Genomic DNA, 56,685 nt, shown 5'->3' with positions numbered 1-56,685 from the left:
ACGTCATCTTCCCCTCCTCGGTACCCTATATCTTTGCAGGGCTGCAGATCGCCCTGAGCGTGAGCTGGGCCGCCGAGGTGGCTGCCGAGATCATCTACTCCCAAAACGGGGTGGGCTGGATCATCACCATGGGCATGAACAACGGCAACATCACCCAGATCATCGTGGGCATGATCGCGATCGGCGTAATTGGGTATCTTCTCTCAACCCTGATGCGCGCACTGGAAGGGAGGCTTTGCAGATGGAACAAGCAAGCCAAGTAATCCTGCGCTGCGAACACCTGGCCCGCAGCTTTGAAAGCCCGGCCGGCGGCGAGTACCAGGTACTGGGCGACGTGAGCTTCGAGGTGCGCGAGAACGAGTTCCTGGTGCTGTTCGGCCCGGGCCAGTGCGGCAAGACCACCCTCTTGAACCTGCTGGCGGGGCTGGATACCCCCTCCTCCGGCACCGTGGAGATGGAGGGCAGGCCGGTCCACGCGCCCGCGCCCAGCCGGGGCGTGGTGTATCAGACCACCTCGCTTTTCCCCTGGCTCACCGTGCTGGGCAATGTGGAGTTCGGCCCCGCCTCCCAGGGGCTTCCAAAGGCCGAGCGCCGCAGGCGCGCCCAGTATTTCATCGACCTGGTGGGCCTCACCGGCTTCGAGAAGTGCTACCCCAACCAGCTCTCGGGCGGCATGCAGCAGCGGGTGGGCATTGCCCGCGCCTACTGCAGCAACCCCAAGGTGCTGCTGATGGACGAGCCCTTCGGCCATCTGGACGCCCAGACCCGCTACATGATGGAAGAGGAGGTCGAGCGTATCTGGCGCACCGAAAAGCGCACCGTGCTCTTCGTGACCAACAACATCGAGGAAGCGCTCTATTTGGCCGACCGCATCATCCTGCTCACCCCCTGCCCCTCGGCCATCCGCAAAGAGTATGTGATCGACCTGCCCCGGCCCCGCAGCTACATCGACCCGGCGTTCCTTGCCCTGCGCAAGGAGATCACCCGGGAAATGGACCCCACACAGTAAGGAGGCGCCGCGTATGGAAAGACCGGTAAAAGTAAAGGTAGACCACCTCACCAAGCGCTTCGGCGACCTTCTGGTGCTCGATGATGTGTCGTTCCAGGTCAAAAAGGGCGAGTTTTTGTGCATCGTGGGCCCCACGGGCTGCGGCAAGACCACCTTTTTGAACAGCCTCACCGGCCTGTACGACATCACCGCCGGCTCCATCTCCATCGACGGCGAACCGGCGGATCTGAAAAAGCACAGCGTGGCCTATATTTTTCAGGAGTATTCCACCATGCCCTGGCTCACGGTGGAACAAAACGTCCAGTTCGGGCTTTCCATCAAGCGCGAAAAGCCCGGGACCGTGCGCCGCCAGGCCGAAAAATACATGGAGATGGTGGGCCTCACCCCCTTCCGCGGCTACTACCCGGATCAGCTCTCGGCCAGCATGCTGCAGCGGGTGGTGATCGCCCGCGCCTTCGCCACCGAGCCCGAGCTGCTGCTCATGGACGAACCCTACGGCCAGCTGGACACCGAGCTGCGCTACAAGCTGGAAAACGAGCTGCTGGGCCTCTGGAAGCAGAGCGGCACCACGGTCATCTTCATCACCCACAACATCGAGGAGGCGGTGTACCTGGGCGAGCGCATTCTGGTGCTCTCCAACAAGCCCACCTCCATCAAGCGTGAGCTCGAAAACCCGCTGCCCCTCCCCCGCGACATCGCGGCCCCCGGGTTCATCGCGCTGCGCCAGCAGGTCACCGACCTTATCAAGTGGTGGTGACCCGCGCCCCTTCAAAACCAATGCCCGGCGGAGGCTTCCGCCGGGCATTTTTGCCCCGGCCGGGCAAAAAATTCAAAACCAGGACACACCGTTGTCCCGTTTTCTGTGGTATGCTGGCGAAAAAACAGGAGGGACCCACCATGATCGAATCGAGATGCGGCATACTTTGCAGCGAGTGCGAATACCGCGAGCAAATGCACTGCCAGGGCTGCCCCGCCATCGGCAAACCCTTTTGGGGCGAGGCGTGCCCGGTCAAGGCCTGCTGCGAGGGCAAACAGCACCAGCACTGCGGCCAGTGCGCCGGCTTCCCCTGCGAGCTGCTCCACGGCTTTGCCTACGACGAGCAGCAGGGCGACAACGGCAGGCGCATCGAGCAGTGCCGGCAGTGGCGCGGCGCACGCTAGCATTTTTGTTTGCTCTCAAAACTGGCGCGGCGCACAAACGGCAGGGGCGGGGATTTAAAAGGATCTCCGCCCCTGCCGTTTAAAGGATCGCTCTATTTCTGCCCCGCGCTCTCCTGGGCCGCGCGGATCCTTTCCAGCGCGGCCGCAAACTCCCGCCGCACCGGGTCCGGCCCGGCAATGCGCACCTTGCCCCCAAACCCGCACACCCAGCCGAAAAACGGCGGGCTCACCGCCACGTCCGCATACAGCGTAAACGAGCCGTCCTGCCGGGGCAGCACGGTGGCCTCCACGCCGAACCGGTCCAGCATGGGGCCGATCATGCCCGCATCGCACGCAAGCTCCACCCGCTGCACCGGCGCGCCGAACATGTTGAACATGGGCTTTGCATAGTCCCGCATGCTGTTTGGGTCGTATTCCGCGCCCCCCAGCCGGCCCGCCTCCAGCAGCGAGATCGAGGCCATCTTGTCCACCCGGTAATGGCGCAGGCCCCGGTTTTCCTCGTAGGCCACCAGATAGTAGTTTTCGTCCTCGAACAGCAGCGCCCAGGGGCTTACCGTATAAGCGCCCCCGCCCCGCCGGGCCGCTTTTTTCTTTTCCAGGGTCCAGTCCTGATACACAAACCGCACCTGCCGGTTTTCCGCAATGGCCCGGTGCAGCGCGTCCACGTTGTAGTAAATGCTCTCGTTCATGGTCTTGATCCGGCTGGAAGCAAACACCTGCCGCTTCAAGTCCCGCGCCTGGTACTCGCTGGCAAAGTTCGAGAGCGTTTTGATCAGCTGCTCGCTCTTTTTGGGGGTGATGAACTTGGAGGCCTGCACCGTGTCTACCAGCAGCTTCAGCTCGGGCAGCTGAAAGGTGCGCCCGGCCAGCCAGTACCCTCCGCCGCGGCCCTTCTGCTGGGCTATGTCGCACCCCAGCTCCCGCAGGGTCTCAATGTCGGCGTAAATGCTTTTGCGCTCCGCATTCACGCCCTCGGCCTCCAGCAGCTCCAGGATGCGGGGTACCGAGATCCAGTGGTCCTCGTCGGTGTAGCGGGCCAGAATGCGCAGCAAAAGCAGTAGCTTTACCTTTTGCCCCTCCATGCGGGCCATGCGCTCACCTCTCCTTCTCTTTTATATCGAAGGCCGCGCGGGCAGCCGTGGAGGCGCGGAACATCGCCTCCAGCCCGGCCCGGTCGCCCGCCTGCAAAAAGTTCTTCAGCTGTTCCAGCCGGGCCGCAAAGCCGTCGATCTCCTCTGTCAGGTTTTCCCGGTTCCATAAAAACAGCTCCGCCCACATTTTGTCGTTGATGCGGGCGATCCGGGTCAGATCCCGGAACGAGTCGCCGGTGTAGGCCGCAAAGCTCTCCGCGCCCGGGGCGCACATCAGGCTCACCGCAATGGCGTGGGTCAGCTGGCTCACATAACCGATCATGCGGTCGTGTTCGGCCGGGCTCAGCACCCGAACGTGCGCAAAGCCCAGCACGGCGGCCAGCTGCCGCGCAAAGGCGAGGCCCTCCGGGGTGTTTCGTTCGGTGGGGGTGATCAAGAAATTGGCGGGTGCAAAGTCCACCAGGTGCGCGTTCTGCACCCCCGAAAGCTCCTTCCCCGCCATGGGGTGGCTGGCGATGAACTCCACCCCCGCAGGCAGCAGCTGCTGCACCCGCTGCACAAGGCCTTCCTTTACGCCGCACACGTCGGTGCACAGGCAGCCGGGGCGCAGATGCGCCCCATGTGTTTCTACCCATTGTATAAGAGCTGTCGGATATAACGAAAAGATCAGGTAATCCGCCTGTTCCAGCAGGGGTCCGAACCCTTTGGTAAGGCCCTCGGCAACATAGCCCTCCCGCAGCGCAAAGTCCAGCGCCTCCTGCGAAAGATCGATGGCCGCCACCCGGCTGTAACCCGCTTTTCGCAGGGCCCGGGCATAGGCGCCGCCCAAAAGCCCCAGCCCCACAATCACAAAACGGCTCTCCCGCCTCATTCCTGCTCCCCCTCGATCTGCCAGCCGCCCTGCTGCAAAACGGCAAAAAATTCCGGCCAGCTTTTGGCAACGGCCTGTGCGCCGGCCAGCTCGGCCGGGTAGCCCGCGGCGGCGGCGGCAATGGTCAGCGCCATCACCACCCGGTGGTCGTTGTGGCCGTACAGCCGCCCCGGCATCACCAGCGGCGCGCCCTGCACGGTCACGGTCTCACCCTCGCAGGCCAGCTTTCCGCCGAACTTCTGCAGCTCTTCCTGCATCGAGGCAATCCGGTCGCTCTCCTTGATGCGCAGCCGCCCCGCGTGCTCGATCACGGTCTCGCCCTCGCAGAACAGGCCCAGCACCATCAGGATCGGCCCCAGGTCCGGGCAGTCGGCCAGGTCGATGCGGGTGGCTGCAAGCGGGCTCTTTTCAAAGCACACGGTGTCGCCCTGGCGGGTAAACTTGGCGCCGCAGCGCTCCAATATTTCCAGAATGGCCGCATCCCCCTGGCTGGAGGAAGGGGCCAGCCCCCGAATGGTCACGCCGCCCCGCACGGCGCCCAGCACTGCAAAAAACGCGGCCTGGCTGTAGTCGCCCTCCACCGTGTACTCCCGGTTGTGGTAGCGCTGGCCGCCCGGCACCAACAGGGTGTTCTCCCGCTCCGGATCCCAGTCCGCCCGCACGCCGAACTGGCGCAGGGCGGCGAGGGTCAGCTCCACATAGCTGCGGCTCTCGAAGGGGGGCAGGATCTCCAGCGTGCTGGCCCGGTGCAGAAGGGGCAGCGTGAACAGCAGCCCGCTGATGAACTGGCTCGAAACATCCCCCCGCACCCGGTACTCCCCCGGCGCAAGCCTGCCCTTTGTGGTGATGCCCTGGGGGGTCTGGGCAAACAGCAGCCCCTGGGAATCAAAAATGTCCTGATACACCTCCATGGGGCGGCCGAACAGCCGCCCCCGGCCGGTAAATTCTACCTGCTGGCCGGTCAAACTCAGGATCGGGATGAGAAAGCGCAGGGTGCTGCCGCTCTCGCCGCAGTCCACCGGGCGCAGGATCGTGGCAAAGCCGCCCCGGCCCTCAATGTCCACAAACCGGTCGGTGGGGCGCACCTTCGCCCCGAACTGGCGCACCGCGCCCAGCGTCGCCTTGATGTCCTGGCTCATGCCCAGGTTGTAAACGCGGGAAAGGCCGGTGGCCAGCCCCGCCGCCAGCACAGCCCTGTGGCCCATGCTCTTGGAGGGGGGCGCCGCAAATTCCAACGGCCGGTCCCCGCCCGGCCCGATGCGCACGATCATGGGAACACCTCCTGGGGTCGTTTTTTTGCAGTGCTTACAGGTCGCGGCCCACCACGCGGGCCACCTCGCGGCACTTGGCGATCACCTCGGCAAACTTCTGGGGCTTCAGGCTCTGCGCCCCGTCCGACCAGGCGTGTTCCGGGTCCGCATGCACCTCAATGATCAGGCCGTCGGCCCCGGCAGCCACCGCCGCCAGGCTCATGGCCTCCACATAGCGCCAGTTTCCGGTGGCGTGGCTGGGGTCGATCACGATGGGCAGATGGGTCTTTTCTTTTAAAATGGGGATCACCGAAAGATCCAGCGTGTTGCGGGTGTACTTCTCAAAGGTGCGGATGCCCCGCTCGCAGAAAATGACCTTCTCGTTGCCGCCGGCCATGATGTACTCGGCGCTCATGATCCACTCCTCAATGGTGTTGGCAAGGCCCCGCTTCAGCAGCACGGGCTTTTTCATTTTGCCCACCGCTTTCAGCAACTGGAAGTTCTGCATGTTCCGCGCACCGATCTGCACCAGATCCACGTACTCCTCAAACTCATCGATGCGCTCCTCGCTCATCAATTCGCTCACAATGGGCAGGCCGGTGGCCTCGCGGGCCTTTACCATATCCAGAATGCCCTCGGTGCCCAGCCCCTGAAAGGCATAGGGCGAGGTGCGGGGTTTATACGCCCCGCCCCGCAGCATGCAGCCGCCCGCTGCCTTTACCGCCCGGGCAATCTCCACCGTGCTCTCCTCGCACTCAATGCTGCACGGCCCGCCGATCACCGCCACCTTTTCGCGGCCGCCCACTTTCACACCCGCCACGTCCACCACGGTGTCGGCTTCGTGGAACAGGCGGTTCGCCTTTTTATAAGGGGCCGACACGCGGGTCACGCTGTCCACCCAGGGGTTTGCGGCCACTACCTTTTCATTGATCTTGGTGGTGTCGCCCACCAGGCCGAACACATTGTAGTCCGTGCCCCGGATCAGGGTCACTTCCAGGCCCTGCGCCTCAAATTCCGCAACGATCTTTTGCAGTTCTTCCTGGGGCGTGCCCCGTTTTGTGGAGATGATCATACCGTTAAAATTTCCTCTCTGTTTTTATAAATGGCGGCGGGGCTTTTCAGCCCTCCGCTTCCACGGTCTGCTTGATGAATCGCACCGCGTTCAGGTAGCCCGCCAGGCCCTGCCCGATGAAGTGCCCCTGGCAGGCCATGCCCGCATAGCTCACCTGCCGGAACGGCTCCCGCTGGGCAATGTCGGTAATATGCACCTCGGCGGCGGGCAGGCCCACCGCCTTGAGCGCGTCCAGAATGGCAATGCTGGTGTGGGTGTAGGCCCCCGGGTTCAGCACCAGCCCGTCGCACCGGCCCCGCGCGTTTTGAATGGCGTCCACCAGGTCCCCCTCGTGGTTGGACTGATAAAATTCCGCCTCGATCCCCAGCCGCTCACACTCGGCGCGGATCAGTTCCACCAGGCCCTCGTAGTCCACCGTGCCGTACAGCCCCGGCTCCCGCATCCCCAAAAGGTTCAGGTTAGGGCCGTTCAATACCAAAATACGCACAAATTGCCTCCTTTGCGGCCGCGGCGGCCCTTGCAAAGGGCTCGCCGGAATTGTCCACCGTGATGTCCGCCGCCGCCCGGTAAAGCGGCCCGCGCTGGGCTGCCATGCGCTCCAGCGCCTCCCTGCCGGTGGACAAAGGGCGGCTGCCGCCCACCCGCAGCTTTTCCACCGGCCGGTCGATAAACAGCACCACGCCGTTTCGGCGCAGCGCCCGCACGTTGGCGGCGGTCTTCACCACGCCCCCCCCGCACGAGAGCACCTGCCCGCTCTCCTTTGCAAAGCGCCCGGTGACCCGCTGCTCCCACCGGCGGAAACCTGCCTCCCCCTGGGTCTCAAAAATCGAGGGCACGGACTGGCCGCTGGCCCGTTCGATCTCCGCGTCCAGATCCACAAAGCGCTTGTCCAGCGCCTTGGCCAGCATCCGGCCGATGGTGGTCTTGCCGCTGCTGGGCATACCCACCAGCACAATGTTGGCCCGGTCGGCCCAAATGCTGCGGAACACCGGGTCGATGCAGCTCTCGGGCATTTCCTGCCCGGTAAAAAGCCGGGCGGCATACACCGCCTGGGCCACCAGCATTTCCAGGCCCCCGGCCGCGGTCACGCCCAGTTCCTCGGCCCGCTGCACCAGCTCGGTCTTGAAAGGGTTATACACCACGTCCAGCACCGCCTCCAGCTGCGGGAAGACCGCCGGGTCCAAAAGGCAGCTCTCCACCTCCGGGTACATGCCCGCGGGCGAGGTGTTCACCACCACCTGCACGTCCTTTCGCCCCGCGGCCTCGCTGTAGCCCAGGGCGCCCGGCCCGCCGCCCCGGCTGGCGAACAGCACCTCTTTGGCGCCGCCCGCTTTTGCCGCCGCGGCCACAGTGCGGCTGGTGCCGCCGGTTCCCAGCACCAGCACGGTGCGGCCCCCAAAGTCCACCCCGTGGGCCCGGGCCAGATACGAAAACCCGTCGTAATCGGTGTTGTAGCCAAACAGCCTGCCGCCCCGGTTCACCAGGGTGTTCACTGCGCCGATGGCCGCCGCCCGCGCGTCGGCCTCGTCGCAGCATTCCAGCGCCAGGCGTTTGTAGGGAATGGTCACATTCACGGCCTTAAAGGCCCTGGCCCGCAAAAAGGCCCGGGCATCCGCCTCAGCGGGCAGGGGGCACAGCTCATATGTATAGCCGCACAGCTGTTCGTGAATGAGCTTTGAGTAGCTGTGCCCAAGCCGGCCGCCGATCAATCCGTATTCCATGCGCTGCCCCCTATTCCGCCTGCCACAGCGTGCCGAAGCGCTGGGTGCAAAGGTCGAGCAGGCCGATGCACACCGCGGCGGTCTGCACCACCGCGGCCCTGTGCAGAATGCAGGGGTCGTGGCGGCCCTGGATGCGCAGCTCCCCCTCGGCGCCGCTTGCAAGGTCCACGGTGCGCTGAGGCTTGTAAATGCTGGGGGTGGGCTTTACGCAGCTGCGCAGCACCAGGGGCATGCCGTTGGCCACCCCCCCGTTCACCCCGCCGTTGTGGTTCGTTGCGGTGGTGATCCGCCCGTCCTCCAGCCGCAGGGGGTCGTTCGCCTCGCTGCCCCGCATGCCTGCAAAGCCAAACCCCGCGCCGAACTCCACCCCTTTTACCGCGGGCACGCTGAACAAAAGGTGCGCAAGGGTGCTCTCCACGCTGTCAAAAAAGGGTTCGCCGATGCCGGCGGGCAGGCCGGCGGCGGCGGTCTCCAAAATGCCGCCCACGCTGTCGCCCTCGGCGCCCGCCGCCCGGATGGCCGCCTGCATCTCTTCCCCCGCCGCCTCGCGCAGCACCGGGAAGCCCCCCTGCCCCGCCAGCGCCTCCAGCTGGGCGCGCAGGGCCCCGGGCTGCGCCGCAAAGGGCGCGTCCGGCACGCCCGCCGCCTCGCGGATGTGGGTGGCAGCCAGCACGCCTTTGGCGGCCAGCACCCCCCGGCACACAGCGCCCGCGGCGGTCAGCGCGGCGGTCACCCGGCCGGAAAAATGGCCGCCACCCCGCCAGTCCTCAAAGCCGCCGTATTTCACATGGGCGGCCCAGTCGGCGTGGCCGGGCCGCGCCAGCCCCGCGCCCGCGGCGTAGTCGCCCGGGCGGGTATTCTGATTTTCAATCATCAGCGCCAGCGGCGTGCCGGTGGTGCGCCCGTTCCATACCCCGCTCAAAAAGCGCACCTGGTCCGCTTCGGCGCGGGCGGTGGAAAGCCCGCCGGGCTTCGCCCTGCGCTTGTCCATCTGGCGGGCGATGAATTCCCCGTCCACCGGCAGGCCCGCCGCCAAACCGTCCAGCACCGCGCCCACGGCGGGGCCGTGGCTCTCGCCGAAAATCGTCACGGTCACCGCGCTGCCAAAGGTGTTTTTCATCTCGTCACTTCCCCATCACGATGCATTCCAGCTCGGCCAGCGGCGCTTTGTCCAGCCGCCAGCAGCCAAGGCCCGGCACCTTCACCAGGGTGATCTGGCCGCCCCGGGCTTTTTTGTCGTGCAGCATATAGGCCAGCACCTTCTGCTTGTCGTAAGCTGCCCTGGCAGGCAGGCCCAGCCTGCGGTACACCGCCCGCACCCGTTTTTGCAGGCGCTTGTCCTCGATCATGGGCAGCATGCCCAGCGCCACGCATTCGCCGTGGTAAAGGCCGTTTTTGCGCCGCCCGGTCACGCCCTTTACCGCCTCGATGCCATGCCCCAGCGTGTGGCCGAAATTCAGGATGGCCCGCAGGCCCTGCTCGGTCTCGTCCCGCTCTACCACGCTCTTTTTGATCAGCAGGCTGCGGCGGATAATGGTCTCGATCTCCGCGTCCACATCCCCGGTCTCGAACAGGCCGAACAGCTCGGCGTCGCTGGTCAGGCTCATCTTCACGCTCTCGGCCAGGCCGTTCACAAAATGGCGGCGGGGCAGGGTGGCCAGGGTGTCCGGGTCCACCACCACCAGCCTCGGCTGCCAAAAGGCCCCCACGATGTTCTTTGCCCGGCCCAGGTCTACCGCCACCTTGCCCCCGATCGACGAGTCGATCTGCGAGAGGGTGGTGGTGGGGCAGTTGATGAAGTCGATGCCGCGCATGTAGGTGGCGGCCGCAAAGCCCGCCAGGTCCCCCACCACGCCGCCGCCCACGGCCACCACCGCGTCGCCGCGGCCAAACCCTGCCTCCAGCATGGCGCACAGCAGCGCCTCGTAGGTTTTCAGGCTTTTGCTGTTCTCGCCCTGGGGCACGGTGTAAATAACTCCCTCGGCGCACTGGGCCTTTACTGCGGCGGCGTATTCGGTGGGCACGCCGCTGTCGGTCACAATAAACACCTTGCGGGCCAGATTTGCCAGCTGGCCCAGATTTGCCAGCGCGCCCCGCTTTAAAACAATGTCGTAGCTGCGCTCACCCAGCCGCATGGTCAGTTTCATACCTTCGCTCCCTCTCATGGCTGCCGCCTTGTGAAGATGCCCAGCACCCGAAGGGTGTTGCACACCCGTTCCAGCTCGTTCAGCAGGGCCTTGGTCCCCTGCGCGCCGGGCTGGCCCTCCAGCTCCACATAAAAATAATACTCAAAGGGCACGCCCGGCATGGGGCGGCTCTTGATGCACTCCATATTAAAGCCCGCCGCGCCGATGGCCTGAATCGCCGCGGCCAGCTTTCCGGCCTTGTGGTCCACCGTGAACAGCAGGCTGAACCGGTCGCCGCTGACCGGCAGCTCCCGCCCGATCACGATGAACCGGGTGGTGTTGTCGCCGTCCGAGTTGATGTCCGCCGCCAGCACCTGCAGGCCGTACAGGGCGGCGGTCTCCTCGCTGGCAATGGCCGCCAGGGCCTTATCGCCGCTCTCGGCCACCTTTTTGGCCGCCACCGCGGTGTTCAGGCAGTCCTCGGCGGGCAGCGAAAGGCTTTTTAAAAACCGCTCGCTCTGGGCAATGGCCTGCGGGTGGCTGCACACCCTTGTAATGTCGGACAGCCTTGCTCCCGGCAGCCCCAGCAGGTTCTGGCGCACCGGCAGATCGCACACCTCGGTCACATACAGCCCCGGGTGGGCAAAGCACAGGTCCAGCACGGCCGAAACATCCCCCGCGTGGCTGTTCTCAAAGGGCAGCACCCCATACGCCGCGTCCCCGGCCTCCACCGCGTCGAACACCTTGCCCCAGGTGGCGCAGGGCAGCTCCTGCGCGCGGGGGAACAGCTTTTTCAGGGCGATGTGGGCAAAGGCGCCCTCCACCCCCTGGTAAGCCACCCGGTCACGGCCCAGCACCTGGGCCTGGTACTGGCGCGAGAGCGCCATCTGATACCGGATGTAGTCCGCGTAAAAGGGCGCCAGCTCCTGGTTTTTCAGCCGGGCCAGGTTCTTTTCCACCACCTCGCCCTCCCGGGCGCTGTCCAGCACCGGCAGCGCGTGTTCCTTTTTATAGGCCGCCACCGCCGCCACCGCCGCCATGCGCGCCTCAAACAGCGTGGCCATCTGCGCGTCGATCCTGTCGATCGCCGCCCGCGCCTCGTCCAGCTTGTCCATCCTGTGCGCCTCCCTGCCCTTCTAATGCACTAAAGTATACCATAAACCGGCCTGCAGCACAACAGCAATTCGCCACAAAAGCGCCCCACACCTTGCCGCGCCGCAGCGCGGCGAATGCTGTTTTTTGCCATACGGGCCGGTTGCTGCTTTAACGGTAAGGTCGGGGCCATCTTGAATAAATTTTATATTACAGGCAGACGGCGCAAACCCGCATGAAATGGAGGGTTTTTCAAATCCAGCGAATAAGACGGCATAACCTGTAACAGCATGGTTTTGTAAGGTTGGGCACCATGTGGGCACCACAAAACAAAAAACAGCAAGCCCTTATGTGGCCTGCTGACAGCTTTAGTATACCACCCCCTCCCCGAAACCGCAAAAGGCAGGAGAGAGTTTGCGGGCGGGACGGGCGCGGACAAATGGGGCCTCACCCCCTGACAGAATTGGCCTCTGAGGACGCGGGACCGAGGGGGCCTGTATGATTTCACCTGGACCCCCGGGAACGGACTTCTATTGTTCCGCATGACAGTCTCGGTGTGAGACTTAGCCCTGTCTCATGCCGGGGCTGTTTTCATGCGCGGCGGGAATCACAATTCCACTGAAAACAATCGTGGCAAGCAGTGTTTCATGGTACACACAAAACACTGCTTGCCACGATTGAAAACAACAAAATGGGTAGTGCGTCTTTGTCCAATAAGGCGCACTCAAACAGTATAATAAACTTGAATCTATTTCATTTGTTCCCATTCATCTCGTATTATCCCGAAAAAAGTACAATCTTGAAAACCATCACGAGTTTTATAACTGTGTCGTGAAAGACCTTCATAGCGCATTCCTGCCTTTTCCATCACTTTCCTTGAAGCAGGATTTTTTACAGAGCTAAATGATTGTATTCGTTCAACATCTGTGTTGTTGAACATATAATTGATAACTGCTCCAGCCGCTTCACTGGTATATCCTTGCCCCCACCATCGACTACCAATTTTGTATCCTAATTCTCCAATCAAATCATATTCAGAAATTATGCTGACACCAATAGAGCCAATCATTTCACCGTCTTGCAGATATATACCCCAATAATAAGTGGATTCTAATTCATAATTATTAATCCACATTTGGATCATGCTTCTGCTGTCCTCTATTGTTTTATGTGAGTCCCAACGCAAAAAGCGAGTAACTTCACTGTCACTCCCCCAATTATTAAACATCATTTCGGCATCTGAAATTTCTAGTTTACGTAATGTCAATCTTCTTGTTTTTATAGTTTGTGTACCTATATGCTTCAATTTTTATACCTCTAAAATCATTTTATAATTAAACAATAAACACTTTTTTGCGTACATATTCCAATTTGTCGAGTGCGCCTTCTCCGCCGAAGGCGAACAAATACATAACTTGTCTTTTCCATTCTAATAGTAACGTATGGAAATGTCAAACTGCTCATTTCATGTCATAACTTTATGCTGCTGTTCATAATTCAGTTTGTTCACCTGGGCACCATTCGGGCACCATTTTACCCTTTGCGGGATTGTATTGCATATAGTGGAAATGCTGATTTCATGGGCTTTTCCGGCTGGAAAGAGGATTCCATTACCGTCGAATATTTTCTGTTTTTTTATTGCAAAGGAATAAAAAGGCTTGCTCGTGACGCAGGGTCACGTGTCATAATAGAACACAGAGGTGATGGATATGTCAAACGACCGGGCGATTCCCCAGGGTTATATGACTGTGGGCGAGATCGCAAAAAAGATGGGTGTCTCGGTGCGCACCCTGCAATATTACCACCGGGAAGGCCTGCTCTCCCCCTCGGCCCAAAGCGGGGGCGGCCGCAGGCTCTACACCGACAGGGACGTGATCCTGCTCCACCAGATCCTGTCCATGAAGCATCTGGGCTTTTCGCTGGACGACATCAAAAACCGCCTGATCGGCCTGGATAGCCCGGAAGAGGTCGCCGCCGCGCTTTCCGAGCAGGCGGCCGCCATCCGCCAAAAGCTCGCCTCCCTGTCCGAATCCCTGGCCCAGCTGGAGGCGCTGCGGGCCGAGGTGCTGCAAATGCAGGCGGTAGACTTTAAAAAGTACGCCGATATCATTGCAAACCTCCAGATGAAAAACGAGCTTTACTGGCTCGTCAAGCACCTCGACGACCGCACCCTGAACCAGTTCCGGCGCCGCTTCGACCATGCCAGCGCCCCAATTATGATGGAACGGGTCAGCCAGCTGATGGGCGAGGCCCTGCGCCTTCAGGCCGAAGGCGTGCCTCCCGCCGGCGAGCGGGGCATGGCCTTTGCCGAGAAATATTGGGCCATGGTGCTGGACTTCACGGGCGGCGACACGGCCATGCTGGCCGACCTGATGAAGCTTTCCGACAAGGCGGAGGCCGGGGCCCCCGCCGGCCCATCGCAGGAATGGCAGCAAAAGCTGGCGGATGCCAACGCTTTTATCGGCCCCGCGCTGGAAGCCTGGTTCACCGCGCGGGATTATGATCCGCTGGGGGAGGGAACAAAATGAATTATGCCATCCAGGTCGAGGGCCTGCGCAAAAGCTACGGCGGCCGCGCCGTGCTGAAGGGCCTCGATCTCCAGATCGAAAAAGGCGAAATCTTCGCGCTGCTGGGCGTCAACGGCGCGGGCAAAACCACCACCCTTGAATGCATCGAGGGCCTGCGCACCTGCGACGGGGGCCGTGTTGCGTTCCACGGCCGGGCGGGCATCCAGCTGCAATCGTCCTCGCTTCCGGCCCACATCCGCCCCATGGAGGCCGTGCGCCTGTTCGCCAAATGGAACCGGGCCGCCGCCGACCCCTCCATGCTTGCGGCCCTGGGCATTGATGCGCTGGCAAAAAAACAGTATGTGCAGCTTTCCACCGGGCAAAAGCGGCGGCTGCACCTGGCCCTGGCCCTGATCGGCGACCCGGACATTGTGTTTCTGGACGAACCCACCGCCGGGCTGGATGTGGAGGGCCGGGTCCAGCTCCACGATCAGATCCGCAGGCTGAAAGCGCAGGGCAAGACCATCATCCTTGCCAGCCACGACATGGCCGAGGTGGAGGCCCTGTGCAACCGCATTGCAATTCTGAGCGGCGGCGCCATTGCATATCTGGGCCCCGTTTCCGGCCTGGCCGAGGCAGTGGGGGGGCGCTGCACCATCACCATCCAGACCCCGCAGGGCGAAGAGAGCGTTCGGTCAAACGACCTTTCCGCCACCCTGCTGGCGTTGCTGGAGGGCTGTCGGGAAAAAGGCTTCCCAGTGCTGGACGTTCGCATCGACCACGGCAGCCTGGAGCAGAATTTCATCCATATCGCAGGAGGGAACGGCAAATGAGTGCATTTCTATACGGGGTGGCCCTGCAGTGGCGGCTGGACATCCGCAGCAAATCGCTGCTCATCACCTGCTATGTGGTCCCCCTTCTGTTCTTCATCGTCATGGGCGGTATTTTCACCTCCCTCACCCCCGGGGCCTCGGCCACGCTGATCCAATCCATGACCGTGATGGGGGTCTCCATGGGCGCGCTGGTGGGCCTGCCGCCCTCCCTGTCCGAGATTTACAGCGGCGACATCAAAAAGGTCTACCGGGCAAACGGCGTGCCCCTCTCGCTCGGGCTGGCAACGACCTTTCTTTCGGCCTTCGTTCATCTGCTGCTCATGAGCGCGATCCTCTACATAGCCGCCCCCCTCCTGTTCGGCGCGGCGCGCCCCCGGGACCCGCTGCTGTACCTCCTCTCGCTGGCAATTTTCATCGCGGCCTCGCTGGGGGTCGCCAGCGTTCTGGGGCTGGCGGTCAAAAGCCAGGCAAAGCTCACCATGTTTTCCCAGATGGTTTTTCTGCCCTCCATCATGCTGTCCGGCATCATGTTCCCAGCCGAACTGCTCCCCCGTGCGTTTGGGGTGGCGGGCAGGCTGTTCCCCGCGGCCTGGGGGTACCGGGCCATGCTGGACGGCGGCTTTGGCCCCGGTTCCCTGTGGCCCCTGGGCCTTCTTATGGCGGCCTCGGCCATCCTGTGCGCCCTCCTGCTGAAAAAGCTGGAAAAAGACGCCTGATTCGCTCCCCGGCGCACAGGGGCGCTTTGCCCGCAGTAAAAAGAACAGGACCGGCGCTGCTTGGAACGCGCCGGTCCTGTTCTTTGTGATCTTTCGCCCCACCCTCCCCAAAGGGCCCGCGGGGTGCTTACTTGTGCGTTTGCCTGCCGCCCCCGCCGTGCGGCGGGGGCGCTTTTTCCTGCTGCCTCACCAGCTCCTCAAAGCAGCGGGGTGCGCCGAAAGCGGGGGTATAGGGGTTATCCAGCTGCGCGGCCAGGGGCCGCGCGGCATTTTCGGCGCCGCGGGTCCGGTGCAGCAGGCGGTTCAGCCAGGCCGGCCGCTTCACTGTGCTTTGGCCCCCTCGATCAGTGCCTCGAAAAACGCCTCGTTCTCGGGGCCGTATTTTTTCAGCTCCTTGCCCTCGGCAAAGCCCCGGCGTGCCAGGGTCAGGCCCTGGAACAGGGTCTCGCTGGGCGCTGCGTTCTGGCCCAGCATGTCGGTGTACTCGCCCAGCTCCAGGCCCGTCAGGGCCGGGCAGTCCTCCCACAGGAACAAATCCACGCCCTCCAGGCTCTTTGGGTCGGGGGCCGCCGCTCCCTCGCGGCTGGCCAGCACGCCCCCCACCTCCTGGAAGCCCGCCGGGTCGTCCAGCAAAAAGATGAGGGTCTGGTTGTCCTGGATGTCGGCGGTCAGCCGGGTCAGGCTGGCCACCTGCTCGTAATTCGAGGCCACGTCGTTCATGGCCGCCCCCACGTCCGCGGCGTCCTGCGCCGCGCCGGAGGCCGGCTCGTTGGCCCCCTCGCTCTCGCTGGGCTCGGCGTATCCGGTAAAGTCAATGGTATAGGTGTCCACCTGCACCAGCACCCGGCCGTCGCCGTTCAGGTCCTGCCCGTAGGCGCTCAGCGCAGCGCTCAGCTGGTCGGTGGCTTCCTCGGCAATGTTGTACCGGGTCACCACCGCCAGCCGGTAGTCGGGTTTCGGCTGGCCGAAAATATCCTTCAGGGTCAGGCCCACCATCCCCAGGGCGATCAGCGCAAGCGCCACCCATTTCCAGTGGTAGTGCCACCAGTTGGCGAGCTTTTCTTTTTTTGTGAGCTCCCGGGGAACGTCCGGCTGCAGGTCCTCGGGCTTGATGTTCAGGGTATAGCGGGCGCTGGGCATGAATGGTCAGCCTCCTTGCTGCTGGGGTAAAAGATTCTGCCGGATCGCCTCGGCAGTGCGTTCGGGCAGGGCTTTGATCTCCTCGCGGGTCAGGCCCTCGGTTTCAATGGGGGGCAGGATGCGGATGGTCACGTGGGCCGGGTGCATCCACATGTGGTTGTTTTCCATGATATCGCGGCTGCCGGTAATGGCCACCGGCACCACGGGCGCCTTTGCCTTCGTGGCAATGCGGAACGCGCCGCCCTTGAACTCCTGCAGGGTGCCCTCCTCGCCCTTGTTGCGGGTGCCCTCGGGGAAAATGGAGATCGAATACCCCTTTTTCAGGTTTTCAATGGCCTCGTTCAGCGCGGCCATGGCCTTGCGGGGGTCCTCCCGGTCCAGAAACACGCAGTGCAAAAGGCGCATCCAGCCCCGCACCAGCGGCAGGCCCGCGATCTCCTTTTTGGCCACCAGGCCATGGGGCGCGTCCAGCTGGGTCAGCATCAGGGGGATGTCGTAATAGCTGCGGTGGTTGGCCGCGAACACGCAGGCCCGCCCGGCGGGGATGTTCTCCTTCCCCTCCACGGTCACGGTCACGCCCGCCAGCTTCAACAGGCGGTTGGCCCACTGGGGCACATACCGGGCCGCCAGGCGGTCGGCGGTCTCCCAGTCTCCCGCCTCCAGGGCCCTCAGCCCCTTGCTCATTTTGGGCCATTTCACCAGCAAAAAGCCCCAGAAATAGATAAACCAAACAATGGTGCGCATGTATCCAACTCCTCACAGCTCCGCAATATAGCCTTTATTGTAACACGGATTTGTGAAAAGAAAAAGAACATCCCCTAAAAACCCGGCCTCTGGAACGATTTGGAGGGCGCAGTTCTTCCGCATGAGTCTGTTGTTTTCTCGCTTGTAAACAACTTTTAGGACTATTTGTCCTAAATTCACCATTTTGTAGATTCGTGTGCTAAAATAGCCCCGGGAGGTGATAACTTTGAATGAATTTTGGAACGATCTGCACGAAACGTTCGGCTATGCGGGGGCTTCCGCCGCCGACGTGCGTTGGCGCGCCATCCAGGATTCCCAGCGCTATTCCGAAAAAGAGGCCGCCCGTCTGCTGCCCGGCCTCGCGCCGGAGCAGGCCGAGATCTTCGGGTAGTACCGCCAAAACCAGGCCGACCTGCTGGCGCTGACCGCGCAGGAAAAGTTCCAGGCCGGCGTGCGGTTTGCCGTGCAGCTGCTGTTTGCCTGCTGGCCCGAATAGCAGCAGCGCCCCGGCTGTTGCCGGGGCGCTGTTCTTTTCTTATTGTGTTTGTGCCCTTTCGCCGGGCAGGCGGCCGTATAGCCCGGTCAGCTCCCGGATATGCCCCGCAAGCTCCGGGGTCAGCGCGCCGGGCAGCACCCGCCACTGCCAGTTGCCCTGGGGCTGGCTGGGCACGTTCATGCGCGCCTCGGCCCCCAGGCCCAGCCAGTCCTGCAGGGGGATGATCGCCGTGTCGCTCACGCAGGCCAGCGCCGTGCGGATGAACGCCCCGGTCAGGTCCCCCTCCGGGCAGGCCATGTAGCGCCGCGCCAGAGCCACGTCCTCCGGGGCCGCCTGGTCCTGCCAGGCCGCGGTGGTGGTGTTGTCGTGGGTGCCGGTGTAGGCCACCGAGTTGCGCACGTAGTTGTGGGGCATGTAATCCCCCCCCTCGCGGGAATCAAAGGCGAATTGCAGCACCTTCATGCCCGGGTAGCCGCTGGCTTCCAGCAGCGCTTTCACCTCGGCGGTCAGGTAGCCCAGATCCTCGGCAATGATGCGGGCGGCGGGCAGCTTTTTGTGGATGGCGCTCACAAAGTCGGCCCCCGGGCCCTTGCGCCACACCCCGTTTTTGGCCGTGGCCTCCCCCGCCGGGATGGCGTAATAGCTCTCGAAGCCCCGGAAGTGGTCGATGCGCACCACGTCGTACACGGTGCAGGCGTGCGCCAGGCGCTGCCCCCACCACTCGTAGCCTGTGGCGTGGTGGTAATCCCAGTCGTACAGGGGGTTGCCCCACAGCTGGCCATCCGCCGCAAAGGCGTCGGGCGGGCAGCCCGCCACCTGGGTCAGCCTGCCGTTCTTGTCCGCCTGGAACAGCTCGGGGCTGGCCCACAGGTCGCTGGAATCCGGTGAAACGTAGATCGGGATATCCCCGATGATCTGCACCCCCCGCCCGTTGGCGTAGCCCTTCAGGTCCGCCCACTGGCGGCTGAACAGGTACTGCACCGCCTTCCAGTAGTGCACCCGCCCCTCCAGCCGGTGGGCGGCCAGCTCCAGCGCCATGGGCTGGCGCAGCCGCACCGGGTCGGGCCAATCAAACCAGGCCGTTTGGCGGTTCTCCTCCTTCAGGGCCATGAACAGGGCGTAGTCCGCCAGCCAGGCGGTGTTCTCCGCGCAGAATGCCGCAAAGCCCGGGTCCGCCGGGTCCAGCCTGCGGGCCGCGGCCCGCAGAAGGGTATGCCGCCCGGCATACAGCGCGCCGTAGTCCACCCGTCCGGGGTCGGCGCCCCAGTGGCAGGCCTCGATCTCCTGCCGCGTCAGCAGGCCCTCGGCGGCAAGCAGGTCCGGGTCGATGAAATAGGGGTTTGCCGCAAAGGCCGAAAAGCTCTGGTACGGGCTGTCGCCGTAGCCGGTGGGCCCGATGGGCAGCATCTGCCAGTAGGTCTGCCCCGCCGCCTGCAAAAAATCCACAAAGCGGCGGGCCTCCGCCCCCATGGTCCCAATCCCGTGGGGCCCCGCCAGGCTCGAGAGGGGCAGCAAAATGCCTGCGGCTCTCATCCCTTTACCGCGCCGGCCACGACGCCCTCAATGATATACTTCTGGCAGGCCAGGTAGAACACGATGATGGGCAGCACGGTCAGCATGATGCAGGCCATCATGGGGCCCATCTCCACCCGGCCATAGCTGCCGCGGAAATACTGGATCAGCATGGGGATGGTGCGGTATTTTTTGATGTCCAGCACCAGGGTGGGCAGCAGGTAGTCGTTCCACACCCACATGGCCTGCAAAATCGCCACCGAGATCATGGTGGGCTTCAAGATCGGGAACACGATGTGCCCGTAGGTCTGCACCGGGTTGCAGCCGTCGATGGTGGCGGCCTCCTCGATCTCCAGCGGGATGCTCTTCACGAACCCGCAGAACATGAACACCGCCAGCCCCGCGCCGAAGCCCAGGTAGATCACGCAGATGTTCCAGGGGGTGTTGAATTTCATCTGGTCCGAGATCTGCGACAGGGTGAACATCACCATCTGGAAGGGCACCACCATGCTGAACACACACAGGTAGTACATGGCTTTCGACAGGGGCGAGTTGACCCGGGTGATGTACCACGCGCACATCGAACAGCACAGCAAAATCAGCGCCACCGAGCTCACGGTGATGAACAGCGAGTAGCCGAAGCTCTGCAAAAAGCCCTTGGCCATCAGCGCGTTCACATAGTTGGTAAAGCCCGCAAAGGTGGCCGCCGTGGGCAGGGTGAATGCGCCCGAGGTGGTGATCGCCGTCTCCACCTTGAACGAGTTCAGCAGGATCATCAGAATGGGGTAGACGTACAGCACCGAGAGCAGGGTGAACAGCGCGGTCCACAGGGTGCCGTTTTTCTGTTTTACGTTGCTCATTGCTGCACCTCCCGGGAACGGGTGGCCTTAAGCTGCACCAGCGCAATGGCCACCACCACAATGAAAAAGATCACGGCCTTGGCCTGCCCAATGCCCTTCCACTGGGGCCCCGAGCGGCCGTAGAAGGTGTTGTAGATGTTCAGCGCCAGCATCTCCGAGGCGTGGTTCGGCTCGCCCGCGGTCAGCGACAGGTTCTGGTCGAACAGCTTGAACGAGTTTGTGACCGACAAAAACAGGCAGATGGTGATCGAGGGCATCACCATGGGCAGCTTCACCTTCAAAAGGCTCTGCCAGGAGTTTGCGCCGTCGATCTGCGCGGCCTCCAGCAGGTCGGGCGAAACATTCTGCAGCCCGGCGATGTAAATGATCATCATGTAGCCCACCTGCTGCCAGGCCATCAGAATGATCAGGCCCCAGTAGCCCGCCGGGGTATTCAGCGCCAGCAGGGGCTTGCCCACCAGCGACAGCACGCAGTTGATCAGGATCTGCCAGATGTAGCCCAGCACAATACCGCCGATCAGGTTGGGCATAAAAAAGATCGTGCGGAACACGTTCGTGCCCTTGATCCCCCGGGTCAGCACCAGCGCCACCATAAAGGCCAGCAGGTTGATCAGCAGGGTCGCCACCACCGCAAAGGCGATGGTGAACCAGAACGCGTGGGCAAAGGTCGCGTCCTGGAATGCGGTGATATAGTTCGAAAAGCCCGTCCACTTGGCATTGTTCACGGTGGTGAACTTGCAGAATGAGAGATAAATGCCCTGGCCGAAGGGCAGGATAAAGCCGATGATGAACGCCGCCAGCGTGGGGAGAACGAACAGGGGGAAATACTTTCTCAGCGTTTTTTCCATGCCGCCCGCGATACCTCCTTTTTGTCCCTTTTGATAGAAAGGGGGGAGCAAATGGCTGCTCCCCCCTTCTTCGTTCAATGCTGCTGTTTAGCCGGCGTTGGCCATCTGATACTCAGTGGCCCAGCCGTCCACAAACGCGGTCACAACGCCGTTCCAGTCGCCGGTGCCGGCGGCATACGCGGTCAGGGCGCTGCCCACGCCGTTTTTCCATTCCTCAGAGGGCATGGTGGTGAAGTTCCAGGATACCGGGGTCTTGCCTGCGGCGGTCATCTCGGCGTCCTGCTTCACAAACAGGTTGGGCGAGGCCTGCGCGCCCTTGAAGGGGATCACGAAGCCCATGTCTTCCGCCATGGCCTTGGTGCCCTCGGCGCTGCTCACACACCAGTACATGAAGTCCAGGGTAGCCTGCACGTCTTCGGGAGCGGCTTCCTTGTTCACGCACCAGTAGTTCTCGGTGCCGGTGCACAGGCCCTGGTTGGCCTCGTCGCCCACGCCGATGTACACGGGGATCATGGCCAGGTCGTCGTCGGTGAACTTGCCCTCACCGGTCAGGTTGCCGTACTCCCAGGAACCGTTCTGGAAGAACACGGCCTCGCCCGCCAAAAACTCGTTGCGGCTGTCGTCGCCGGTCTTGGCGCTCAGCTCGCTGGGCTTGCAGGTGGAGTTGTTGATGTACAGATCCCAGATGTTCTTGTAGTTGTCCAGGTAGGTGCCCTTGATGGCCTCGGTGGCGTTGATGCCGTCGGCCTGGTACTCAAAGTAGATGGGCAGGTTGGCCAGATGGGTCTTGAAGCGCCAGTCGGAGGAGCCGTCCATGCCCGCGCTGGAGAACGCGCCCTTTACGCCCAGCTCGTCCTTGCGGGCCTGGATGTCCTCGGCCACCTTCTTCAGGTCGTCAAAGCTCTTGATATCGTCCAGGGTGTAGCCGGCCTTTGCCAGCAGGGTCTTGTTGGCAATGATGCCGTACGACTCGATCACGTAGCCGATGCCGGCCACGGCGCTGCCGTCCTTCAGGGCAAACCCTTCGTTGGTCAGCTCGCCGTACACCTGCGAACCGCTCAGGTCATAGCAGTAGTCCTTCCAGTTGGCCAGGCCCACGGGGCCGTTCACCTGGAACAGGGTGGGCGCGTCGGTCTTGCCCATCTCGGCCATCAGGGTGGTCTCGTAGTTGCCGGAAGCCGCGGTCACCACGGTCACGGGCACGCCGGTCTTCTCAGTGTACACTTTGGCCAGGGCCTGCCAGGCCTCGTCCTGCTCGGGCTTGAAGTTCAGGTAATAGACCTTGCCGGCCGCCGCAGGGGTGGAGGTGCCGGAAGCCGGGGTGCTTCCCGGGGTACTGGCGGGGGTGGAAGAGGTGCCGCCGCCGCAGGCCACAAAGCTCAAAGCCATGGCTGCAGCAAGCACGAGTGCAAGTGCCTTTTTCATATTGTGTGTCTCCTTTTTGCTTTTGCCCCCTTGCGGGGGCGGTTTTAATCAAAAGCGGACGGTCCGCTTTGGTTACCAAAAATGTTCACAGGGCACGCACCGACCCGCCGGGCAAAAGCTCGGCCTCCAGCAGCACGGTCCTGGCCGGGCGCTGCCGCTCAATGCATCCCAGCACCAGCTTCACGCTGGTCTTGGCGATCTCGGCGGCGGGCTGCCGCAGGGTGGCCAGGGTGGGGTTGTAAAACCGGGCCACCGGGGTGCCGTCGAACCCCAGCACCGAAATATCGCCGGGCACCGTGCGGCCGCCGTCCAAAATGGCCCGGATCGCACCCACGGCCTGCACGTCGCTCATGGCGAACACCGCGGTGGCCTCGCCCCCGCCGTCCAAAAAGCGCTTCATCGCGGCGTAGCCCTCGTCCCAGCTGAAACAGGCGGGCAAAAACATCGCCTCGTCAAAGGCAAGGCCGTGCGCCTCAAAGCTCTCCTTGCAGCCTGCAAGCCGCATGCGGCCGGGGCTCGAGTCCTCGGGGTCGCCGCCGATCACAGCAATGCGGCGGTGGCCGTTCTCCATCAAATAATCAATGGCCCGCCGGCCCGCTGCGCGGTCGTCCACCCCCACCATGGAAAGGTTGTCGAACTGCAGCTCCCCGCTCACGGTGGTGGCCAGCACGCTGGGCACCTTCACCTCGGAAAACCCGCTGGCGAAGTTGCGGCTGTCGCCCCCCAAAAAGATCAGCCCTTTGGGTTTCAGCTCCCGGCACAGCTGCTGGGCCAGGGCCACCTCGTCGTCGCCCTCGGCCAGATACTGCACCACGCCGTCGTAGCCGGCCTCGCTCACCCTGCGCTGCAGCTCCACCAGCATATCGCTGAAGAACATATTGGTGGTGCCCTTTACAATAAAGGCGATGCACTTTGCCTGCTGGCGCTTGAGCTGCCGCGCGTTGGAATTCGGCACAAAGCCCCGCTCCGCCACGATCTCGCTGATGCGGCGCTTGGCCTCCTCGCTCACGTCCGGGTGGTTGTTCAGCGCCCGGGACACGGTGCTGATGGCGTAACCGCTCTCTTTTGCGATATCCTTGATGGTCACACCCTCGCCCCGCTTCCGCCGCTTACTTCCCGCTCTTGAATCGTTCTGAAAAAACGTTGCCGGAAACGTTTCCGACAAACTCATTATATGCCCGCCTTTTTGATTTTACAAGGGCCTGGAACCATTTTCATCAGTTTGCGAAAGCGTTCCCTCAAAAAATAGTGCAATCTGCACACAGAAACTGGAAAAGTTGTAAATCATTCGTTACCCTTTCGCCCTTTTGGTTGAAAAAACGGGGCGGGCGTTGTATCATAAATAAAAGAATACAAGAAAGATGCGCGCGGGCGCCGGGCGTTCGCCGCAGGGGAGAAGATCATGGGATTTTTCAATCGCAACTTTGACCGGCCGGGGCCGGGCGTGCCCAAAAACGCGCCCCGAAAAAAGGGCGCGGGCCGCTTTTTCGAGGTGCTCGGGCGCGATATGGGCAGCCTGTTCAAGGCGAATGTTCTGTGCGCGCTGGGCTTTGCGCCCGGGGCGTTTTTCGTGGGCTTCGGGGTGATGGCGCACAACCTGCCCATCACGGTGCTGGCGGGGCTGTTGGGCGGCATGCTGGCAGGCCCCTGCTACGCAGGCCTGCACGACACGGTGCTGCGCGCTTTGCGCGACGAGCCGGGCTTCTGGTGGCACACCTACAAGCGCGCGTTCAAGAGCAACTGGAAGGCAAGCCTTGTGCCCGGCGCGCTGCTGGGCATCCTTGTTTCCAGCCAGATCTTCACGGCAATGTTCGTGCTGGCCACCGGCGCCGGCGTCAGCGTGGTCAGCGCGGGCCTTCTGGGGCTGAACATCGCGCTCACCGGCATGTGCTTCCCCTTTCTGTTCGGCCAGCTGGTGCTTATGGACATGCCCTTTGCGGGCCTGTTGAAAAACAGCCTGTTCTTCGGCCTGGGCAACGCGCCCCGCGCGCTGCTCATGGCGCTGGTGCAAACGGTCTACTGGGTGGCCGTGATCCTGTTTTTGCCCATCTCGCTGCTCTGGTGTGCCCTCTTCGGCTTCGCGCTCATGGTCCTCATTACCGAAATGATCGCCTACCCCGTGATGGACAAAACCTTCGATCTGGAAAAGCAGTTCGCCGAAAAGCGGGAGAAGGATCTGGAAGAGTAACCCTTGTTTGTTATATCGTTAAACAGAGGAACAATCCTTAAGCAACTCTTAATAATTCACTTGTTTTCGATCATTGCTTAGTGTATAACATCTATTGAAAAGTAGCCCAATAATCGCAGTAAGTTTTCAATCACCAATCCCACAAGGGTTGCCAGTACCATCAACACCAAGCAGAAACGCGCCGGTGAAAACGTCGTTGCGCTGAACACCGTAAGGTTGTATATGGATTATCTGGCAGACGCTTTTTTATTCGCCGAATGCAAGCGCTGGGATGTCAAGGGAAAGAGCTATTTTGATTATCCCAACAAGTATTACTGTGAAGACATCGGGCTGCGCAACGCGCGGATCGGCTTTCGTCAGCAGGAAATGACACATATCATGAAAAACATCATTTACAATGAGCTGATCATCCGCGAGTGCGTGGTCGACATTGGCATTGTGTTCAGCAATGAAAAAACGATCAGGACAAGATCTCTCAGGTGGCACGGGAGATAGACTTCATTGCAAATGCCGGCGGCAAAAAAATTTACATTCAGTCGGCCTACGCACTGAACACCGAAGAAAAAGTCATAACGGAAAACAAGCCGTTTGCCCTGACCGGAGATTCCTTTCCAAAAGTGATCGTCCGGCATGACATCCATAAACGCTGGTACGATGAAAGCGGCGTTTTGAATATTGGCATTATAGATTTTCTGCTGGATGACGCTGTTATCTGAGTCCAAACGAAAGCCCCTCACCGCTTTGCGCTGTGAGGGGCTTTTTTACTTTTCTCTGCCAGAAAATCACTCGTCTGCTTCGAAGCCTGATTTGCGGCTTGCTTCTTTTATACCGTTTTCTCACGGATGACAGAAATATCTTTTTATTTTTTACGCTGTCGGTAAATATTAAAACGGTCCATCAAAGCCAAATACCCCTTAAGCCATCCCCGCTTATAAAACTCGTGAAATGGCGCGTGTGTGCGACATAAAGCATTATATTCTTTTAACCAGCTTTCTTCCATAGACGGACAATATGTATACTTGTGTCCAGGCACATCGCGTAGTCGTCTATATGAATTTTCTGGTGGCTGATCAAAGATTTTCGTCAAAAATCTTTCCAGTTCTTGGTAAGAATGTGTGGCATAACACGGATCTGCAAAAGCTGGTTGTTCTAGCATAGACAAGTATTCATCTTCATTTTGGTCTAGTTCTATAACCCGCTTCAAAATGCGTTCCCAATTATAATCGTAATCAGCACAATTTATATAAGCCTTTGGATTTAAAATTTGCGCCGTTTTTGGGTGCCCGCAATAAATAGGAATTGACCGTGCCGCAAATGGATGAACTATTTTTTCGCTGATGTATCCTGCATGACTGATACTTTCAATTGCAAGGCTGAACTTACTTCTTTGCTGTAGTTTCAGTTTTGTTTGTTCTCGACCGTGGGTAACCACCTCCCCATGAGGCATATTGTTCAAAAAAAGTCCTCCCGCCACAACCGGTTTATATTGGTTGAATATATCAAAGGCTTTTTTTCGATATCCATAATCGTCTTTCCCATGTCTATAAATTAAATCGCAAAATACATCTTTGTTTTTTACGATTTTTTTATCAATATCCTTATGCTTGTTTTCTGCCATAAAAATATATTCTGGATAGTCCCAAAAACAAGGAAGCCATAATGCTCGATCCTCAAACATAATTTGATCATGCGACATAAAATAATCGAATTGATTAAAATTGGGAGAAAATGTATCCCATGAAAGTCCAATCCTCACACAGTCAAAATTCACAAATTCAAACGGATACGTATTAAAAGAGCAAAAAACATAATCTGGATCTTCACAAAACCGCACGTCGTAATGTCTTTGTAATATTTCCCCAAATACACTCTTTTCCCAATCAAACCCCGGCCAAAATCCAACCAGTTTTATTTTTATTGCTTTTTTCATTACTTTTTCTTTTTCCTTATGAAATTTCTAAGAGCTTCGCATCCTTTTTTCCGCTCGTCCTTTGTAGTTCCTAGCAACGCTTCTGCACTATATCCCAAAACACTCGCTGCAAAGATTAAAATCAAAAAATCCATCCAGCCTTTTGGCGCCGGAATTACATATCGCATCCCCAAAAACAACGCAACAATCCCTAATATAATAGAAAGATTTTTTATCAACATAGGAATGAAAATGACTTTGTTCAGATTCATCACATGTGCAACATAAATTGGTTGCACCACCAATGAAGTAACGATTCCAAACAATGAACCTATTCCAGCCAACGCATAGATTCCCCAATTTGTAACTTTCAAGCACAAAAAAATCGTTGAAACTGTAAATGCTCCATTTGCTAAACTAATAATCGTAGGAACTTTTACATGGGCATAAATATTAGGCAGCGGCAAAATTCCTTCCACCATAAAATTCGCGATCGAAGCGATCAAACGTAACGCTGTGAGCTGATATAAAAGATAAATCTCGGCTTCTGGGCGATAAGGCATCCATAATCTATAGAAAAAATCGCCATATGCAATTATTCCAGCACTGGGAACCGCAAGCAACAGTGTAATATACCGGGAAAAGCGTTTGCTCGTTAAAATAAGATCCGAAATATTATTTTCTGCATATAGCCTTGTTAATCGAGGATGGAAAACGCTGGCAATCGCTGCATAAATCGCATCAAAAGCTTGAATTAGTACCTTAGATACAGACAAAATGCCCATTGCGCTTCCACTTATCGCTATTTTGGCAATCAACAAATCCAAACCGTTTAGCAATATGCCGCTCACTCTTGTTAAAGAAGACCATATGCCATATTTCAGCATGGTGAAGACTGCTTTTTTTTGAACATATTCCCTTTGAAAATGAACTTCCGGTAACAACTTTTTTGTAATTGTCAGATAGCCAATGTATAAAACTGCATTATACACCAGCCCGCCAATTGCAATATAACTAATTTTCGGAACAAAAAAATACAGCAGCGGAATTAATGCAGCCAGTTTTCCAAAATTTGCCGCGATTGTTAATACGCCAGCAATTTCCACTCTCTCACGCGTGAAATAGGCAATTGAATATACGGATAAAGCTGTAGATAATGCAAAATTTAAAATAGCAATAAAAAATGTCCATTTAACGTCTATAAGAAGCCTTTCCGGCACAGAAAAAAAATGTTCTAAATTGAAGGCAAACCCCACTCCAAGCAAAACTATTACTGCCGAAAGGAGCACATCAGAAATGAAGACTGACCAAAAATAAGTATTCATTTCCTTGTATTTTTTCTGGTGGTAGCTCACTGTTACAAAGCGCTGAGCCATGGCGTTGAAAGCAATCGTCACGATGCTTGCATAGGTGATAAAACTATTGGCTAAACCCACATACCCGTATGCTTCATCTCCTAAAACGCGAGTATAATAAGGAGTTAAAATAAAGTTAATCCCTAGTGTAATTACGCATGAAACAAGGTTTGCGATCAAACTGATACTTGCCCGTTTTTTCATGAAATAAGCCTCAAACAGTTAAACTTAGCGCAAATATGAGCGCCAGTTCTTAATATAACGTTTTAAACTATGGGAGCGTTTAAACCAAGATGGGTTGATCGGATCTTTTATCTCGGGGTCAGGCAATATTGCTTCTGTAATAAATCCCCGGCGAGAATAATCTATTTCGGTTATCGCATGTTTACTTAAAAGGGCTGGCATATCTTTTGTCCACTGCCCTCTGTGGATCCCTCCTCCTATGGGATATGTAAACACCCTGCCCTTTTTCCCTGTCGCAACATAAAATCTTTTTTTTCGTTTGTAGCCACGCGCGCGAATTGTTCCAAACACTTCAAATTGCCAAGGATCCTCATGGCTTTTAACCAGGTCTATTAGCTGTTTTCTATTCCATATACCTGCCTGACAATTTACAAGAAAGGGACAAGTGCTTTTACGCAATTCATACCCTTCAAAAAGATCGTCTGCAATATTTACATAGTAATCCGGTTGAAATGAAAAGTTGACAATATTTCTATCGTGCTCCATCCATCTTATACATTGATCAATCTGCTTTTGATCCACTCTACAATCAAAAAAGAAGTCATCTAGCAACATAATTACATAGGGAGAATTTATTTTTTTGAGGGCATTTTTTAATCTTTTCCCCCACGCTGCATTTTTATCAAAATGAAAAATAGTGATATCTAATCCCTCGCAACTATAATCGGTTGCCTCGGTGTTCAACACAATAGGATAAGGGCAATCTGGCCAAAATTTTTTAAACAAGGTAAAAAAAACGTTCCAGATATCTTTATAGTCATCACAACTGGATACCAAAACTGTGCACCGAGGGTCCATCAGGTAACCTCTCCCTTTTTCTTTATTTCTAAATTCTTGTGCTTTTTAACACAGCAAAAACCTTTTGTGAAAAGAAAACAATATTCCACAATTCGAAACACGGCAATCTACAAATTGCTTTTTTCAACATGGGCAAAGAACTGTTGAAGGCGCAAGAAGAAACATTTTGATATGCTCTTGAATTCTTCAGCCTATAAAAAAGTCCTTTCTTTTCGCTCCTTACTCCCTCCGCCTTGAAGATAAATAAGTTCAGAGAAAAATAATCGTTCAAAACATTGTCTACAACATAATAAAACAATCTATCGTGTGGTCGTGTGTTCCAGTTTGTTATTCTCAACAAATTTTCTTTTACTTTATCAAATGAACTTATCTTTGAAGCCGTTAGCCTTTTACTCAGACTATTGGAAACTTCTGTATTATAAAAGTAAAGATGTTGAGGAATAATAGCTCCTTTTAATTCGTATTTTAAGCAGCTTTCCATATACCTCGATACGAATAAAAAGTCTTCACCATAATCCAATTCCTCATCAAAAAGAACATGCTCGCTTTGTAAAACCCAAGTCTTAAATAATTTTCCGTGAAGATTAAAAATCAAGCCATCCAAAACCACTTCTTCAATAAACCTTTTATAATCTACAGGGAATTCAAAAACTTCTGCCGTTTCTTTCTTGCCAGCATTTGAAAAAACAAAAGTACAATCCGATGCGAGACTTATCTTCACTAGTGTTTCCACCGCAGATATATTCACAGTATCATCGCTATCTAAAAAAACTACATATTTTCCTTTTGCATGTGTAAGGCCAGTATTTCTCGCCCCCGAAACCCCTTTGCCATTTTGATTTTTTAAGCAGCAAATTCTATTATCTTTCTTCGCAAAAGAATTCATAAGCGACCAGCTTCCATCCGTACTGCTATCATCAATTAAAAGAATCTCCAGCTCTGAATAGGTTTGCTTTTGTAACGATTTAAGACATTCAGTTAAATACATCTCCGCATTGTATACCGGCACAATAATACTAACTCTACAATTCATAAATTCTTTTAAACGATATAACCTCTCCCTGCATGATCAACTTTATCATGCAGCTTTTTCAGTTCGTTTTCACTCATCTTTCCGGCTCGCAGCGTGTACTCCTCCCCAAACTTTGGTACAATTGCATCTCCGAGCATTTGTGTGTGCTTATCATAAAACGCTTTTGTGCTTCCAATATACTTTGCGGGGTTACCTACCCAAATCTCGCCGGCCGGAATGTTTTTTGTCACTACGGATCCCGCGCCTACGATTACATCATCCCCTATTGTTACCCCCGGTAGAACTATACTTCCCGCCCCGATAAATACCCGATTGCCGATCGTAACATTCTGAATCAGTGTATACCCCAGCGCACGGTGCATGGATGCATCATGCGCTAAAATATGAACTCGCGGCGCAAAAGTTACGTCATCTCCGATCGTGATATGTACACTGTGCCCCGGGTCGATAATGCACTCTCCCATCCGGCAAAAATTCTTTCCCACTTTCAGGCCCAATTTCTCCAGCTTCTTCGTGGGAACTTCACCTCTAAGCCGTTCGAGATAGTAACGCATCCTATCTTTTATACCCATCTCGCTTTTCCTTCCCCTTGTTTTTTATCCTTTCATAACGCTTCATCAACTTTTCATAAATATTGGGCCCTAACACATGCGAAACCCCATTGCGGATTTTCCACTTCAGTTTTTGGGCCCAAGGCATCCAACTTCCAGAATAATGTTGTACTCCATATGTGTTTTCCGTAATGCAATATTGAAGATTGACGCTTTTCGCGCAAAAGGTTTCTGTGGGGTAAATACAAATTTGCTCCGGCAATATTTGTTTCCGATCTTCCAAGCGCAGGCCTCGGCTTTTGAGCAGCCTCGTAAAAATGCGCGGATTAGGTTCTGCTAAAACATTTTCGTTCTGGTCTTTAAATTCAGTTGTTTCATAATATCGCATGAATTCCTGAATCAAGGGGTGGTGTGCTTCGCATCCCAACACTCCCACCATTACGCTCTCAGAATGTTCAAACCCAGCAATCAATTTATGGCCTTGCAGCAAAGGAGTTATGTCTTTTAAAATCTCTTCGTCTGCATCCAGATAGATTCCCCCGTCTCTTTCCAAAACATATAGTCTGGCATAATCGCTCACAAATGCGTATTGCCCTGCCTCGTACGCCTGTTTGGTGAACGGGGTCATGTTTACATCGAAATTTTCTTCGCTCCATTCAATTATCCGGTAGCCCGGCAAGTGCTTTTTCCATGAATCGATGCATCTCTGCACAATTTTAGGTTTTGGATTTGGTCCGAACCAGAACAAATGAATAATATGTGGAATCATAAAACCTTTCCTTCGCTCTTACAGTCCAACTTCTTTTTCCCATCTATTCTTTAAGTACAATGCCATAGGATAGGTGAGAGCCGAAAACACTTTACACGGGGAGCTTTTGACCACCATCTTAAATGGCTCCCCTAAAATCCTGGAATATACGCTGTATAAAAGCGCTCCTTTTAAGCGAAGCCTTTTTGAGCAGCGCGGCGCCATCAAAAGTTCTGCACGTGCCTTTCCTCCCCGAGGTGAGCTCATTTTCATTTTGCGGCCATTTTGGGTCAGTCCATCTTCCAAATAATCGCAAATGTATATCTGTTGATCCACTTGAACGATATTATATTTCAAAGCGATTTGGATCCACACAATATCTTCACTGATAAACTTTTCTCCCTGATATTCCGGGAAGGGGAATTTTTGTAAAATGTGCGTATAATAAACTTCTGCTTTATCTCCCCACATGTTTTTATTCAAGCGATCATCAATATAGTTTCCAATCGATTCTTTCTCCGCAAAATGTCCATCTAAAATGCTGCCCTCTGCACTTCCTTTCAGAAAACAGTATCCGGAAATCGTTTTATTGTTTTTATACTTTTGGTGGCAGCTGCAAATCAAAGACACCGCCTCGCAGGTCAGCCTATCATCGCTATCCACAATAAACGTCAAGGGCGTTTCAATTTTTTTCACGCCTAAATTAACCGCTGTATGCTTACCGCCATTTTTTTTCGAGATACCAATAACTTTAAAGGGCGCCGTTGCTGCAATTTTTTTTATCAACCGCGGTGTGTCATCTATGCTCCCGTCGTCCACAACTATCCAGCAAAAATCTTTACTTGTTTGTGCGCATAAAGAATCATATAGTTTAGGAAGTAAATGGGCACGATTGTAAGTCGGGGTAAGGATCGTAACTGTTTCCATGGGCGGGTTCCTTATAGATTTCCTTTTTTTAGTGATTGGGTATTATGGTCACTTTGCTCCCTGTATACTTTGCAATATTTCTCAGCAATTTTTTCCCAATTAAAATTTTCATTTATTGTTTTTCGCGTCTCACATGGCTGGGCTGCTTCCATCTCCCTTTTTAGCGCCTGCATCAGCGAAGTTGTATCGCCAGCTTTAAAATAGCTTCCTAGGCTCCCAAGCACTTCTCTATTCTCCGGTATATCGCTGGCCAAACACGGGCAATTATAGCTCATCGCTTCCAACAGGCACATGGGCATTCCTTCCGCTTCACTGGGGAACACAAACAGTCTGGCGTTGGAATACACTTCATCCAGCAATGCTCCCTCTATAAATCCCGTGAACACGATATTTTCATTTCCTTTCGCCTTTTCCTGGACCATCTGGTAAAACCCCGGCACATGTACGCTTGTCCCCGCAATCACCAATTTCGGTGTCGTAATTTGTAGCTGCTGATAGGCGTCCACCAAATATTCCAGCCCTTTGCCCGGAACAATGCGAGAAAGGAATAAAATATATTCGCCCTTTTGAAGGCCAAACTGCTTTTTAAGCTTGTCTGCAGCCCGGATCGGCCGCAACGAAACCCCATTCGGAATCAGATGAACATCACGGTGATAAGTCTCAGCGAAGTACCTTTGTTCCGAACGATTTAGCACCGTAATTTCGTCTGCATACCTCGCCGCTATTTTTTCACCTTGCTTAATATACCAGCTTCCAAATCCCTTCCACTTTGGTGTTTTGTAGTTCAATCCATGTACTGTTACTATAGTGCGGCGTCTGAATAAATGCGGGATCATCAACATCACACTTGGTCCAAGAGCGTGGTAATGAATCACATCATAATGGCCAAACAGCGCCCGGATGGATGCAAAGAATGAATAAACAACTGCGTCTAAACTTTTACGATTAATCGTCGGAATCGTTAGAACACGACACCCTTTATAATCTTTTATCCGCGGTCTACCCTTAACTGCACGGTTATAAAGGTCCACCTGATGCCCTTGCGCCGCCAAGCGTACAGCCAATTCCTCCACTACAACTTCAACGCCGCCTTCTCTGCCTGGCACTCGCTTGTGACCAATCATTGCAATTCGCAAACTCTCACAACCTTTTCTTTCAGGGCTTAAGCTCCTGATACATCTTCTGTAACTTTGGTGCAGCGTTCTGAACATTGTACTGCTTGAGATCGGGCGAAACACACCTCTCTTTTCTTTGAACGATCTCATCTATTTTCAATGCCCAATTCTCTTCTGACTCTTCCAAGGGCAAAAAAGTGCAGCTTTCTGTCACGGCTACTTCTGGGGAAATCCGGTTCGATAAAAGCACGGGCAGTCCAGCGGCTTGTGCTTCCAGTCCCACCATCGGTACTCCCTCAAATATACTGGGCAACACAAGAATGTCTAACCCCTGCATAATATCCGGAACGTCCCCTCGTGCCCCTAAAAATTCCACCTGGGGTTGAAGCTCCAATGTTTTCACCATTTCACGCACCTGATGCTCCAATTCTCCTTCCCCTATAAACAAAAGTTTGCTATCGGAATTGAAGTCCTGATACTTTTTAAATATTTGAACTAAAAAGCACTGATTCTTAGGATAATAAAATCGTCCTACATGCCCTATAACGACGGTTTGGTCCGCAACGGCCAGTGCTTTTCGCACCTGGCTCCGTTTTTGAGGAGAGAAGCTATACATGAATGCCTCAATTGGATTCGGAACAATCCTAAATTTTCGGCTGCAAAACAAAAAATCCCCTGCCGCTTTTCCGCAAGCCCATTCCTCTGTTGTCACATTTTTTAATATCCGCCGAAACAACCGCTTAAGCGGATATTTGAAATCCTTGTCGATCCCAGTGGAGTGGCTATGGGCAATCCGTACGGGGATATTCGCCTTTTTAGCAGCCAGGAGCGGCAAATAGGACATTGCATCAATGTGACTATGCACAATCTGATATTCTGGATGCTCGGCCCAAAATTTGTTCATCCATTTAAAATACAACAGATAATTTTGAGGATACAGCCGAGGCGCCCGATAAATTTTCCCGCCTAAAGCCAGAATTTCTTCATCATATTGACCGCTGTCTGGTCGATGGGTTAAAAAGTCGAATTGAATGACATTGCGATCTATGTTTCGGTAATAATTCATCAATGCGGTTTCCAACCCAGCCCGGTCCATTTTATTAACAACTTGCAGTATCCGCAGCATTCATCCACCTTCTCAGCCAGGTCGGCAGGTACTTCCAATAGTACGGAGGCTGCCCGGCAGGTTGTTCTATTAAAGCTATCGCAAATACCGAAAGCCACATCACTGGCGACCAGCAAAAGAGCGCATGCCCTGTGGCAAACGAAAACGCATAAACGACCAATAGCCCTAACACATGCATAAAATGCTTTTGGCGAAGATACGTTTGTATTCCAAGCCAGCTATAAAAACCTGTAAACAGAAATGCGCCCAATATTCCAAACCCTTTATAGGCGTCTATAAAGTCCATCTCTGCCAGCATGTTTTTTCCAATATTCCCAAACGCTGTTCCAACCAGTAACTTGGCAGTTGAATATAAAGCGGAACCGGGATCTTCTTGTTGCACGGTACTGCCATTTGCTTCTCTTTCTTGGTCTATCCTTTCAATACGTCCGTTCGTAATAAACTGCCAAAAGCTTTCTCCGCTTGTTTGCGATCGTTCAAATGCTATTCGTTGCGCGGATACAAATTCACAAACCGAGGGCATCAATGCCATGCTGCAAAAAGTCAGGCCCAGCAAAAGTACAAACGCTTGCTTGTAATGATTGTTTTTTAGCAATGCTATAAAATAAACTATTATTAAAAGCGTACATAAAATTACGCTGCTGCGGGATTGGATAAGCATCGCTGCATAAAAGTTCATGAATACCGCTAAAAAATCGTGCCAATTAAAATGCGTGTACAATCTAAAAAGAGCATACCCCAGCATCACAATAAGAATGGCATTGATTTCATTGCTGCTAGGGTGAAATCCCATGAACCCTCGGTTCAGAAAGCTTTTCTCACCATAAAAATACGATTGATTTCCAATTTTAAATGGATATAAAAGCAAAATACTCATTGGATACAGCCAACTGACATAGAAGATACTTCGGTTGAAAAAATCTTTGCTTAAAAAGCTTTTCTGAATAAGGCTATAAATCGAAATAGCAAACGCGATTCCACAAATCCCTATAAAACCATATGTATTAAAAACAAATGATTTTAAAAAAACTTTATTTATTAAAACGCTACTTGCACCAACGCTTACCAGTCCCGCCAAAAATACAAGCTGCTTCCAAGACAAGGCTGTTGTTACCAGTGCAGTTGTAAAAAATATTGCACATACCGCCGCTTGGTATTTAAAAACAATACTTTCTCGTACTCCTTGTGTCCACATATACCCGATAATCGAATCCATTAAGGGGAGCAATAGCAAAGAAGCCATTAAAAATTTTTCTAAACCTGTATTTTTCTTTCTACCGCCCAACGATTGTGGATAAAATAAAATTTTATAAAGTTTTTCCTTCATCTGATGTATATAAACTCCCTATTTCATCAATACGCCCCTGTTCCGTGCAGCACCACGCTTACGGTTTTCCACAAAATCTTCAAGTCCGTCCAAAAGCTCTGCTCTTCCACATACTTGAGATCCAGCTTCATCCAGTCCTCAAAGCTCACATCGCTTCGCCCGCTGATCTGCCAATAGCAAGTCAGTCCCGGCTTTACGGCAAGCCGGCCCCAGTCCCAGTCGCTGTATTGCGCCACCTCCCGCGGCAGGGGGGGCCGGGGGCCTACAATGCTCATATCCCCTTTTAAAACATTAAAAAACTGTGGCAATTCATCCAGGCTTGTTTTGCGGATAAATTTCCCCACCTTTGTCACACGGGGGTCATTTTCCATTTTAAAGGCAGGACCTTTCACTTGGTTATATTTCTTCAATTCCTCCAAGCGGCTTTCCGCATCCATGTACATACTGCGGAATTTATACATTTTAAATTCTTTGCCGTTCTTTCCCACCCGCGTCTGCACAAACAGCACCGGGCCTCTGTCACACCTCTTCACCGCAACTGCCACTCCCAGCATGACCGGACCGGAAAGGACAATACCAATTATACTTCCCACCACATCCATCACACGTTTTACACCTGCCCAGATGGGTCCCTTATCCGGCGTGCTCCGTACGTTAAACAGCTTCAGGCTGCCGGCCTGTTCAATTTTGGGCAGTCCTGGAATATAGTCGTTATATGCCGGGATCACCGACACCTTGGCTCCATAACGTCCGCAGGTCGCAATCATATCTCCCACCTGCTTTCGCTCGGTGTGCTGCATCGCAATAACCACTTCATCAATATTCCGGGTCTCCAAAAAAGGGCGGAACATCTCATACCCACCCAAATAAGGCGTCATGCACTGGTTCTTCTCCGGCGCCACATAACCCATGAAAAAATAACCGTACTGGGGGTTGTTTTTTACCTCTTCATAATAGCGATGTGCCAACTCCCCGCCGCCCACCAGCAGCAAAGCGCGCTGGTTGTACCCCAAACTGCGGTAATGGTCCAGCAATGCGCGGGTTGCCACCCGTTTTAAAATTACAAAGCCGGTGGAAAACACATAGAACAGCGCAATGACCAGTCGTGAAAAATCTTCCAGCCGAACTACATACAGCACCGCGCCGATCCCCAGCACCCCAACCGCATTGGCCGCTGCGAGAGTAAGGCACTCCTGCCAAAACATTTTAAATCGGAAACTTCCATACAGCCGCAGAAGGGAATACAAAGCCACCATGATGAAAGCATACAATACTGCCGCGGAGGTATATTCCGCATCAAAAATCGCTTTTAAAGAAGCATCTCGGTGAACCATGAAGTCCAGCCGAAGCCAATTTGCCAACAAATAAGCCGCCACGATGAGCACTGCATCCAGCAAACGGTTGATCAAATTAACCAACCTTTGGTTTTGTCGGATCATCTCATCTCTCCCTATCCTACCAATTTTAGCTTCCTAAAAATTATAATTATAATAATTATATCATAAAATGCAGAAAAAGCCACTCCCGCGCTCCCAATTAACATGATTTAGCAGCAATACCATTCTATCTTTAAAGCAATTGCTGGTCTTTTTTCCAACCTTTTAAAAAGCCCATCCCTTTTCCCATTCCTGCCAAAAACCAGGCCGCCCCGAAGGGCGGCCCAGCAACGGTTTTAATCTTTTGTGTCGTTTCTTTTACTCCCCGTAAAACACCTGTGCCAGCGGGGAATCCGGGGTCAAAAACAGCGTTTTGTTCCCGCCCGAAAGGCTGGTCTTCGCCGCGTCCAGGCTGCGCACAAAGGCGTAGAAGTCCGCCTTGCCCGGGTCGTTGTAGGCGTTCGCCAGGATCTTCATATACTCGGCCTCACCCTGGGCCACCAGCGTTTCCGCCTGGGCTCTGGCCTCGCTGAGCATGATCTCGATCTCCTTGTCGGTCTCGCTGCGGATCTTTTTCGCCTCGCTCTCGCCCTGGGCGGTGTAGCTGGCGGCAATGTTGCCCCGCTCGCTGATCATGCGCTGGTACACGGCCGCCTTGTTGTCGTCCGGCAGGTCCAGGTGCTTTGTTTCCACCGCGATCAGCTCAATGCCGTATTGGGCCAGGGTATCGCCCACGCCCGCCTTGATATCCGCCGCCAGCTCTCCGTCGCGGCCGCTGATCACGTCCGCCTGGGTGCGCGAACTGATGGTGTTCTTCATCGAGTTGTACACAATGGTGGAAAGCCGGGCCTCCGCGCTGCCCACCTGGCCGTTCAGGGTTTGGATGAACAGCTGGGGGTCGATGATACGCCACAGCACAAAGCTGTCGGCCACCATGGTCTTTTTGTCCTGAGTGATTACGTCCGACAGGGGCAGATCGTACAGCAGCACCGTATCCGGTACCTTGGTCACGGTCTGCACCAGGGGCATCCGCAGCGACACGCCCGGCGTGCTGCGCACGTCCATCACCTTGCCGAACTGGCGGATCACGCTGTACTCATTTTCATGGGTGATGACCATACTGTCCGCCACCAGCACCACCGCGGCCAAGGCTGCCACCGCAGCCAGCCATTTCACAAGCGTCTTTTTCATTCTGTTCTCCCTCCTTACCCTTGCGCCGCGTCCATATTGAACATGTTCAGGGTCTCCCCGTCTTCCGACTGGATGACCACCTTCATGCCGGGCAGCAGTTCTTCCATGGCCTCGTAATACATGCGCTGCTTGGTGATCAGCGGGTACTGCATATACTCGGCGTACATGGATTCAAACCGCGCCACCTGGCCGCTGGCCTCGTTGATGCGGGCCTGCCGTTCGCCCTCGGCCTGCTGCACGATCTGGTCGGCCTGGGCCTCGGCTGCGGGCAGCTGCTCCGAGCGGTACTTGTTGGCGTTGTTCACCGCGGTTTCCTTGCCCTGTTTTGCGGTTTCCACCTCTTTAAAGGCGGTCAGCACCTCCGCCGTGGGGGGTTCTGCGTCCTGGATGGTGATGTTCACCAGCTGCACGCCCACGTCCTCCGCTTCCATGCGGGCCATGATCTTTTCCTTGATCTCGCTCTGGATCTGGCTCTTCCCGGTGGTGATGATCTCGTCCACCGGGTACATGCCGATGGTGTCGCGGATGTAGCTCTGGGCCAGCGTTTTCAAGATCATTTCCGGCTGCTGGCTGGAATACAGAAATTTTACCGGGTCGGTCACGCGGTACTCCACAAAAAAGTCCACGTTCACGAAGTTGTAGTCTGAGGTGATCATCAGCGATTCGTCCGGGATGGACTCTGCCGTGCCCGGCACATAGCCGATGCCCAGCCCTTTGATGGTCATGTCCACCCGGCGTACCTGCTGGATGAACGGGATCTTAAAGTGCAGGCCCGGCGTCGTGACCGCCTGGGGGCTGCCCAGGGTGGTCACCACCGCATTTTCCTGCTCGTTGATGCTGTAGACCGAATTGAACCCCAGAACCGCCACTACCGCCACAGCGGCCACGATTGCAGCCGTCCGGCCCATGCGGGGCTTTTTGCCGCCGGCGGGCTTCATATCGGGCATTTTTGCGCCCGCAAAGGGGTTGAAATCCACTTTCATTCCGTTCTCTCCTTCTGTCGTTGTTCGCGGGCGGGGGCTGCCGCCCTGTTGTGTATGTTCTTGTACTCAAAGTAAACCCTACACCGGGTGGAACGTCAAGACCCCCGAGCGCCCTTTTTTTGCGTGCGGGGTCTTTTCTTTTGCACAAAACGCCCTCCCCCTGGGGGATGGTTTGCATTTTCATCCCAAACTCCTGATCCCTTTCGGGGCAAAACGCCCAAAATCAGCCTGCACTTTTTGGCTGTGTCCCCCCTGGCCGGATATGGTATACTGGATATAATCATATTTTCCGCGCGTGCCGCCGGCTCTGCGGCGTTCCCCGGCGGCCCTGCGCGGAACCGATGTTGGGAGGAATTGAATTGACCTACGAGATCGACGAGATCCGCAAGGTGCCCCTGGGCGGCCTTGCGCAGAAGATCCACATCCGGGGCGAAAAGCTGGCAAACCCTGTGCTGCTGTTTTTACACGGCGGCCCGGGCATCAGCAACCGGGACAGCGTGATCAACCGGGAAAAGGACCTGTGCGACGCGTTCACCATCGTGGCGTGGGACCAGCGGGGCACCGGCGGCTCTTACTGGGGCGCAAAGCGCGAGACCCTAAACAAGGACCAGGCCATCCAGGACGCGGCCGAGCTGGTGGAATATCTGTGCCGCGAGCTGGGAAAAGAAAAAATCTTCATCTGGGGCGGCAGCTGGGGCACCGAGCTGGGCACCTACCTGTGTTATCGCCACCCGCAGCACATCGCGGGTTATGTGGGCAGTGGGCAGCTGGTAAACGGCGCCTTGAACGAGGAGATCAGCTACGACTTTGCCATGGCCGAGGCGGAAAAAGCCGGGGACGCCGAGTCGGTGCGCATTTTAAAGGAGATCGGCCGCCCGGTAAACGGCTGTTACCGGCAGGTGTTCAAGGGCATGATGGCCCAGCGCCGCATCATGAAAAAATACGGCGGCCACTCCATGAAAAAGGGCACCTACTGGTCCGACACCGCCCTGCCGCTGCTCCGCAGCAAGGAGTTTTCTTTCACCGACAAGATCGGCCTGGCGCGGGGCTACAAAAAATGCCTGACCTACATGTGGCCCAGCACCATCCAGTGCGATTTTACCACCGAGTGCACCCGGTTCGAGATGCCCTTCTACATCTTCCAGGGCCGGCACGACAACAACACCCCCAGCGCCCTGGTGCAGAGCTATTTCGACTCCATCCAGGCGCCGGACAAGGATCTTATCTGGTTCGAGCATTCGGCCCACGGCCCCATGGCCGAGGAGCCGGAAAAATACAAAAAGCTGCTGCGCGAAAAGCTGCTGCAATGGGCGTAAGGGGGACCGCTGTATGAAAAAAGAACTCTCGAACGGCCGCATGTTCGGCCTGTGCCTGGGCGAATTTGCCCGAGCGGTGCTGGGCGGGCTGATCGTCACCTACACCCTCAAGTTTTTCAATGTGACCCCCGCCTCCGGCCTGCCGTTGCTGCTGCCCGCCGGCATGATGGGCCTTTTGCGGGGCGTGGGCGTCATCTTCGATGCCATCACCGACCCCTGGGTCGCCAGCATCAGCGACCGCAGCGCTTCGCCCAAGGGGCGGCGGCTGCCCTTTATGCGCTGGGCCGCCGTGCCCTACGCCATCACCTGCCTGCTCATCTTCTTCCCGCCAAAGGGCGATGTGAGCTGGGTCAACGTGGCCTGGGTCATCGCGATGCTGCTGGCCTACTACATGTCCTCCACCCTCTACTGCGTGCCCTACATGGCCCTGCAGCAGGAAATCGTGACCGACACGCGCCGCCGGGTGTTCTTTTACACCCTCAACTCCCTCATGTTCGTTCTGGGCAGCGCGGTGATCTACGCGCTGCCGGTCATGGTGGGGGGCTTCAAGGGCGCGGGCCTGGCCCCGGTGTGGGCCTGGCGCTGGGCGCTGGCGATCTTTGCGGTCATTGGCGCGGCCTGTGCCATCATCCCCTCGTTTTTGATCAACGAGCGGGACTATGTGGTGGGCAAGAGCTGCTACATGCCCCTTTTGCAGAGCCTCAAGACCACCCTCGCCTACAAAAACTTTGCGGTGATGACGGTGGGGTATCTCATCATGCAGGCGGGCTTTGCGTTTTTCAACGGCGCGCTGCTCTTTTACATCGACACCCTGCTGGGCCTGAACGAGAGCTTTGCCACCATCGTGCTGGCCATCAGCATCGTGGTGGGCATCTGCACTTACCCGCTGGTGAACGCCCTGGTGCGCCGCTTCGGCAAAAAGCCGCTGCTGCTGGCCGCCTGCGCCGCCTATGTGGCCATTTACCTGGGCATCTATTTCCACGCCCCGATCTCCCGGGCCATCAGCACCGCGCCTCTGGGCCCCGGCTTTCTGGCAAGCCTTGCGGGCGAGGGGGCCATGGTGGGCGACGTTGCGGCGGCCATCCTGATCGGGGTGTGCGTGGCCTTCCCCATCGCCTGCACCAACATCCTGCCGCCCTCCGCCTTTGCCGACATGGCTCAGTACGACCGCATCAAAACCGGCGAGGACCGGGCGGGCATGTTCGTGGCGGCCCGCCAGTTCGTCACCAAGCTCTCCCAGGCCGGGGTCACGGCCATCGTATCCTACACCATGTATCTCGGCTCCACCGACAGCTACCCCACCCACGGCGGGGTGCGCATGACCGCCCTGATCGCGGCGGTCTGCCTGGTGTTCGCGGTGATCGTATATGCCTTCTATAACGACAAAGAGGTCGTCAGCTTCATCGACGACTGGAACGAAAAACAAAAAGTCGCTGGATCCACGGGTAGGGCCAGGTAATTTTAATGCCGCAAACCGCCCCCCGTGCTCAAGTTCCCTTTCTCGGACATGACAATACTCCCTTTATGATGACAGCTTTTCTCTGTCTCTCATAAAGGGAGTATATCGTTCTGGAGGGGGGAACTTTTTATTTTTCCTGGTTTATTTCATCATAGCGTTTTCTAAGCGCCGCCGCAAACTCTGTGTTCAGCTGAGATTCTCTTCTGCACTTTTCCTCTTTGATCCGAAACTGTTTCTCCCTTTTGGGGAAATACGCCTCTTCGCGCTGGGCATAGCTTTGCCGTGCGGCCCGCTGCTCTTTCGTTAATTCCACATTCACAGCTTGCCTCGGCGGCAGCTGCGGCACCACCGGAAGTCTCTCTTCCACCGACTGGATGGTCAATGCCGGTGCGGTGGGAAGCAGCTGATACCAATAGGCTGTCGAGCTCCAATCATCTGCCAAATGGTTGGCGTGGCCGTGCTCGATCGTAACCTTGATGCTTTTTTCAAAGCGTACCGGGTCTGTAATGTGGAACCGGTACGACACCTGAAAATCGCCGGATTGGCTTTCGTGCACGATGGTTCCAAAAAAAGGAAACGCGTTGCGCTGCATCCCCCATGCGTGGTTAAAATAATCCTCCGTGCCGGTTCCGTTTAAGCTGGGGTATTCCTCACCATCAATGAAGAACATGTCGTTTCCTTCGCCCCACCAGCTGCCCTGAAAGTGCTTGACCGTGAGATTGCAGCCCACATAGTGTCCGGTCCCCTGGGTTTCCAGCACCACATAGTTGTTTTCACCCTTCAGGTTGCTTACCATGTTCACCTCGGGCGAATTCACTTGAATTTCAGGCCCCCATCCTTTGCAGGGGTTTTCCCGATGCCAGCTTGCGTGGAAATAAGCGGTCTCCGGGCCAAGCGGCTGGGGATACATCTCGTAATCAATGTTGAAGTAAAGGATAAACGGCACGTCGTTTTCATTCACGATCTCGATCTTCGCTCTTTTATTAAACGGCATGGGGAAATAGCACGATACCGAACAAGGCGCTCCATAGCGGCCAGCTTCCTCCGGCTTCAACGATACATTGAACGGCAGGGATGTAAAGTTGCCCGGCCAGCAGTTCCCGATGCAGAAAAAATCCCCCAGGGGCGCCAGCACGCTTGGCGTCTTCTGATCATCCCATGTGATCCTTATCAGCGCCTTGCGGTAATAGTAGGGGTCGTACTCGTCCCATATCACGCCCAGCGCCGGGTGGATCTCCATGACAGGCGCGGCCGTCGCCTGCAATTCAGGGTCCAAAATCGACGGTTTCTTCACTCTCCGGCAGGATGAGGTCATCCAGATATGATTGATACAGCCGGGACCTTCGATCTCGCCCAGTGTAATGGCTTCTCCCGCCGGGATCTCCCAATAATCCTGGTTCTGCCCCCGTTGGTCCCAACTTGCCAAACGCCCGTTTCTGGCCTTTGTGATATGGGTCAGGTCTTGAAATAATCCGGTCACCATAAATTACCTCCACATGGCAGTCTCCGGAAAACAGAGACGTGCGCGATCATTCTCTCTCCTGTACCGCCTGAATGGCTTCACAAGCCTGCTGCGGCGTGTAAATGCCGGACATTACGCCGTAAATCGCGTCGTACATTGCATTTTGCACCGCGCTGCTCACCACCAGGTCCGGCTGCCGGGGGCTGAATTCCCAGCCTTCTTCGCTCAAAGCGGCCAGCATCGCACGGTATGCGGCATTCTCCACCTCCACGTCAGGGTTGGTGACCAGCGGGTTTGTGCCGTAGCTCACACGGATCGCATCGGCTTCCTCACTAAGCCAGTAACTCAAAAAGCGGAACACCGCATTCTTTTTGTTTTCATCCTCACCCACTCCGGCACTCACGCGAATGTTGTTTGTAAAGGCCCCCATGCCCATCTGCTGCGGGCCCGCGCCATCCTCAAACACAGGTCCCCACCAGAAACCTCCGGCCTCTCCCAAATGTGCGTTGATCTCAGCCGAGTCCCACTGGCCGGAATCCAGCATGGCCGCTTTGCCATTGAAGAACGCATCTTTTCCCTGGAAGTAATCCTGTGTGGTAATATTTGCGGGAAACGCCCCTGCCACACGAAGCTTATCGATCATCTCAAAATAATGTACAAAATCTTCATTCGTCCAGGTTTCTTTCCCTGCGTTGATTTTTTCCACATGGTCAAAAAAGCCATACCGCACCCAAGCAGACAAAAACGCCCATACACTGTACGGTGTTTTCGCCCCATTCGAGATCGTTGTGACCCCCTTGCTGTTCAAGGTTTCCACCATAGCCATAAATTCTTCAAACGTGGTACCGTTCGTGGGGGGTTGCAGACCATTTTCCACAAATACGTCCTTGTTGATCCAGAATCCTGTTACCAGCTTTTGATACGGCAGTCCCAAAATCGGGCCGTTGTCGCTCAGCGCATGCAGCTTGTCCCCGATTGCCGCATTCACCTTTTTATCGTAGTCCAAAAATTCGCTCAGATCCATCAGATATCCCGCTTCAAACATTTCTTCGGAGGGCGCGGGGTTGTTCCAGAACACATCCGGCAGATTGCCCGCTTCCGCCGCCAGTTTCATCTGGGTGGTCTGTTCGTCCGCGTTGGAAGTGGCGATCACATCCACCATCACATCCGGGTTCGCCTTCATAAATCCCTGCAGGATTTGATAAACCTGCGGCTCCTGCTGTTCAATGTCCGCCACATGGATCCCAAACGTGATCACGGTCTTCTCATCAGCGGGCTGCGCAGATGCTCCACCGGGCACCGCGCTTTGGGGCTGCGGCCCCACAGCCGGGGCGCCCGCGCAGGCTGCCAGCATAAGCGCGGTCAAAAGCAAACTCATCGCCGATAGCAATTTCCTTTTCATAACAGATCCTCCTTATAATGTCCTTGTTGTGCACGACTGGTTATGCAACCCGTTGACATTTTATATGTTACTATCATTTTGCCCAGTTGTCAATCGCAAATTGCAGTTTTTTATGGGTTAATTTGCACAATATATCTCCCTACAATTTGTATATTTCTATTTTCTTCTCTTTCGAATGCCGCGTTGTTTTGCAAAAAAACCGGTATATTTTTACAATTGGTTGACATTTTTTTATTGTTGCAAGGCGCAAAAAACTCGTTTCCGGCGAAGGCGCATATGCGCTTGCCGGAAACGAGTTTTTGCAATCGTTGTTTATTATGTCGTTTCTCCCTTCAACAGCCGTACCGGAAGCTTGATGTGGGTACTGGGAGAAAAAAACTCCCTGTCGGAGATCATCTCCAGTAAGGTCTCCACTGCCGTGCGCGCTATTTTTTCAATCGGCTGCGCCACTGTCGTGAGAACTTTTTCCCCCATAAATGCTTCCGCAGTGCCGTCGTATCCCACGATCTTCAAGTCATCCGGAATGGAGATGCCTTGATCCACCGCAACCTTTTTTACGGCGCAGGCAACATGATCCACCGCAAACACCCCGTCGATCCAGGAGTTTTGCTGCAGGATCTGGCGGGAAAAAGCCAGATAGTCCTTAAAGTCAAAGGCATTCAACGGAAGCTCGGTCGTTTTGCACTCCACATCATGCTTTTTTAATATTTCCTCAAACACCTCATGGCGTCGGTTGGAAGGCGTGGACACCGCGCTGCAGCCCGCGATCTGGACCACCCGCCGGCATCCCTTCTCCAAAAGCTCCTGCGCCGCCAGCCGCCCGCCCTGTTCATGATCCGCCGATACAGTCGGCACGTTGCGTCCCAAATAGCGGTCCAACGCCACAATGGGCAAATTCACCTGGCTGTAAAAGTCCAGATCCAGCGTATGGCTGGCAACGATCACACCATCCACCTTGTTGCACTGAAGCATCTCAAAATATTCGCGTTCCCGGTTGTTGTTTTCTTCCGCATTGCACAGCAGCAGCCGGTACCCGCGTTTTTGCAGCGCGCATTCCACATACTTCACTTCCGCTGCAAAAAACGGGTGGCTGACATCCGGCACGATCAGCCCCACCAGCATCGTGCGCTGTTTGAACAAATTGATCGCCAGCTGGTTGGGGTAATAATTCAGCTCTTTCATGACCTGGCTTACCTTCGTGCGGGTCTTTTCGGAAATGCTTCCCCTGTTGTTCAACACACGGGACACAGTTGTCACCGATACGCCCGCACGCTCCGCCACATCTTTTATGTTCGGCGCCATACAACTCCCCCTTGTTGTTTTGATTTTATCATAAAATAAAACCGCATCGTTGTCAACACTATGTCAATTATCTTTTTGCATTTTTTGCTCCTTTTTCCAAGGTTTCCTTCATTTTCTCCGGTTTTTCTCCTTTAATATCGCAATTTTTTCGGCGTTTTGTACATATTTTTATTGTATTATTTGGGCCAAAACATTTAGCAACCGGTTGACAATTATTTTTTTGTGGTGTTATAATTTAGCTGAGAAAACCCACAGCGCGGTCAACCTCGGGGGGTGAATGTGCTTGTCCAAGCCAAATATCATTTTGGTCAACTGTGACGATTTGGGGTATGGCGATCTGGCTTGCTGCGGCTCTCGCCTGCATCGTACCCCTTATGCCGATCATCTGGCCGCAAACGGCATTCTGTGCACAGATTTTTATGCTGCGTCTCCTGTATGTTCTCCTTCCCGCGGCGCCTTGCTTACCGGGTGTTACCCACCCCGGATCGGGTTCGGTCAATTTGAAGGCAACTGCGTATTGATCCCCGGCCAGGGCTTGGGGCTTTCTCCAAATGAGATTACGATCGCCAGCCTGCTGAAACAAGCCGGCTATCACACCGGCATGGTGGGGAAATGGCACTGCGGCGATCAGCCTGAGTTTTTGCCCTCTCGCCATGGCTTTGATTTTTATTACGGTTTGCCGTATTCCAACGATATGGGGCGCCAGCGGGGCGACGGGCGGCTGGCCGTTCCTCTGCCCCTGTTGCAAAACGAAACCGTGATCCAGCAGCAGCCGGACCAAACGCTGCTCACCCAAAGGTATGTGGAGCAATGCCTCTCTTTTATGCGGGCCAATCGCGGCGCCCCATTCTTTTTATACTTTGCTCACATGCACCCGCACGTGCCTCTGTATGCGCCAAAAGCATTTCTATCGCATTCCCGCAACGGGGCTTATGGCGCCTGTGTGGAAGAGATCGACTGGGCCCTGGGCGAGCTGCTGCATGAACTGCACCGCCTGGGCCTGGAAAAGAACACCCTGATCATCTTCACCTCTGACAACGGATCCCGCTGCGACCACGGGCCTTCAAACGGAGCGCTGCGCGGCGCAAAAGGAAGCACCTGGGAGGGCGGCCAGCGTGTACCGTGCCTTTTGTACTGGCCAGGGCACATTTCGCCGGGTCGGTACAGCGGCATTTGCAGCAATCTCGATTTTTATTCCAGTCTGGCGCACCTGGCAGGCGTCCGGCCGCCGCCCGGCCGCCGTATCGACAGTCTGGATCTTTCCGATCTGCTGAACGGCGATACTTCTGTTCCGGGGCGGGATACCTTTTTCTACTACTGGCAAAACGGCCTGGAAGCTGTGCGGCAAAAGGAATGGAAGCTGCATTGCGCAAAAAACGGCTCGCCTTTTTATGCACTTTACAATTTGCGCTCTGACCCCTCAGAAACCACCGATCTGCTTCAAAAGCACCCCCATGTCGCCGCTGGTCTTTTTGCTCTTTTGGAGGAATGCCGCCTGGATCTGGGCGATTCCATCTCGGGCACGGCCGGGCACGGCACCCGGCCGGCCGGTCGCGTTGCGTCTCCCCGCCCCCTAACCCATTATGACCCGTCCCACCCTTACGTGATCGCGTGTTACGACAGCGATGATCGGGGCTGACCACCTCTCATTTTTCTCAAAAACAAAGGAGGCTTTTTATGCATTGGCTCAGCAAAAAGCGCAATTTGGCGCTCATGATGTTTCCCACCCTGCTCCTTTACACCATCTACATCGTAACCGCCATGTTCATTGCCATTTTTTATAGCTTTACAAAATATTCCGGCATCGGAAAACCCAAATTTTTAGGGTTTACCAACTACATCCGCGTTTTTAACGATCGTTTTTTCTGGATCTCTCTTTTCAACACCGCGATCATTTTGGTGCTCGCCCTGCTCTCCCTCACCACTCTCGGTTTCTTATTGGCAAATCTTTTTCGGGTAAAGCGCCGTGCCAACAATGCCTGCAAAGCAATGGTTTTTTCACCGGCTATCATCTCCCCCATCATTGTCGGCATCCTGTGGCTTTATATTTTAGACCCCGAGATCGGCGCTCTCAACGCCCTGCTGCAAAGGCTCGGTTTGGAAGGTTGGATACAGCTTTGGATCGGGGGCACCGTCCTCTCCCCCTATATGTATGCCGTCATTTTTTTCTGGCGCCAACTGGGCTACATTACCACGATCTTTGTGGCCGGCCTCAATATGATCCCCATTGAAGTTTATGAGTCCGCAGAGATCGACGGCGCGTCCGGCTGGGCGCGTATGCTTCACATTACGATCCCCATGATGAAAAGCACCTTTACCATCGTGATCCTTCTTGTGATCACAGGTGTGTTTAAAATTTTTGAATTCGTGGTCCAGCTCACCAACGGCGGCCCCAACCACCTATCGGAGGTATTGGTCACCTATTCTTACAACATTGCTTTCAGCAGCGGTGAATACGGCTACGGCATGGCGCTTGCCACGGTCACTTTTGCCATCACACTGATCCTTTCCGTCCTGTATACCAAGGCCACGAACCAAAAGGAGGATGCGGCATGACAAACTCAGCCGGAGGTCGTTTATCCCGGTTTTTTTCCAACCTCGTCGTTTATCTTGTAACCTTGCTCATGATCGTCCCCTTGATCTGGACCCTTCTGATGAGCTTCAAAACCAACAGCGAGATCTTCGAATCGCCCCTTTCCCTGCCTTCCTCTTTTTCTTTTGAAAATTACACCCGCGCTCTGGAAACTTTAAACATTCCTAAAATGTATCTGAACACCATTTTTGTTGCCGTTATGGCCGTAGGCATTGCTTTGATCGTCTCCTTTATGAGTTCTTACGCCTTAAGCCGCATGGTATTCAAAAATCGTCTCCTGCAGAAAAGTCTCAATCAATATCTGTTGATGGGGCTTATGATCTCTCCTTTCATCCTGCTGTTTCCCGTCTATCGGCTGGCCGTCTGGTTTAAGCTTTACAATACGTTTTGGGCGCTGATCCTTCCATACATCGCTACCCAATTGTCCTTTAACACCTTACTGCTCGTAAACTTTTTCAAAGGGATTCCCGGGGAGATCGAGGAAGCATGTCTGATCGACGGCTGCACGCTGTTTCAGCTCTGCACCCGGATCATTGCCCCTATGGCAAAACCGGTCCTGTTCACCGTGCTCGTATTTAATGTATTGTATATCTGGAACGAGTACCCCATCGCATCCGTACTGCTTCAAAGGGCGGAAATGTATACGCTTTCCATGGGCGCTTCCATGTTTAAAGGCGCTTACAGTGTAGACAACGCCGGCATTGTTGCCGCCAGTATGCTGATCATTGTCCCGCAGCTCGTTTTCTTTGGCTTTTTTCAACGATATATTGTAGACGGCATGACTGCCGGCGCCGTCAAAGGCTAGACCACCTGTAAAAGGAGTATTTTTTATGACCCATCAAGACCGGATAAAACAGGCACAGGCATCTGTAAATAAAATGACCGCTTCTATGAACGGGCGTTTTCGTCAGAAGTACCACTTTATGGCTCCCGCTTACTGGATCAACGATCCCAACGGATGTATGTATCACAACGGGCAATATCATCTGTATTATCAGCATCATCCTTATTCCGCCCAATGGGGCTGCGCTCATTGGGGGCACGCGGCCAGCAGGGATCTGGTGCATTGGGAGCATCTTCCCATTGCCTTGGCCCCCAGCGAGCCCTACGACGATCACCCGCAAGGGGGCGTCTTTTCCGGTTCTACCCTGTACAAAGGAAATACAGTGTACGCCTTTTATACCGGCACCGCCAACCACGGTCAGGGCTTTGTGCAAACGCAATGTATGGCCGAAAGCCATGACGGCGGCCTGACCTTTTCCAAAAGTCCAAACAACCCGCTGATCTCATTGCCGCCTGCCGGATTTTCCTCTGATTTTCGCGACCCCCGTATCCTGGAGCATGACGGGCGCTATTATATGGTGCTGGGTTCTTCCCTGGGGGCAGGCGCTTGGCAGGGGGGCGACGCCTGCGCCTTGCTTTATCGTTCCGACGACCTTATCCATTGGACCTATCAGGGCGTATTCGCCCGTTCAAACGGCGAATACGGGACCATGTGGGAATGCTTGGACCTTTTTGAGCTGGACGGGAAATGGGTCATGACCTTTTCGCCCATGTTCAGCGGCCAGCGAAAGGCTGTATATTGGGTGGGCGAGATGGATTTCACAACGCCCCGCTTTATAAAGCAAACAGAGGGAGAGCTGGACTGGGGCATGGAGTGGTACGCTCCGCAAACGCTGCGCGATGCTCTGGGCAACACCTTCCAATTTGCCTGGCAGAACGCTTGGGATTGGATGCCCTGGTGGAGAGACTTCGGCCCCACCGGTCCGCAGGAGAACTGGTGCGGCTGTATGGCTTTGCCCCGGAAACTTTCGCTGGACGCCCAGCACCGGATCGTCAGTGAACCCGCGCCCGCTCTGCGCCAGCTGCGAAGCCACCCCTTGACCTTTTCTGCTCCCCGCCTGGGAAACAGCAAACAGGAGATCCCGGCGTTCGACCCCATCTCGTTTGAATTGAAGCTTACCGTCGACCTGACCCGCACCACCGCCAAAACACTGCGGCTGGCGCTCCGGGCAGACCAGTCCCGGCAGACCCTTGTGGTGTTGGACCTTGCCAACCAGCTGCTGACCTTTGACCGCACCCATTCCGACGAATACAGCCAGGGTCAAAAAAGCTGCCGCCTTTTGCTGCAGGGGTCCGCCTGCGTGCTGCATCTGTTCTCCGACGTGTGCTCCATAGAACTGTTCACAGACAATGGTCTTACCTGTATGAGCGATCTTATATACCCCACACAGCCCCGGCAAACAATTTACTTGTGGGCCGATCAGGGCGAGGCCTGTGTGAAGGCCGAGACCTGGAAGATGGAGGGAATATGGTGAACAAACAAACATCGCATCCCAATATTATTTTATGGATGGTGGATCAGCTTTCGGCCAAATGGCTGGAGCTGGCCCTAAAAAACAGCATTTGCCCCCTGCCCAATTTCCGGCGGCTGCAGCAAGAGGGGGTACGGTTTTGCAATGCCATTACCAGCAATCCGGTTTGCTGCCCTGCCCGCTCCACCATTGCAACGGGGCTCACCTCGCGCGGTCACGGGGTCCTGGAAAATGGTTATGGTCTGTCCTCTGCATTGCCCACCTTTATGAAACAGCTGCAAAAAGCGGGATACAAGACCTCAGCTTTCGGCAAGCTTCACTTTGTTCCCCATGCTGCCGGTTTTGATGTGGACTATCACGCCTATGGGTTTGATGTGACACACATCACCGAAGACAGCCGCGGCGGCGAATGGCTGGACTGGGTAAAGCAGACCCACCCGGAATATTACGAGGCCGCCCTCTGCACGATCTGGGCCGATTATCTTCCCGCCTTCCAGAGCTATGGCCCCGATCAGCAGGACCTGGGCGCCCGCATCCGCGCCCTCCAAAAAGATTGGGACCTCTGCCGAAGCGAGCACCCCGAAAATTCCTTCCGCGCCTATACGCTGCCCTTTCCAAAAGAGGTGTCTCAAACCGAGTGGATCACAGAACACGCTCTCGCCTTTTTAGAGCAGCAGGATGTTCAGCAGCCGTTTTTTGCGCAGATCAGCTATGTGCAGCCGCACAATCCGTACTGCGCGCCCGCAGAATATCTGGCGCTGGTAGACGAAACTCAGATCCCCCCGCCCGTTGCGGCCGAATGGCATGTTGACCCCCATGCGCCCGCTTATTTTAAACGCCAGCAGGAATTCCACCTTCCCAACGATGCGTATGGCCGAAAATGCTATTTCGCCGATTTGATCCACCTGGATGAACAGCTGGGGAAACTGCGCGGCTTTTTGCAAAAAGCGAAGCTTGACCAAAACACCTATCTCTTATTTACTTCCGATCACGGAGACTTGTTGGGTGACCACGGTTTTTATTTTAAGGAAGAACGCCACTACGATGCCTGCATCCGTGTTCCGCTGGTCTTGTGCGGCCCTGGCTTCACTCCCGGGGTCGTCTGTGATGAGCTGGCGCAACTGGAAGATATCTGCCCCACGATCCTGGATTTGGCAGGCGCGCACCCTGAACCGCTCCCCTCTTTCGGCCCTTATCTGAAGCTGGACCCGGCCGATGCCCGGTGCACACATGGAGCCTCGTTGGTCCCCCTGTGCCAAGGCGCCCCCCTGTCTTTGCGGCAGGCCGCTTACGTGGAAAGCTACAATGCCATCTGGTCCTTCGAATATACCGACTGGGCCCGCACCATTCGCACAAAACGCTATCGCTACACCTACTACGCCGGAAACTCCGGCGAGCAGCTGTTCGATCTGGCGTGTGACCCCGATGAGCAGCACAATTTAGCCCAGGACCCGAGCTTTCAGCATATCAAGCAGCGGCTCAAGGACGAATTGCTGGAGCAGCTCATTCGGCAGGACTGGCCCAAAACCCCGCGGGACCTTTATTTCCTGGGAATGCACTGATCACAGAAAGGAGCAAATATGTTTGATATCATCACCTTGGGAGAGGTGCTGATCGACTTCACTTCTCTGCCCGGCGCCGCACAAAACCTTCAATTTGAAGCAAACCCGGGCGGGGCCCCTTGCAACGTTGCCGTATATCTTGCCAAGCAAGGCCGAAAAGCCGCTTTTTTGGGCAAGGTGGGAAAGGATGCCTTTGGATCATTTTTATCCCAAACTCTTGCAGAATACGGTGTCTCCCTTTGCGGCATTGCGCCGGACGAGCGCCATCCCACCACCTTGGCCTTTGTCCATCTGGACAGCTCGGGCGAACGCAGCTTCAGCTTTTATCGCACGCATTGCGCAGATACCAGGCTGACTGCCGAAGATCTGCCGGAAGATTTATTGCGTACCTGCCGGATCTTTCACTGCGGAACACTTTCCCTGACAGCCCAGCCTTCCCGCAGCGCAACACTAAAAGCATTGGACCTGTGCAAAAAGGCGCATGTCACAATTTCCGTAGACCCCAATCTTCGGCTCTCTCTGTGGCCGAACGCTGCCGCTGCCCGAAAAGCAATGTGGGAGGTCTTGAAATATGCCGACATCATCAAAATGTCGGATTACGAAGTGGAATTTCTTTTCGGCAAGGGCACTTCTCCCCAGGAGGGGGCACGGCGGCTGCTCCGGCAGGTAAGCGCTGCGGCAATATTTATTACCTGCGGTCTAAACGGCGCTTTTCTTTTTACCCGGCAGCTTTCCTGTTGGCATCCTTGTTACCAGGATGTCCCCACCATTGACACAACAGGGGCCGGCGATGCATTTATTGCCGCCTGCCTGGATGTGATTTTGTCGCAGGGGTTGCCCGCATGCGGCACAGACGCTTTGTTCTTAATGCAGCGCGCCAGTGCTGTCGCAGCCCTTGTTACCACCCAAAAAGGCGGCTTGCGTTCCATGCCGTTTGCTCACCAGGCCGATGCTTTGATCCAAAAAAATCCTCATGTGAAATTCCGCCCAACATTGGATGCCCTTTAAATCCTGTCGCGGCCAAGCTCAAAAGGCAGCCGCGGCTCAAAAAGCCGAAAAACAGGGCGTCGTTGAAAAACAGCCAAAAATGAAAAAATGAGGCGGGCGTCCCCTTTGGGGAAACCCGCCTCATTTTTTCTTATGGGCCAAAATTGCCATGAACGAACTATAGCCAAACCTGCACAGCGGAAAGCTTGCCTTTTTCTGAACAGTCAGTCCGATCCGGTCAACTCAGAACGGGCCCTTTGTTTTTAAGGCTCAAAACCCGCCGGCCGTGCGGGGGAAAGGGATCACGTCCCGGATGTTGGGGATGCCGGTGAGATACATGATCAGCCGCTCAAAGCCCAGGCCGTAACCCGCGTGCTTTGCGCTTCCGAAGCGGCGCAGGTCCAGGTACCACTCGTAATCGGCCTCGCCCAGGCCCAGCTCGGCCATGCGGGCTTTCAGCACCTCCAGGCGCTCCTCGCGCTGGCTGCCCCCGATCAGCTCGCCCACACCGGGCACCAGCATGTCGGCGGCGGCCACGGTCTTTCCGTCCTCGTTCTGGCGCATATAAAAGCTCTTGATCTCCTTGGGGTAGTCGGTCACGAACACCGGCTTTTGGTAGATCTGCTCGGTCAAAAAGCGCTCGTGCTCGGTCTGCAGGTCGGTGCCCCACGCCACCTTGTACTGAAAGGCGTCGTTGTGCTGTTCCAGCAGCTTCACCGCCTCGGTGTAGCTCAGCCGCACAAATTCGGCGTTCACCAGGGCGTTCAGCCGCTCCAGCAGGCCCTTGTCGAAGAACTGGTTAAAGAAAGCCATCTCGTCCGGGCACTGCTCCAGCACATACCCAATCACATATTTCACCATGGCCTCGGCGTTGTCCATATAATCGGCAAGATCCGCAAAGGCCATCTCGGGCTCGATCATCCAAAACTCGGCGGCGTGCCGCGGCGTGTTGGAATTTTCGGCCCGGAAGGTGGGCCCAAAGGTGTACACCTTGCCAAAGGCCATGGCCATGGCCTCGCCCTCCAGCTGGCCCGACACAGTCAGGTTGGTGGCCCGGCCAAAAAAGTCCTGGCCAAAGTCCACCCGGCCGTCCTCGGTGCGGGGCGGGTCGCTCGGGTCCAGGGTGGTCACCCGGAACATCTCGCCCGCCCCCTCGCAGTCCGACCCGGTGATCAGCGGGGTGTGCACATACACAAAGCCCTCCTGCTGGAAGAACCTGTGAATGGCATAGGCCGCCGCGCTGCGCACCCGGAACGCCGCCGCAAAGGTGTTGGTGCGGGGGCGCAGGTGGGGCATGGTGCGCAGAAACTCCACGCTGTGGCGCTTTTTCTGCAGCGGGTACTCCGCCGGGCACACGTCCAGCAGCTCCACGCTGTCGGCGTTTATTTCCAGCGGCTGCTTTGCGCCCGGGGTCAGCACCACCCGGCCCCGCACCCGCACGCTGGTGCCCACACCGGCCTTGGCTACCTCTTTATAATTTTCCAGCTTTGCCGCCTCAAACACCACCTGCAGGTTTTTAAAGCAGCTGCCGTCGCTCAGCTCCAAAAAGCCGATGTTCTTGGAATCCCTCACTGTTCTGGCCCAGCCGCACACGGTCACCTGGGCGCCGTCCGCCGGGGGTGCGGCAAACAGCTTTTTCACTTCGATGCGCTCCATGCTCTGTTTTCTCCTTTCCTGCCCTAAAAGGGCCAAACAAAAAATCCGGCAGCCTGGTCCGTCCTAAACCTTTAGGACGGATCGCTGCCGGATCCGCGGTGCCACCTAAATTGCCGCGCGCTGCGCGCGGCCCCTTTTCCCGCTCAAACGCCAAGCGGTGCGGCTGTAACGCGCCGCGCGCGGCCCACCCTACCGGCGCCCCTGCGGGCGTGTTCGGGCGGCGGCTCCAAAGTGTTCCTTCCGCCGGGCACCGGGCGGGGCTCTCACCGGCCCCCGCTCGCTTTGCCGCTGCTGTTCGGCGTACTGCTCTTTTTCACAGCCTTTATAAAATTTACTATACCTCATCCAAAGCCCGCTTGTCAAGCCGGTTTCGGGGTGCTCGCCCGTTTTCACGCGTGGGTGGGATATTTTTGTACACCTGTTTGCAGGCAAGGCCACGCGGCCGGCGGGGCCCCATCGCAGATGGGGAACGGCCGTGTTGCAAGGGCGGCATTCCCGGAGAGCCCAAAGCTAAGCTCCTGCTGCTCCACCGCATGCCTACGCCCCCTCGGTGAACAGTCCCGCCAGGGCCCTGCCCACCAATTCGCCGGAATACTGGGCCTCGGCCAGGGTGTTGCCGTGGCTGCCCATCTCGATCAGCAGGCTGCCGGTGGTCAGGTCCTGGTTGTAATACCGGTAATCAAACAGCACCGGCCGGGTCAGGCCGGGGTAGCGGCTCTCCATGGCGTTCTCCCAGGCGGCAGCAAAGCCCAGGTTTTTTTTAAAGTTCGGCAGGTTGCCGTTTTTGTCCGCCCCGCAGATGATCATCACCTGCGCCGCCTGCCGGCCCTCCACCTCCGCCACCGCCTTCACCCGTTTTCCGTCGTGTTCAATGGCGTCCCGGTGCACGTCCAGCACCACCTTGATGCTGGGGTATTTCTCAAGGTATCCCCGCACCGTGGCGTTCGAGCGCTCGTAGCTGCCGTTGTAGCTGGGGTAGTCGTGCAGGGTGGTGTCCTGCAGGGTCACAATGCCCGCGGCGTTCAGCTGTTCGGCGATCTTTGCCCCCACCGCCGCCATGTTCAGCGCCGTGTCGGTGCGGCGGGCGGTGTACTCCGGGTCATACCAGCCGTTGTCCTCCAGCTCATAGCTCTCGGTGGCATGGGTGTGCATGATCAGCACCTGGGGCTCATCGCTGCCCTGCTCTATGGCAAAGGGCAGCCCCGCCCCAGCGGCCCCGGCCACCTCTTCGGCCGAAAGGCCGGTGCAGTTTTTAATGGTGCCTGCCCCGCAGGGCACATACACTCC

Annotated in this window: 55 protein-coding genes (1 of these 55 only partly in view); 19 read left to right on the top strand and 36 right to left on the bottom strand. The window is 55.8% G+C overall.

Going from position 1 to position 56,685, the window contains the following annotated elements; all coding sequences use genetic code 11:
* From ACMLHZ_RS13710 to ACMLHZ_RS13695, 4 genes are all read left to right on the top strand, one after another.
* On the top strand, window positions 1-263 hold the final stretch of the coding sequence (locus ACMLHZ_RS13710) for an ABC transporter permease (RefSeq protein ID WP_418668239.1). The gene continues 544 nt to the left of window position 1, outside the view; 263 of the gene's 807 nt are visible here — the last part of the coding sequence; its start codon lies beyond the left edge, outside the window; it ends in the stop codon at window positions 261-263.
* Window positions 242-1,009: an ABC transporter ATP-binding protein gene (locus ACMLHZ_RS13705; RefSeq protein ID WP_418668238.1), complete on the top strand. Its 768-nt coding sequence runs from the start codon at window positions 242-244 to the stop codon at window positions 1,007-1,009. Before ACMLHZ_RS13710 ends, ACMLHZ_RS13705 begins: the two co-directional genes overlap by 22 nt.
* Before the next feature lie 13 nt (window positions 1,010-1,022).
* On the top strand, window positions 1,023-1,766 hold the full coding sequence (locus ACMLHZ_RS13700; protein WP_418668237.1) for an ABC transporter ATP-binding protein: 744 nt from the start codon (window positions 1,023-1,025) through the stop codon (window positions 1,764-1,766).
* Between the two features lie 140 nt (window positions 1,767-1,906).
* Complete coding sequence (locus ACMLHZ_RS13695; protein ID WP_418668236.1) at window positions 1,907-2,170, top strand: DUF3795 domain-containing protein; 264 nt, start codon at window positions 1,907-1,909, stop codon at window positions 2,168-2,170.
* A 92-nt stretch (window positions 2,171-2,262) separates the two neighbouring features.
* Here the strand turns inward: ACMLHZ_RS13695 and ACMLHZ_RS13690 are convergent, their stop codons facing one another.
* The 10 genes from ACMLHZ_RS13690 to ACMLHZ_RS13645 form a co-directional block, all read right to left on the bottom strand.
* Complete coding sequence (locus tag ACMLHZ_RS13690) at window positions 2,263-3,261, bottom strand: helix-turn-helix transcriptional regulator (protein ID WP_418668235.1); 999 nt, start codon at window positions 3,259-3,261, stop codon at window positions 2,263-2,265.
* 4 nt (window positions 3,262-3,265) lie between these two features.
* Entirely contained in the window at window positions 3,266-4,132 is an 867-nt protein-coding gene (locus ACMLHZ_RS13685) for a prephenate dehydrogenase (protein WP_418668234.1), read from the bottom strand.
* Window positions 4,129-5,403, bottom strand: a complete 1,275-nt coding sequence (gene aroA, locus ACMLHZ_RS13680) for a 3-phosphoshikimate 1-carboxyvinyltransferase (RefSeq protein ID WP_418668233.1) — start codon at window positions 5,401-5,403, stop codon at window positions 4,129-4,131. Before aroA ends, ACMLHZ_RS13685 begins: the two co-directional genes overlap by 4 nt.
* A 34-nt stretch (window positions 5,404-5,437) precedes the next feature.
* Window positions 5,438-6,454, bottom strand: a complete 1,017-nt coding sequence (gene aroF, locus ACMLHZ_RS13675) for a 3-deoxy-7-phosphoheptulonate synthase (protein WP_177565332.1) — start codon at window positions 6,452-6,454, stop codon at window positions 5,438-5,440.
* Window positions 6,455-6,500: 46 nt separating this feature from the next.
* Complete coding sequence (gene aroQ / locus ACMLHZ_RS13670) at window positions 6,501-6,941, bottom strand: type II 3-dehydroquinate dehydratase (RefSeq protein WP_418668232.1); 441 nt, start codon at window positions 6,939-6,941, stop codon at window positions 6,501-6,503.
* Window positions 6,913-8,175, bottom strand: coding sequence for a shikimate kinase (locus ACMLHZ_RS13665; RefSeq protein WP_418668231.1), 1,263 nt, complete (start codon window positions 8,173-8,175; stop codon window positions 6,913-6,915). The genes aroQ and ACMLHZ_RS13665 overlap by 29 nt, the downstream gene beginning before the upstream one ends.
* Window positions 8,176-8,185: 10 nt before the next feature.
* Window positions 8,186-9,295, bottom strand: coding sequence for a chorismate synthase (aroC, locus tag ACMLHZ_RS13660; protein WP_418668230.1), 1,110 nt, complete (start codon window positions 9,293-9,295; stop codon window positions 8,186-8,188).
* 4 nt (window positions 9,296-9,299) lie between these two features.
* Window positions 9,300-10,322, bottom strand: a complete 1,023-nt coding sequence (gene aroB, locus ACMLHZ_RS13655) for a 3-dehydroquinate synthase (protein ID WP_418668229.1) — start codon at window positions 10,320-10,322, stop codon at window positions 9,300-9,302.
* A gap of 14 nt (window positions 10,323-10,336) precedes the next feature.
* Window positions 10,337-11,416 (bottom strand): bifunctional chorismate mutase/prephenate dehydratase, encoded by a 1,080-nt coding sequence (locus tag ACMLHZ_RS13650; protein WP_418668228.1) that lies wholly within the window; start codon window positions 11,414-11,416, stop codon window positions 10,337-10,339.
* A gap of 725 nt (window positions 11,417-12,141) precedes the next feature.
* Window positions 12,142-12,699 (bottom strand): GNAT family N-acetyltransferase, encoded by a 558-nt coding sequence (locus ACMLHZ_RS13645; RefSeq protein ID WP_418668227.1) that lies wholly within the window; start codon window positions 12,697-12,699, stop codon window positions 12,142-12,144.
* 403 nt (window positions 12,700-13,102) lie between these two features.
* On the opposite strand from ACMLHZ_RS13645, the gene ACMLHZ_RS13640 reads away from it, so the two are divergent.
* The 3 genes from ACMLHZ_RS13640 to ACMLHZ_RS13630 are packed head-to-tail and all read left to right on the top strand — an operon-like array spanning window position 13,103 to window position 15,449.
* Window positions 13,103-13,921 carry a MerR family transcriptional regulator gene (locus ACMLHZ_RS13640; RefSeq protein WP_418668226.1) on the top strand — a complete coding sequence of 273 codons (819 nt, stop codon included), beginning with the start codon at window positions 13,103-13,105 and terminating at the stop codon, window positions 13,919-13,921.
* Window positions 13,918-14,733: an ABC transporter ATP-binding protein gene (locus tag ACMLHZ_RS13635; protein ID WP_418668225.1), complete on the top strand. Its 816-nt coding sequence runs from the start codon at window positions 13,918-13,920 to the stop codon at window positions 14,731-14,733. The genes ACMLHZ_RS13640 and ACMLHZ_RS13635 overlap by 4 nt, the downstream gene beginning before the upstream one ends.
* A complete protein-coding gene (locus ACMLHZ_RS13630) occupies window positions 14,730-15,449 on the top strand; it encodes an ABC transporter permease (RefSeq protein WP_418668224.1) in 720 nt (239 codons plus the stop codon). The genes ACMLHZ_RS13635 and ACMLHZ_RS13630 overlap by 4 nt, the downstream gene beginning before the upstream one ends.
* Before the next feature lie 127 nt (window positions 15,450-15,576).
* Here the strand turns inward: ACMLHZ_RS13630 and ACMLHZ_RS13625 are convergent, their stop codons facing one another.
* The 3 genes from ACMLHZ_RS13625 to ACMLHZ_RS13615 are packed head-to-tail and all read right to left on the bottom strand — an operon-like array spanning window position 15,577 to window position 17,333.
* A complete protein-coding gene (locus tag ACMLHZ_RS13625) occupies window positions 15,577-15,774 on the bottom strand; it encodes a hypothetical protein (RefSeq protein ID WP_418668223.1) in 198 nt (65 codons plus the stop codon).
* On the bottom strand, window positions 15,771-16,589 hold the full coding sequence (locus ACMLHZ_RS13620; protein ID WP_418668222.1) for a hypothetical protein: 819 nt from the start codon (window positions 16,587-16,589) through the stop codon (window positions 15,771-15,773). The genes ACMLHZ_RS13625 and ACMLHZ_RS13620 overlap by 4 nt, the downstream gene beginning before the upstream one ends.
* A gap of 6 nt (window positions 16,590-16,595) precedes the next feature.
* Window positions 16,596-17,333, bottom strand: a complete 738-nt coding sequence (locus tag ACMLHZ_RS13615) for a lysophospholipid acyltransferase family protein (RefSeq protein ID WP_418668221.1) — start codon at window positions 17,331-17,333, stop codon at window positions 16,596-16,598.
* A 226-nt stretch (window positions 17,334-17,559) separates the two neighbouring features.
* Between ACMLHZ_RS13615 and ACMLHZ_RS13610 the strand changes: the two genes are divergently transcribed.
* Window positions 17,560-17,724 carry a hypothetical protein gene (locus ACMLHZ_RS13610; RefSeq protein ID WP_418668220.1) on the top strand — a complete coding sequence of 55 codons (165 nt, stop codon included), beginning with the start codon at window positions 17,560-17,562 and terminating at the stop codon, window positions 17,722-17,724.
* A 144-nt stretch (window positions 17,725-17,868) separates the two neighbouring features.
* Here ACMLHZ_RS13610 and malQ read toward each other — a convergent pair whose 3' ends face one another.
* The 5 genes from malQ to ACMLHZ_RS13585 all read right to left on the bottom strand — a co-directional run bounded on the left by malQ (window position 17,869) and on the right by ACMLHZ_RS13585 (window position 23,561).
* Window positions 17,869-19,362, bottom strand: coding sequence for a 4-alpha-glucanotransferase (gene malQ / locus ACMLHZ_RS13605; RefSeq protein WP_418668219.1), 1,494 nt, complete (start codon window positions 19,360-19,362; stop codon window positions 17,869-17,871).
* Entirely contained in the window at window positions 19,359-20,201 is an 843-nt protein-coding gene (locus ACMLHZ_RS13600; protein ID WP_418668218.1) for a carbohydrate ABC transporter permease, read from the bottom strand. Before ACMLHZ_RS13600 ends, malQ begins: the two co-directional genes overlap by 4 nt.
* Entirely contained in the window at window positions 20,198-21,049 is an 852-nt protein-coding gene (locus tag ACMLHZ_RS13595; protein WP_418668217.1) for a carbohydrate ABC transporter permease, read from the bottom strand. Before ACMLHZ_RS13595 ends, ACMLHZ_RS13600 begins: the two co-directional genes overlap by 4 nt.
* Window positions 21,050-21,136: 87 nt before the next feature.
* Window positions 21,137-22,474, bottom strand: coding sequence for an ABC transporter substrate-binding protein (locus tag ACMLHZ_RS13590; RefSeq protein WP_418668216.1), 1,338 nt, complete (start codon window positions 22,472-22,474; stop codon window positions 21,137-21,139).
* Window positions 22,475-22,559: 85 nt separating this feature from the next.
* Window positions 22,560-23,561, bottom strand: coding sequence for a LacI family DNA-binding transcriptional regulator (locus tag ACMLHZ_RS13585; RefSeq protein WP_418668215.1), 1,002 nt, complete (start codon window positions 23,559-23,561; stop codon window positions 22,560-22,562).
* Window positions 23,562-23,876: 315 nt separating this feature from the next.
* Here ACMLHZ_RS13585 and ACMLHZ_RS13580 point away from each other — a divergent pair, with 315 nt between their 5' ends.
* The 3 genes from ACMLHZ_RS13580 (at window position 23,877) to ACMLHZ_RS13570 (ending at window position 25,378) form a co-directional block, all read left to right on the top strand.
* Window positions 23,877-24,662 carry a hypothetical protein gene (locus tag ACMLHZ_RS13580; RefSeq protein ID WP_418668214.1) on the top strand — a complete coding sequence of 262 codons (786 nt, stop codon included), beginning with the start codon at window positions 23,877-23,879 and terminating at the stop codon, window positions 24,660-24,662.
* Between the two features lie 222 nt (window positions 24,663-24,884).
* Window positions 24,885-25,157: a hypothetical protein gene (locus ACMLHZ_RS13575; RefSeq protein WP_418668213.1), complete on the top strand. Its 273-nt coding sequence runs from the start codon at window positions 24,885-24,887 to the stop codon at window positions 25,155-25,157.
* Window positions 25,142-25,378 (top strand): hypothetical protein, encoded by a 237-nt coding sequence (locus ACMLHZ_RS13570; protein WP_418668212.1) that lies wholly within the window; start codon window positions 25,142-25,144, stop codon window positions 25,376-25,378. The genes ACMLHZ_RS13575 and ACMLHZ_RS13570 overlap by 16 nt, the downstream gene beginning before the upstream one ends.
* A gap of 143 nt (window positions 25,379-25,521) precedes the next feature.
* On the opposite strand, the gene ACMLHZ_RS13565 is transcribed toward ACMLHZ_RS13570, so the two are convergent.
* The 13 genes from ACMLHZ_RS13565 to hflK form a co-directional block, all read right to left on the bottom strand.
* Window positions 25,522-26,592: a glycosyltransferase family 10 domain-containing protein gene (locus ACMLHZ_RS13565; protein WP_418668211.1), complete on the bottom strand. Its 1,071-nt coding sequence runs from the start codon at window positions 26,590-26,592 to the stop codon at window positions 25,522-25,524.
* On the bottom strand, window positions 26,592-28,130 hold the full coding sequence (locus tag ACMLHZ_RS13560; RefSeq protein ID WP_418668210.1) for a lipopolysaccharide biosynthesis protein: 1,539 nt from the start codon (window positions 28,128-28,130) through the stop codon (window positions 26,592-26,594). Before ACMLHZ_RS13560 ends, ACMLHZ_RS13565 begins: the two co-directional genes overlap by 1 nt.
* 24 nt (window positions 28,131-28,154) lie before the next feature.
* Complete coding sequence (locus ACMLHZ_RS13555) at window positions 28,155-28,967, bottom strand: hypothetical protein (protein WP_418668209.1); 813 nt, start codon at window positions 28,965-28,967, stop codon at window positions 28,155-28,157.
* A gap of 28 nt (window positions 28,968-28,995) precedes the next feature.
* Window positions 28,996-30,000 carry a glycosyltransferase family 2 protein gene (locus ACMLHZ_RS13550; RefSeq protein ID WP_418668208.1) on the bottom strand — a complete coding sequence of 335 codons (1,005 nt, stop codon included), beginning with the start codon at window positions 29,998-30,000 and terminating at the stop codon, window positions 28,996-28,998.
* Window positions 30,001-30,008: 8 nt separating this feature from the next.
* Window positions 30,009-30,572, bottom strand: coding sequence for an acyltransferase (locus tag ACMLHZ_RS13545; RefSeq protein ID WP_418668207.1), 564 nt, complete (start codon window positions 30,570-30,572; stop codon window positions 30,009-30,011).
* Complete coding sequence (locus ACMLHZ_RS13540) at window positions 30,556-31,320, bottom strand: glycosyltransferase family 32 protein (RefSeq protein ID WP_418668206.1); 765 nt, start codon at window positions 31,318-31,320, stop codon at window positions 30,556-30,558. Before ACMLHZ_RS13540 ends, ACMLHZ_RS13545 begins: the two co-directional genes overlap by 17 nt.
* A gap of 18 nt (window positions 31,321-31,338) precedes the next feature.
* Window positions 31,339-32,226 (bottom strand): glycosyltransferase family 2 protein, encoded by an 888-nt coding sequence (locus ACMLHZ_RS13535; protein WP_418668205.1) that lies wholly within the window; start codon window positions 32,224-32,226, stop codon window positions 31,339-31,341.
* 11 nt (window positions 32,227-32,237) lie between these two features.
* Window positions 32,238-33,362, bottom strand: coding sequence for a glycosyltransferase family 4 protein (locus tag ACMLHZ_RS13530; RefSeq protein ID WP_418668204.1), 1,125 nt, complete (start codon window positions 33,360-33,362; stop codon window positions 32,238-32,240).
* 19 nt (window positions 33,363-33,381) lie between these two features.
* A complete protein-coding gene (locus ACMLHZ_RS13525; RefSeq protein ID WP_418668203.1) occupies window positions 33,382-34,467 on the bottom strand; it encodes a glycosyltransferase family 1 protein in 1,086 nt (361 codons plus the stop codon).
* A complete protein-coding gene (locus ACMLHZ_RS13520) occupies window positions 34,442-35,794 on the bottom strand; it encodes a hypothetical protein (protein ID WP_418668202.1) in 1,353 nt (450 codons plus the stop codon). Before ACMLHZ_RS13520 ends, ACMLHZ_RS13525 begins: the two co-directional genes overlap by 26 nt.
* A 26-nt stretch (window positions 35,795-35,820) precedes the next feature.
* Complete coding sequence (locus ACMLHZ_RS13515; RefSeq protein WP_418668201.1) at window positions 35,821-37,233, bottom strand: sugar transferase; 1,413 nt, start codon at window positions 37,231-37,233, stop codon at window positions 35,821-35,823.
* Between the two features lie 255 nt (window positions 37,234-37,488).
* On the bottom strand, window positions 37,489-38,361 hold the full coding sequence (hflC, locus tag ACMLHZ_RS13510) for a protease modulator HflC (protein WP_418668200.1): 873 nt from the start codon (window positions 38,359-38,361) through the stop codon (window positions 37,489-37,491).
* A 14-nt stretch (window positions 38,362-38,375) separates the two neighbouring features.
* On the bottom strand, window positions 38,376-39,344 hold the full coding sequence (hflK, locus tag ACMLHZ_RS13505) for an FtsH protease activity modulator HflK (RefSeq protein WP_418668199.1): 969 nt from the start codon (window positions 39,342-39,344) through the stop codon (window positions 38,376-38,378).
* Between the two features lie 359 nt (window positions 39,345-39,703).
* Between hflK and ACMLHZ_RS13500 the strand changes: the two genes are divergently transcribed.
* Window positions 39,704-40,660: an alpha/beta fold hydrolase gene (locus tag ACMLHZ_RS13500; protein ID WP_418668198.1), complete on the top strand. Its 957-nt coding sequence runs from the start codon at window positions 39,704-39,706 to the stop codon at window positions 40,658-40,660.
* Window positions 40,661-40,673: 13 nt separating this feature from the next.
* Window positions 40,674-42,119: an MFS transporter gene (locus ACMLHZ_RS13495; protein WP_418668197.1), complete on the top strand. Its 1,446-nt coding sequence runs from the start codon at window positions 40,674-40,676 to the stop codon at window positions 42,117-42,119.
* Window positions 42,120-42,246: 127 nt separating this feature from the next.
* Here ACMLHZ_RS13495 and ACMLHZ_RS13490 read toward each other — a convergent pair whose 3' ends face one another.
* The 3 genes from ACMLHZ_RS13490 to ACMLHZ_RS13480 all read right to left on the bottom strand — a co-directional run bounded on the left by ACMLHZ_RS13490 (window position 42,247) and on the right by ACMLHZ_RS13480 (window position 46,285).
* Window positions 42,247-43,602 carry a glycoside hydrolase family 172 protein gene (locus ACMLHZ_RS13490; RefSeq protein ID WP_418668196.1) on the bottom strand — a complete coding sequence of 452 codons (1,356 nt, stop codon included), beginning with the start codon at window positions 43,600-43,602 and terminating at the stop codon, window positions 42,247-42,249.
* 46 nt (window positions 43,603-43,648) lie between these two features.
* Window positions 43,649-44,983, bottom strand: a complete 1,335-nt coding sequence (locus ACMLHZ_RS13485) for an ABC transporter substrate-binding protein (RefSeq protein ID WP_418668195.1) — start codon at window positions 44,981-44,983, stop codon at window positions 43,649-43,651.
* Window positions 44,984-45,298: 315 nt separating this feature from the next.
* The gene (locus ACMLHZ_RS13480) at window positions 45,299-46,285 is read right to left on the bottom strand and encodes a LacI family DNA-binding transcriptional regulator (protein ID WP_418668194.1); all 987 of its coding nucleotides are present in this window, start codon (window positions 46,283-46,285) and stop codon (window positions 45,299-45,301) included.
* A gap of 283 nt (window positions 46,286-46,568) precedes the next feature.
* On the opposite strand from ACMLHZ_RS13480, the gene ACMLHZ_RS13475 reads away from it, so the two are divergent.
* From ACMLHZ_RS13475 to ACMLHZ_RS13450, 6 genes are read left to right on the top strand one after another with little or no spacing between them, the layout of a single operon-like run.
* Window positions 46,569-47,924: a sulfatase gene (locus tag ACMLHZ_RS13475; protein ID WP_418668193.1), complete on the top strand. Its 1,356-nt coding sequence runs from the start codon at window positions 46,569-46,571 to the stop codon at window positions 47,922-47,924.
* A gap of 38 nt (window positions 47,925-47,962) precedes the next feature.
* Window positions 47,963-48,841: a carbohydrate ABC transporter permease gene (locus tag ACMLHZ_RS13470; protein WP_418668192.1), complete on the top strand. Its 879-nt coding sequence runs from the start codon at window positions 47,963-47,965 to the stop codon at window positions 48,839-48,841.
* Complete coding sequence (locus ACMLHZ_RS13465; protein WP_418668191.1) at window positions 48,838-49,683, top strand: carbohydrate ABC transporter permease; 846 nt, start codon at window positions 48,838-48,840, stop codon at window positions 49,681-49,683. Before ACMLHZ_RS13470 ends, ACMLHZ_RS13465 begins: the two co-directional genes overlap by 4 nt.
* Window positions 49,684-49,708: 25 nt before the next feature.
* Complete coding sequence (locus ACMLHZ_RS13460) at window positions 49,709-51,196, top strand: glycoside hydrolase family 32 protein (RefSeq protein WP_418668190.1); 1,488 nt, start codon at window positions 49,709-49,711, stop codon at window positions 51,194-51,196.
* Window positions 51,193-52,755: a sulfatase gene (locus ACMLHZ_RS13455; protein WP_418668189.1), complete on the top strand. Its 1,563-nt coding sequence runs from the start codon at window positions 51,193-51,195 to the stop codon at window positions 52,753-52,755. The genes ACMLHZ_RS13460 and ACMLHZ_RS13455 overlap by 4 nt, the downstream gene beginning before the upstream one ends.
* Window positions 52,756-52,773: 18 nt before the next feature.
* On the top strand, window positions 52,774-53,763 hold the full coding sequence (locus tag ACMLHZ_RS13450) for a carbohydrate kinase family protein (protein WP_418668188.1): 990 nt from the start codon (window positions 52,774-52,776) through the stop codon (window positions 53,761-53,763).
* 249 nt (window positions 53,764-54,012) lie between these two features.
* On the opposite strand, the gene asnS is transcribed toward ACMLHZ_RS13450, so the two are convergent.
* Window positions 54,013-55,398 carry an asparagine--tRNA ligase gene (gene asnS / locus ACMLHZ_RS13445; RefSeq protein ID WP_418668187.1) on the bottom strand — a complete coding sequence of 462 codons (1,386 nt, stop codon included), beginning with the start codon at window positions 55,396-55,398 and terminating at the stop codon, window positions 54,013-54,015.
* Window positions 55,399-55,935: 537 nt separating this feature from the next.
* Window positions 55,936-56,685, bottom strand: a 750-nt coding sequence (gene spoIIP / locus ACMLHZ_RS13440) for a stage II sporulation protein P (RefSeq protein WP_418668186.1), incomplete at its 5' end; no start/stop codon positions are given.

It is taken from the genome of Allofournierella sp., assembly GCF_048388525.1.
Classification (GTDB): Bacteria; Bacillota; Clostridia; order Oscillospirales; family Ruminococcaceae; genus BQOK01.
This window is presented reverse-complemented; position numbering and strand designations above follow the sequence as displayed.

Bases quoted from the DNA above. Each gene is read 5' to 3' on its own strand.
- ACMLHZ_RS13705 (WP_418668238.1), top strand. From the start codon at position 242: ATGGAACAAGCAAGCCAAGTAATCCTGCGCTGCGAACACCTGGCCCGC.
- ACMLHZ_RS13700 (WP_418668237.1), top strand. From the start codon at position 1,023: ATGGAAAGACCGGTAAAAGTAAAGGTAGACCACCTCACCAAGCGCTTC.
- ACMLHZ_RS13695 (WP_418668236.1), top strand. From the start codon at position 1,907: ATGATCGAATCGAGATGCGGCATACTTTGCAGCGAGTGCGAATACCGC.
- ACMLHZ_RS13690 (WP_418668235.1), bottom strand. From the start codon at position 3,261: ATGGCCCGCATGGAGGGGCAAAAGGTAAAGCTACTGCTTTTGCTGCGC.
- ACMLHZ_RS13685 (WP_418668234.1), bottom strand. From the start codon at position 4,132: ATGAGGCGGGAGAGCCGTTTTGTGATTGTGGGGCTGGGGCTTTTGGGC.
- aroA (WP_418668233.1), bottom strand. From the start codon at position 5,403: ATGATCGTGCGCATCGGGCCGGGCGGGGACCGGCCGTTGGAATTTGCG.
- aroF (WP_177565332.1), bottom strand. From the start codon at position 6,454: ATGATCATCTCCACAAAACGGGGCACGCCCCAGGAAGAACTGCAAAAG.
- ACMLHZ_RS13665 (WP_418668231.1), bottom strand. From the start codon at position 8,175: ATGGAATACGGATTGATCGGCGGCCGGCTTGGGCACAGCTACTCAAAG.
- aroC (WP_418668230.1), bottom strand. From the start codon at position 9,295: ATGAAAAACACCTTTGGCAGCGCGGTGACCGTGACGATTTTCGGCGAG.
- aroB (WP_418668229.1), bottom strand. From the start codon at position 10,322: ATGAAACTGACCATGCGGCTGGGTGAGCGCAGCTACGACATTGTTTTA.
- ACMLHZ_RS13650 (WP_418668228.1), bottom strand. From the start codon at position 11,416: ATGGACAAGCTGGACGAGGCGCGGGCGGCGATCGACAGGATCGACGCG.
- ACMLHZ_RS13640 (WP_418668226.1), top strand. From the start codon at position 13,103: ATGTCAAACGACCGGGCGATTCCCCAGGGTTATATGACTGTGGGCGAG.
- ACMLHZ_RS13635 (WP_418668225.1), top strand. From the start codon at position 13,918: ATGAATTATGCCATCCAGGTCGAGGGCCTGCGCAAAAGCTACGGCGGC.
- ACMLHZ_RS13630 (WP_418668224.1), top strand. From the start codon at position 14,730: ATGAGTGCATTTCTATACGGGGTGGCCCTGCAGTGGCGGCTGGACATC.
- ACMLHZ_RS13620 (WP_418668222.1), bottom strand. From the start codon at position 16,589: ATGCCCAGCGCCCGCTATACCCTGAACATCAAGCCCGAGGACCTGCAG.
- ACMLHZ_RS13615 (WP_418668221.1), bottom strand. From the start codon at position 17,333: ATGCGCACCATTGTTTGGTTTATCTATTTCTGGGGCTTTTTGCTGGTG.
- malQ (WP_418668219.1), bottom strand. From the start codon at position 19,362: ATGAGAGCCGCAGGCATTTTGCTGCCCCTCTCGAGCCTGGCGGGGCCC.
- ACMLHZ_RS13600 (WP_418668218.1), bottom strand. From the start codon at position 20,201: ATGAGCAACGTAAAACAGAAAAACGGCACCCTGTGGACCGCGCTGTTC.
- ACMLHZ_RS13595 (WP_418668217.1), bottom strand. From the start codon at position 21,049: ATGGAAAAAACGCTGAGAAAGTATTTCCCCCTGTTCGTTCTCCCCACG.
- ACMLHZ_RS13590 (WP_418668216.1), bottom strand. From the start codon at position 22,474: ATGAAAAAGGCACTTGCACTCGTGCTTGCTGCAGCCATGGCTTTGAGC.
- ACMLHZ_RS13580 (WP_418668214.1), top strand. From the start codon at position 23,877: ATGGGATTTTTCAATCGCAACTTTGACCGGCCGGGGCCGGGCGTGCCC.
- ACMLHZ_RS13575 (WP_418668213.1), top strand. From the start codon at position 24,885: ATGGATTATCTGGCAGACGCTTTTTTATTCGCCGAATGCAAGCGCTGG.
- ACMLHZ_RS13565 (WP_418668211.1), bottom strand. From the start codon at position 26,592: ATGAAAAAAGCAATAAAAATAAAACTGGTTGGATTTTGGCCGGGGTTT.
- ACMLHZ_RS13560 (WP_418668210.1), bottom strand. From the start codon at position 28,130: ATGAAAAAACGGGCAAGTATCAGTTTGATCGCAAACCTTGTTTCATGC.
- ACMLHZ_RS13555 (WP_418668209.1), bottom strand. From the start codon at position 28,967: ATGGACCCTCGGTGCACAGTTTTGGTATCCAGTTGTGATGACTATAAA.
- ACMLHZ_RS13550 (WP_418668208.1), bottom strand. From the start codon at position 30,000: ATGAATTGTAGAGTTAGTATTATTGTGCCGGTATACAATGCGGAGATG.
- ACMLHZ_RS13545 (WP_418668207.1), bottom strand. From the start codon at position 30,572: ATGGGTATAAAAGATAGGATGCGTTACTATCTCGAACGGCTTAGAGGT.
- ACMLHZ_RS13540 (WP_418668206.1), bottom strand. From the start codon at position 31,320: ATGATTCCACATATTATTCATTTGTTCTGGTTCGGACCAAATCCAAAA.
- ACMLHZ_RS13535 (WP_418668205.1), bottom strand. From the start codon at position 32,226: ATGGAAACAGTTACGATCCTTACCCCGACTTACAATCGTGCCCATTTA.
- ACMLHZ_RS13525 (WP_418668203.1), bottom strand. From the start codon at position 34,467: ATGCTGCGGATACTGCAAGTTGTTAATAAAATGGACCGGGCTGGGTTG.
- ACMLHZ_RS13520 (WP_418668202.1), bottom strand. From the start codon at position 35,794: ATGAAGGAAAAACTTTATAAAATTTTATTTTATCCACAATCGTTGGGC.
- ACMLHZ_RS13515 (WP_418668201.1), bottom strand. From the start codon at position 37,233: ATGATCCGACAAAACCAAAGGTTGGTTAATTTGATCAACCGTTTGCTG.
- hflC (WP_418668200.1), bottom strand. From the start codon at position 38,361: ATGAAAAAGACGCTTGTGAAATGGCTGGCTGCGGTGGCAGCCTTGGCC.
- hflK (WP_418668199.1), bottom strand. From the start codon at position 39,344: ATGAAAGTGGATTTCAACCCCTTTGCGGGCGCAAAAATGCCCGATATG.
- ACMLHZ_RS13495 (WP_418668197.1), top strand. From the start codon at position 40,674: ATGAAAAAAGAACTCTCGAACGGCCGCATGTTCGGCCTGTGCCTGGGC.
- ACMLHZ_RS13490 (WP_418668196.1), bottom strand. From the start codon at position 43,602: ATGGTGACCGGATTATTTCAAGACCTGACCCATATCACAAAGGCCAGA.
- ACMLHZ_RS13485 (WP_418668195.1), bottom strand. From the start codon at position 44,983: ATGAAAAGGAAATTGCTATCGGCGATGAGTTTGCTTTTGACCGCGCTT.
- ACMLHZ_RS13480 (WP_418668194.1), bottom strand. From the start codon at position 46,285: ATGGCGCCGAACATAAAAGATGTGGCGGAGCGTGCGGGCGTATCGGTG.
- ACMLHZ_RS13470 (WP_418668192.1), top strand. From the start codon at position 47,963: ATGCATTGGCTCAGCAAAAAGCGCAATTTGGCGCTCATGATGTTTCCC.
- ACMLHZ_RS13465 (WP_418668191.1), top strand. From the start codon at position 48,838: ATGACAAACTCAGCCGGAGGTCGTTTATCCCGGTTTTTTTCCAACCTC.
- ACMLHZ_RS13460 (WP_418668190.1), top strand. From the start codon at position 49,709: ATGACCCATCAAGACCGGATAAAACAGGCACAGGCATCTGTAAATAAA.
- ACMLHZ_RS13450 (WP_418668188.1), top strand. From the start codon at position 52,774: ATGTTTGATATCATCACCTTGGGAGAGGTGCTGATCGACTTCACTTCT.
- asnS (WP_418668187.1), bottom strand. From the start codon at position 55,398: ATGGAGCGCATCGAAGTGAAAAAGCTGTTTGCCGCACCCCCGGCGGAC.